Origin of the sequence: Pseudomonas sp. OVF7 (assembly GCF_030644265.1) — a bacterium.
GTDB classification, from domain to species: domain Bacteria; phylum Pseudomonadota; class Gammaproteobacteria; order Pseudomonadales; family Pseudomonadaceae; genus Aquipseudomonas; species Aquipseudomonas gorinensis.
This window is the reverse complement of record NZ_CP128996.1, coordinates 7,041,126-7,097,239: the sequence shown is the minus strand read 5'-3', so window position 1 is coordinate 7,097,239 and position 56,114 is coordinate 7,041,126. Positions and strand designations below refer to the sequence as shown.

The following is a 56,114-nucleotide window of genomic DNA, read 5'->3' as shown; positions in this document are numbered from 1 at the left end:
GGTGTTCGGTGCGGTGATGCCGGCGTTTGTCGGCCTGGCCAACTGGATGATCCCGCTGATGATCGGCGCGCCGGACATGGCCCTGCCGCGCATGAACAACTTCAGCTTCTGGCTGCTGCCGGCGGCGTTCCTGCTGCTGGTTTCGACCCTGTTCACTCCGGGCGGTGGGCCAAACTTCGGCTGGACCTTCTACGCCCCGCTATCCACCACCTACGCGCCAGAAAGCGTGACGTTCTTCATCTTTGCCATCCACTTGATGGGCATCAGTTCGATCATGGGCGCGATCAACGTGGTCGCCACCATCCTCAACCTGCGCGCACCCGGCATGACCCTGATGAAAATGCCGTTGTTCGTCTGGACCTGGCTGATCACCGCCTTCCTGCTGATCGCGGTGATGCCGGTGCTGGCGGGCTGTGTGACCATGATGCTGATGGATATTCACTTCGGCACCAGCTTCTTCAGTGCGGCCGGCGGTGGTGATCCGGTGCTGTTCCAGCATGTGTTCTGGTTCTTCGGCCACCCCGAGGTGTACATCATGATCCTGCCGGCGTTCGGTGCCGTCAGCTCGATCATCCCGACCTTCTCGCGCAAGCCGTTGTTCGGCTACACGTCGATGGTGTACGCCACGGCGAGTATCGCGTTCCTGTCGTTTATCGTGTGGGCGCACCATATGTTCGTGGTGGGTATTCCGTTGGTGGGCGAACTGTTCTTCATGTACGCGACCCTGCTGATTGCCGTGCCCACGGGCGTGAAGGTGTTCAACTGGGTCAGCACCATGTGGCAAGGCTCGCTGACGTTCGAAACACCGATGCTGTTCGCGGTGGCGTTCGTGATCCTGTTCACCATCGGCGGCTTCTCCGGGCTGATGCTGGCGATTGCCCCGGCGGATTTCCAGTACCACGACACCTACTTCGTGGTGGCGCATTTCCATTACGTACTGGTGCCCGGTGCGATCTTCGGCATCTTCGCCTCGGCCTACTACTGGCTGCCGAAATGGACTGGCCACATGTACGACGAAACCCTGGGCAAGCTGCATTTCTGGTTGTCTTTCGTGGGCATGAACATGGCGTTCTTCCCGATGCACTTCGTGGGACTGGCCGGCATGCCGCGCCGGGTGCCGGACTACAACCTGCAATTTGCCGACTTCAACATGGTCTCGTCGATTGGCGCGTTCATGTTTGGCGCCACGCAGATCTTCTTCCTGTTTATCGTGATCAAGTGCATCCGTGGCGGCCCGCCGGCGCCGGCCAAGCCGTGGGATGGCGCCGAAGGCCTGGAGTGGAGCGTGCCCTCGCCCGCGCCGTACCACACCTTCACCACGCCACCGGAGGTCAAATGAACAGGTCCACGATGATCCCCTGTGGGAAGGGGTTTGCCCCCGATGGCGGTGTGTCCGCTGACATCATCCTTGGTTGTAAAACAGCCATTGGGGGCAAGCCCCCACCCACATTGACCTCATTCACGCTGGGTGGGCGACATGGCTGACTCCGTACCGCTCAAGCGCCTGGTCACCCGCCTGCTGATCCTGGTGGTGGCGATGTTTGCCTTCGGCTTTGCCCTGGTGCCGATCTACGACGTGATGTGCAAGGCGTTCGGTATCAACGGCAAGACGGCCGGGCAATACGAGGGCGAACAGATTGTCGACCCTGCGCGGCAGGTGCGGGTGCAGTTCCTGTCCACCAATGCCATCGACATGGTCTGGGAGTTCCACTCCAAGGCAGACGAGGTGGTGGTCAATCCCGGTGCTGTGACGGAGATGCTGTTCGTGGCCTACAACCCCACTGACAAACCGATGACGGCCCAGGCGGTGCCGAGTATTTCCCCGGCCGAAGCGGCGATGTACTTCCACAAGACCGAATGTTTTTGCTTCACCCAGCAAGTGCTGCAGCCAGGCCAGCGTATCGAGATGCCAGTACGCTTCATCGTCGATCGCGATATGCCCAAGGATGTGAAGCATTTGACCCTGGCGTACACGCTGTTCGATATCACTGCGCGCCAACCACCGGTGGCTGTCCATAGCGGCGGCTAGCTACTGTTTGCCCGCTTAATCAGGAGAACGAATACATGTCGACTCATGATACGTACTACGTACCGGCGCAAAGCAAATGGCCGATAATTGCCACCCTTGGCATGCTGGTCACCGTGTATGGCCTGGCCGTGTGGTTCAACGATCTGAAGGCCGCCCGCCCGGAATCCCACGGCCCGTGGATCTTTTTCGTCGGTGGTCTGCTGCTGGCCTACATGCTGTTCGGCTGGTTTGGTGCGGTGATCAAGGAAAGCCGTGCCGGGCTGTACAGCGCGCAGATGGATCGCTCGTTTCGTTGGGGCATGACCTGGTTCATCTTTTCCGAGGTGATGTTTTTTATCGCGTTCTTCGGCGCGTTGTTTTATGTGCGGCACATGTCCGGGCCTTGGTTGGGCGGCGAAGGTCATAAGGGCATCGCGCACATGCTGTGGCCGAACTTCGAGTTCACCTGGCCGTTGCTCAATAACCCTGATCCCAAGCTGTATCCCGCGCCCGAGGGCACCATCAGCCCGTGGGGCCTGCCGCTGGTCAACACCATCCTGCTGGTGAGCTCCAGCGTGACCATCACCATTGCCCACCATGCCTTGCGTAAAGGGCACCGTGGCGCGCTGAAGCTCTGGTTGGCGATCACCGTACTGTTGGGGTTGGGATTTCTCGGGTTCCAGGCCGAGGAATACATCCATGCCTATAAAGAGCTGGGCCTGACCCTGGGCTCGGGCGTGTACGGCGCGACCTTCTTCATGCTCACGGGCTTTCACGGCGCCCACGTGACCATCGGCACCATCATTTTGTTTGTGATGCTGATGCGCATCCTGCGCGGGCACTTCAATGCCGAGCACCAGTTCGGTTTCGAGGCGGCCAGTTGGTATTGGCACTTTGTGGATGTGGTGTGGATCGGGCTGTTTTTCTTCGTCTATGTGCTGTGAGGCGACTTACCAAGGCGCGTGAGACACCAGTTGGCCGCTGAAAAAGCCCCAGGCGATCAATGCCACGGTGATCACGGCCAGTACGACACGCACGGTCAAGGCAGTGACGAGGCGGTTGGAGTTGCCCTCGTCCTTGACCAGAAAGAACAAGCCACTGAACAGGCTCACGACGGTCGCGATCAGCATCAGGGCAATGGCGGCTTTGAGCATGGTCTGGTTCCTGGCTTCGGTGGGCATTGAGGGGATGGGCGGGCAATGAAAACAAGTATAGCCAGCGCCATGAAACGCTTTCGTCCAGGTATCGCGCCGACCTTGGTGGTGATGGTTCTGCTGCCGTTGATGGTGGGCTTGGGTTTCTGGCAACTGTCGCGCGGCCATGAGAAGCAGTTGCTGGTGGACAGCTATGCCGAACGCCGCGCGGCTGAGCCGATCAGCAGTGTGCAGCTCGCTGACATGGCCGACCCGGCCTTTCGCCGCGTGCATCTGCGCGGGCAATTCGATGCCGAGCACAGTGTGTTGCTGGATAACCGCATGCGCGACGGGAAGGCCGGTGTCGAGTTACTGCAACCCTTTCATGACCAGGCCAGCGGCCTGTGGCTGTTGCTCAATCGCGGTTGGTTGCCGTGGCCGGATCGGCGCACCCTTCCCGCCTTCACCACACCCGACCAGCCTTTGAATCTCGACGCCTGGGTGTATGTCGCGCCCGGCGAAACATTCCAGTTGCATGCAGACCCCACGACCGCGCAATGGCCGCGCCTGTTGACCGCGCTGCACCCCGCTGCGCTATGGGCTGAGCTCGGACGCAGCGGTTTTGCCTACGAACTGCGCACCGAAGCCGGCCCCGGTACGTACGAAACCACCTGGCCCATCGTTGCGATGGGCCCGGAGAAACACCTGGCCTACGCGGTGCAGTGGTTCGCCATGGCGCTGGCGCTACTGGCGCTTTACCTCTACCTCGGATGGCACACCACAAAGGAGAAGCCCCATGGGAACGGCCATGAATCCACCCAACATGTCTGAGGTGCCTGATCGGCGCAAAGGCCGCTGGCAACTGATGCTGATCCTGCTGATGGTGATCGGCCCCATGGCGCTGGCCACCTTTATGTACAAACTGCAGTTCTGGGTGCCGGACAGTCGCAGCTATCACGGGGAACTGATCGGTAATGGTCAGACCCGCGCCGATATTGGCGTGCAGGCCGATGAACAGCGCTGGCAGTTGCTGGTGACCGCGCCCGCCGCCTGCGCCGCCGATTGCCAGCAACTGGTGTACCTCGCGCGCCAATTGCAGATCGGCCTGGGGCGCGATGCGTCGCGCGCCAGCCATGCCCTGGCCAGTGCACAGCCGGTCGGTGCCGACTATGACGCCAAGTTGAAGGTCGAATACCCGCAATTGCAGCGCTACTCGCTGGATCTCTCGACGTTCACCAAAAACGCCGCCGCACCGGGCGACGCGCAACTGTGGATCGTCGACCCCCACGGCAACCTGGTGCTGCGCTACGACGCCAAGGTCAAGGGCAAGGACTTGCTCAACGACCTGCGCCACCTGTTGAAACTGTCGAACATCGGATAAGGGCATCGTCATGGCCAAACCTGGATTTCGCCTCGCGTTGTTTGCCACCTTGCTGGCACTGATCGTTGTGCTGCTCGGCGCCTATACCCGCCTCACACACGCCGGCCTGGGTTGTCCGGATTGGCCGGGTTGCTACGGCTTTATCAGCGTGCCGCAAAGCGAGGCCCAGTTGGCCCATGCCGAACTGCATTTCCCTGATACGCCGGTGGAGGCGGAAAAGGGCTGGAGCGAGATGGTCCACCGTTACTTTGCTGGCACCCTGGGCGTGCTGATCGTGTTGCTGGCGGCGCGCGCCTGGAGCCATCGGCGTGATCCGGGCCAGCCGGTGAAGTTGCCGCTGTTTTTATTGGCGGTGGTGTTTGCCCAGGCGGCGTTTGGCATGTGGACGGTCACGTTGAAACTCTGGCCGCAAGTCGTGACCGGACATTTGTTGGGCGGCTTCGCAACCTTGAGTCTGTTGTTCCTGCTGACCCTGCGGCTGTCCGGCGTGCTGCCCGCGCTGATCGTGCCCAGGCGCCTGCAATATTGGGCGACCGCGGGGTTGGTGCTGGTCATCGCGCAGATTGCGCTCGGCGGCTGGGTCAGCTCCAACTACGCAGCGGTGGCTTGTATCGATCTGCCCACCTGCCATGGCCAGTGGTGGCCGGCGGCGGACTTTGCCAATGGTTTTCACCTCACCCAGCATATCGGTCCCAATTATCTCGGCGGGCAGCTCGACAGCGACGCGCGCACCGCCATTCACCTGACCCACCGCGTGGGTGCGGTGCTGGTCACCCTGGTTCTGTTGGGCTTGGCCTGGCAGCTGCGCGTCGTCGGCATGACCCGGCTCGCGGGGCTGTTGCTGATCGCTTTGGCGGCGCAAATCAGCCTGGGCCTGAGCAACGTGTATTTCCACCTGCCGCTGCCGGTTGCAGTCGCTCACAATGCTGGCGGCGCAGCATTGTTGCTGACCCTGGTATTGGTCAATTACCACGCCCGCACCAGCCTGGTTCGGGTGCGTCATCAACTGCCGTTCGGCTGGCGCTTCCTTCCGCGCAAGCCGATATCCGGCCTCACCACCCTTAAAGGAGAGATGCCATGGCGACCTTGATCGGCGCGCGTCACGGCCAGGCAGTCTGGCGCGACTACCTGGAACTGACCAAACCGAAAGTGGTGGTGCTGATGCTCATCACCTCCCTGGTGGGCATGTTCCTCGCCACCCGTGCAGGGGTGCCGTGGACGGTGTTGGTGTTCGGCAACCTGGGCATTGCCCTGTGTGCCGGCGGCGCGGCGGCGGTCAACCATGTGGTGGATCGACGGATTGATGCGGTGATGGCCCGCACCCACAAGCGGCCGATGGCGGAAGGGCGCGTGTCGCCTATTGCGGCATTGGCTTTTGCGTTGTTTCTGGCGGTTGCAGGGCTCGCGCTGTTGCTGGCCTTCACCAACCCGCTGGCGGCCTGGTTGACGCTGGCCTCTCTGCTCGGCTACGCGGTGATCTACACCGGTTTTCTCAAGCGTGCGACCCCGCAGAATATCGTGATTGGCGGCCTGGCCGGCGCCGCTCCGCCGCTGTTGGGATGGGTTGCGGTCACCGGCCATATCAGCGCCGAACCGTTGCTGCTGGTGCTGATCATCTTTGCCTGGACCCCGCCGCATTTCTGGGCCCTGGCCATTCATCGCAAAGAGGAGTACGCCAAGGCCGATATCCCGATGCTGCCGGTTACCCATGGTGAGCACTACACCAAGGTGCATATCCTGCTCTACACCTTCGCGCTGCTGGCGGTGAGCTTGATGCCCTATGTGATCCATATGAGCGGCCTGCTCTACCTGGCGTGCGCGCTGGTTTTGGGCGCACGCTTTCTGCAATGGGCCTGGGTGCTGTACCGTGGCGCTCAGCCGCACGCGGCGATCAACACCTTCAAGTACTCTATCTGGTACTTGTTCCTGCTGTTTATCGCCCTGCTCGTAGATCACTACTTACTGTTGAACCTATGACTCGAACTCAAAAAACTGTCTTCATTCTGGTGGCCATTGTCGCGTTGATCATGGGCCTGACCGTCAACAAGGTGCTCTCGGGCAAGGGCCAGGGTGACCCCACCGCCTTGATCGACGCAGGTATCATCCTGCTGCCGCAAAGCCGCCAGCTGCCGTCGGTGAGCATGACTAACCAGGAAGGCCAGCCGGTGCTGGTCAATGAGTTGAAAGGCAAGTGGAGCCTGCTGTTCTTCGGCTACACCTTCTGCCCGGACATCTGCCCCACCACGCTCGCCCAACTGCGCCAGATCAAGAGCGAGCTGCCCAAGGAGGCTGTGGATAAGTTGCAGGTGATCCTGGTCAGTGTCGACCCGAACCGCGATACACCGACCCAGCTCAAACAGTACTTGGGCTACTTCGACCCGCAGTTCCAGGGCTTGACCGGCGCGAATGTGGACGATGTGCAGAAGGTGTCGAATGCGGTGAGCATTCCGTTCATTCCGGCGGATACCAGCAAGCCCAACTACACCGTCGACCACAGCGGTAACCTCGCGCTGATTGGCCCGGATGGCACCCAGCGTGGCTTTATCCGCGCGCCGCTGAACAACCAGAAGCTGGTGGCGCAGTTGCCGGGGTTGTTGCAGCGCAAGTAACAGGTAATACAAAACACATGTGGGAGGGGGCTTGCCCCGATGGCGGAGTATCAGTCGCTGCATCAGCTGGCTGATCTGCCGCCATCGGGGGCAAGCCCCCTCCCACATTTTTTGATCTTCAGAGTGTTGGAGACCGAGTCGGATCAGAACGCCGGCAGGATTGCGCCTTTGTACTTCTCTTGGATGAACTGCTTCACCTCAGGCGTGTGCAGGGCGGCAACCAGCTTTTTCACGGCGTCCGAATCCTTGTTGTCTTCGCGGGTTACCAGGATGTTCACGTAAGGCGAGTCATTGCCTTCGATCACCAGGGCGTCCTTGGATGGGTCCAGCTTGGCTTCCAGCGCGTAGTTGGTGTTGATCAGCGCCAGGTCGACCTGGGTCAGCACGCGCGGCAGGGTGGCGGCTTCCAGTTCACGGAACTTGAGTTTTTTCGGGTTGCCGGTGATGTCCTTGATGGTCGACAGGATGTTGGTCGGGTCCTTCAGGGTGATCAGGTTGTGCTTGGCCAGCAGCAACAGCGCGCGGCCGCCATTGGTGGCGTCGTTCGGGATCACTACGTTGGCGCCGTCCGGCAGGTCTTCCAGCTTTTTGTACTTGCTCGAGTAAGCACCCAGGGGCTCCAGGTGCACGGCGCCGACGCTCACCAGCTGAGTGCCCTTGGCTTTGTTGAACTCATCAAGGTACGGCTGGTGCTGGAAGAAGTTTGCGTCCAGGCGTTTTTCAGCCACTTGCACGTTGGGCTGCACGTAGTCGGTGAAGACTTTGACTTGCAGATCCACGCCCTCTTTGGCGAGTGCAGGCTTCACGAATTCGAGGATTTCCGCATGGGGTACCGGCGACGCAGCGACAGTAATTGTCTCGGCGTGGGCGGAAAACGCGGCAACGGCGGCGAAAGCAACCAGTAGTTTTTTCATCCAGCAAGCTCCTTGTTCGGGCATGTGCCGGCGGGGGCCGGCAATGGCCGTTATTTTCGAGAAAAGTGCACCACCAGCTTGTCGCCGACGGTTTGCAGAATTTGCACCAGAACCAACAGCATCACCACGGTGACCACCATCACGTCGGTTTGGAAACGCTGGTAACCGAAGCGGATCGCCAAGTCACCCAAGCCACCGGCGCCGACCACACCGGCCATGGCGGTGTAGGACACCAATGTAATCGCCGTCACCGTGATCGCCGCGAAAATGCCGGGGCGGGCTTCGGGCAGCAGGGCGTTGGTAATGATCTGACGCGTGCTGGCGCCCATGGACTGGGTGGCTTCGATGATGCCGCGGTCGACTTCGCGCAAGGCGGTTTCCACCAGCCGTGCAAAAAATGGCGTTGCCCCGACGACGAGTGGCGGGATAGCGCCGGCCACGCCCAGCGATGTGCCGGTGATCAGTACCGTGAACGGGATCATCACGATCAACAGGATGATGAACGGCAGCGAACGCAGGATGTTCACGATCAGCGACAGCAGCGCGTATACACCTTTTTGTTCGAACAACTGGCGCGGGCTGCACAGGAACAACAGCACGCCCAGTGGCAGGCCGAGAAGCACAGTGAAGAACAGCGAGCCAAATAACATGATCATGGTGTCGCCGGTGGCGAGCCAGATTTCGGACCAGTCGATATTGGCGAAGAAACTCAACAGGACTTCCATTAGCGCAGGACCTCCATGTGGACGTCTGCGGCGGTGAAGCGCGCAAAGGCCGCTTCCATGTCGCCGCCGGTGACGGCGAGGGTCAGTTGCCCGTAGGGGATGTCTTTGATGCGGTCGATACGCCCGGCAAGGATGCTGTAGTCCACCCCCGTTTCGCGAGCGACGGTACCCAGCAGCGGCGCGTAGGTCGCTTCGCCCTGGAATGTCAGGCGCACGATACGGCCTGGTACATGGGCGAAGTCATCGCGCTGCTCGCCTTCATCGACCTGCTCGGCTTCCTGCACGAAGCGCTTGGTGGTCGCGTGCTTGGGGTGCAGGAACACATCGGCCACCGAGCCTTGCTCGACGATCACGCCGGCGTCCATCACGGCGACCTGGTCGCACACGCGGCGGATCACATCCATTTCATGGGTGATCAGCACGATGGTCAGTTTCAACTCGCGGTTGATCTGGGCCAGCAATTGCAGGACCGAGGCGGTGGTCTGCGGGTCGAGGGCGCTGGTGGCTTCGTCGCACAGCAGAATCTTGGGTTTGGTCGCCAGGGCGCGGGCGATACCGACGCGCTGCTTCTGGCCGCCGGACAGCTGCGCCGGGTATTTCCTGGCATGGTCCGACAGCCCGACACGAGCGAGCAATTCGGCCACGCGCTGGTCGATTTCCCTGCGGGACAATTCGCCGGCCAGGGTCAGCGGCAGTGCCACGTTGTCGGCAACGGTCTTGGAGGCCAGCAGATTGAAGTGCTGGAAGATCATCCCGACCTGCTGGCGGAAACGACGCAGGCCGTTGGCGTCCAGGGCCGTGACTTCTTCACCGTCGACATTGATCTGGCCGCCGCTGGGTTCTTCCAGGCGGTTGATCAGGCGCAGCAGGGTGCTTTTACCCGCACCCGAATGGCCGATCAGGCCAAACACCTGGCCGTTCTCTACGCGCAGGCTGGTGGGGTGCAGTGCGGGGATATCCTTACCGGCGACGCGGTAGGTTTTATGGACGTTATGAAACTCGATCACGTAGCGAACCTTGTGGGGCGCATGGAAAAGGGATCAGCGGTTAGCCGGGCGCGCATTTTAGCCTGTCCGTATAGCGTTTCTTAGCATTTATTTCGCATTCATCCAGCGATTTGGCAATAACGCGATCAAAGGTCATAAAAAAGGAACGGTACAAAACTGCGTCAGTCACTACTTAAGCAACGCGATTTCCCAGGTGCCGTGCCTGGGGTTTTGCTCAAACGAGCCGGGGACCGCTCTGGCCACTTTGAATAAGGAGTTTTGTCTGATGAGTACCAAGAAGCCAGCTACCCCGCCGAAGAGTGAACTCGCGGGCACCGATACCCTGGACCGTGGCAACACCAACGCCAAGCTGCAGGCCCTGGAGGCGTTCCGTTCCGACGCGACCGGCCAGGCGCTGCGTACCAACCAAGGCGTAAGGATTTCCGATAACCAGAACACGTTGAAAGTCGGCGCCCGCGGCCCGTCGCTGCTGGAAGACTTCATCATGCGTGAGAAAATCACGCACTTCGATCACGAACGTATCCCGGAGCGCATCGTGCATGCCCGTGGTACGGGCGCCCATGGGTATTTCCAGACCTATGCAAACCATTCAGCGCTGAGTAAGGCTGGCTTCCTGCGGAACCCCGAGCATAAAACCCCGGTGTTCGTGCGCTTTTCTACGGTGCAGGGCCCGCGTGGTTCGGGCGATACCGTGCGCGACGTGCGGGGCTTTGCCGTGAAGTTCTTCACCGACGAAGGCAACTTCGACCTGGTGGGCAACAACATGCCGGTATTTTTCATCCAGGATGCGATCAAGTTTCCCGACTTTGTGCACGCGGTAAAACCTGAGCCGCACAACGAGATTCCTACCGGCGGCTCGGCGCACGATACGTTTTGGGATTTTGTCTCGCTGCAGCCGGAGTCGGCACACATGGTGCTGTGGGCAATGTCCGACCGTGCCATTCCAAAAAGCCTGCGCGCCATGCAGGGGTTCGGTATTCATACCTTCCGCTTGATCAATATCGAAGGTAAGTCGAGCTTCGTGAAATTCCACTGGCATCCAAATGTCGGCACCTGCTCGCTGGTGTGGGACGAGGCGCAAAAGCTAGCCGGTAAAGACACCGACTACCACCGCCGCGACCTGTGGGAAGCCATCGAAAGTGGCGATTACCCTGAGTGGGAGCTGGGTGTACAAATCGTCGCCGAAGAAGATGAGCATAAGTTCGACTTCGACCTGCTGGACCCGACCAAGATCATCCCCGAGGAGCTGGTGCCCATCACCCCGCTGGGCAAGATGGTGCTTAACCGCAATCCGGACAACTTCTTTGCTGAAGTCGAGCAAGTTGCGTTCTGCCCTGGCCATATCGTCCCAGGCATCGACTTCACCAACGACCCGTTGCTGCAAGGCCGTCTGTTTTCCTACACGGATACCCAGATCAGCCGACTGGGAGGGCCGAACTTCCATGAGCTGCCGATCAACCGGCCGGTAGTGCCTTTCCATAATGGTCAACGCGACGCCCAGCATCGCACGGTGATCGACAAGGGCCGTGCGGCCTACGAGCCCAACTCGATTGACGGCGGCTGGCCCAAAGAAACCCCGGCAGCTGCTCAGGATGGCGGTTTTGAGACCTACTATGAGCGGGTCGACGCGAACAAGGTCCGCGAACGCAGTGAGTCGTTTGGCGATCACTTTTCCCAAGCCACGCTGTTCTTCAACAGCATGAGCCACCATGAGAAAGAGCACATCATCGCGGCCTACAGCTTCGAGTTGGGTAAGGTGGAGCGTGAGTTTATCCGTGCGCGCCAGGTCAACGAGATTCTGGCCAATATCGATCTGGAACTGGCCAAGCGCGTGGCGCAGAACCTCGGTTTGCCGGCGCCGACCAAGGGCACGGTACCGCCACGCAAGACGTCATTGAAAGAGTCGCCGGCGCTGAGCCAGGTGAACCTGCTGTCGGGCGATATCAAGACGCGCAAAGTGGCGATCCTTGCCGCTGATGGCGTGGATGGCACAGCGATTGATGCGCTGAAGAAGGCGCTGGAAGCTGAGGGTGCCCATGCCAAGCTGTTGGGGCCGACTTCGGCGCCGGTGAAGACGGCTGATGGCAAGCGCCTGAAGGTGGATGCGTCGATGGAAGGCATGCCGTCCATTGCGTTTGATGCGGTGTTCGTGCCTGGCGGGAAAGACTCGGTGAAAGCCTTGAGCGGTGATGGTGTGGCGTTGCACTTCCTGCTGGAAGCCTACAAGCATCTGAAAGCGATCACGGTGGCCAGTGACGCGAAGCCATTGCTGGATTTGCTCAAGCTTGAGGCGGATGCGGGGTTGATCGTTGGTTCGGATGCGAAAGCGTTCAAGGCGTTTTTTGCCGCGATTGCCCAGCATCGGGTTTGGGATCGTGAGCCGAAGGCCAAGGCGATCCCGGCCTGATTTTTTGGTTGTTTGTTAGATCGTCATCGGGGGCAAGCGCCCTCCCACATTTGAAATGTATTCCAAATGTGGGAGGGCGCTTGCCCCCGATGCGTCATTCCGCCTTACGCGGAGTCAGCACAACCTGCGCCGAGATGTTCTTCAGAATCTGCCGTTGAATCTTCAGGTCATACCCCGAATCAATCCGCTTCACCCGTTTGGTCAGTAGCGTGGCCAGCCATGGGTAATCCTGGGTGCGCGGCACCTGGAGGCTGACTTCACACTGGTAATTCACGACATCGGTAGCGATGGCGTCCAGTTGATGGCGCAGTTCTTCGATATCGGTGAGGTTCAGCGCTACGGTAGTGCTTTGGGCGGACGGGTCGATGACCTTGGCGGCGGGTTTGGTTTCGGCGGCTTTCAGGGCGGCCTCGGCTTTGTCCAGCTCGGCTTTGCGGGCGTGGGTGATGGCGCTGTTTACCCCACCCGTCAGCGCCGGGGCCTTGGGCATCAATGCACGGGCGCGGCTCAGGGCGGTGGCGGCGGCGTTGACATCGCCTTTTTGCAATACGATTTGACTGCGTTGCAGATAGGCTTCGGCCAATTGGCGCTGGTACGCCTCCAGCGCTGGGTCGTTGGGCGACTCGGCCTGCAATGCGGCGAGCTGGTCTTCGGCGGTGGCCAGCTCACTGCTGGCGAGGTTTTGCTCCAGCTGTGCGATGGCCGCAGCGCGCGCGTCAGGCGCCTCGGGGGCGGCGGGCGGTGTGCTTTGACAGGCGCCCAGCAGCAGGGAAAATGCGGCAAGGAGCAGATAACGGGAGGTGAACGGCTTCATTCCTGCGACTCTCTATTTGCGCAAAAAGCGAGCAAGTCTACACCCCTCGACGGGGCAGGACAAAACTCAGCAGAAACAGGGCGGCGGCCGTGACCACAATCGACGGTCCTGCCGGGGTGTCCTTGAACCAGGACAGCGCCAGGCCCCCGCATACCGCAAGCATCCCCAACAGGCTGGCGCCGAGCGCCATCTGCTCCGGTGAACGGGCGTGACGCTGGGCGGCGGCTGCGGGGATGATCAGCAGCGATGTGATCAACAATACGCCGACAATCTTCATCGCGACAGCGATCACCACTGCGATCAACAACATCAGCGCCATGCGCAGAGCGGGGACGGGCAAGCCTTCGACGGTGGCCAGCTCCTCATGCACGGTGATCGCCAGCAGTGGCCGCCACAGGCTCACCAGCAGCACCAGCACGGCTGCGCTGCCGCCGAGGATCCAGGCCAGGTCGGTTGGGCTGATTGCCAGCAAGTCACCGAACAGGTAGGCCATCAGGTCGATGCGCACTTCATGCATGAAGCTCAGCACCACCAGGCCCAGGGACAGCGTACTCGGCGCCAGGATGCCCAGCAGCGTGTCGGAGGCCAGCGGTTGGCGCTGTTGCAGGGTCACGAGCAGTACCGCCAGCAGCAGGCAGCCTGCCGTCACGGCGATGGTTGGGCTGACGTCCAGCAGGAAACCCATGGCTACGCCCAGCAGCGCGGCATGCGACAACGTGTCGCCGAAGTAAGCCATGCGCCGCCAGACCACGAACGAACCCAGGGGGCCCGCCACCAGCGCCAGAGCCAAGCCTGCCAGCAGGGCGTAGAGCAGAAAATCAGCCATGCTTGCAGCTATCTCCATGAACGTGGGTGTGAGGTGTCGCGGGATCGTCGACCACGGCGCCATGCAGGTCATGGGCGTGGTCGTGATGGTGGTGGTAGATCGCCAGGCTCTGTGCGTTCTTGCCGAACAGTTCGACAAACGCCGGATCGCCGCTGACCTGTTCCGGGTGGCCGGAGCAGCACACATGACGGTTGAGGCACACCACCTGGTCAGTGGTACTCATCACCAGGTGCAGGTCGTGGGAAACCATCAGCACACCGCAGCCATGGCGGTCGCGCAGGCGGGTGATCAGGCTGTACAGCTCGGCCTGGCCAGCGACGTCGACGCCTTGTACCGGCTCATCGAGCACCAGCAGTTCAGGCTCGCGCAACAGGGCGCGGGCCAGCAAGACGCGCTGCATTTCGCCCCCGGAGATGCTTTGCACCGGGCTGTCGATCACGTGTTCAGCGCCGACTTCCTTGAGCGCCGCCTGCGCGCGGGTGCGGTCCACGCCGGGTACCAGGCGCAGGAAACGCAGCACGGACAATGGCAGCGTTGGGTCCACATGCAGTTTTTGTGGCATATAGCCGACGCGCAGCTTGGGCTTGCGCCACACGCTGCCAGTGTCGGGCTTGAGCAGGCCGAGGACAGCGCGCACCAGGGTAGTCTTGCCGGCGCCATTGGGGCCGATCAGGGTGACGATCTGCCCCGGCTCCACACTCAGTGCGATGTTATCCAGCACGTTTTGCCCGGCGAACGTGACCCCGACCTGCTCCAGGCGGATTAGCGCATTGCTCATCAAGCCCCCTGACAACCGGAGCAGAGACCGACGACTTCGACGGTTTGCCCTTCCACCTTGAAGCCGACATCGGCGGAACTCGTGATAATGGCGTCGCTGATGCTTTTTTGTTCAAGCTCGATGGCGGCGTGGCACTTGCGGCAGATCAGGAACTGGCCCTGGTGGGCGTGTTCCGGGTGATTGCAGCCGACAAAGGCGTTGAGCGAGGCAATGCGGTGTACCAGGCCGTTGTCCAGCAGGAAGTCCAGTGCGCGATACACCGTGGGCGGCGCGGCGCGGCGCCCGTCCTGCTCGCTGAGCACGCCGAGAATGTCGTAGGCGCCCAGTGGCTTGTGGCTTTGCCACACCAGCTCCAGCACCCGCCGGCGCAAAGCAGTCAGGCGCAAGCCCTTCTGTGCGCACAGGGTATCGGCTTCCGACAGCGCGGTATGCACGCAGTGAGAGTGGTCGTGGGGACGGCTGGCAAGCGGTGTTATAGGCATGAGCGGCGACAGACATTTGATAGAGACGTTATTATGTTACCCGTTCCTACGCCATTGAGTGGTCATCGTGTCCCGACTTTTTCCCGTTTTTGTCGTATTTGCCGCCAGTTTGTTCATTGCCGGTGCCGCTCAGGCCGAGGTCAAGGTGCTGACCAGCATCAAGCCGCTGCAACTGATCGCCGCGGCTGTGCAGGAGGGTGTGGCCATTCCAGAGGTGCTGCTGCCGCCAGGCGCGTCGCCCCATAACTACGCCTTGCGCCCATCCGACGTACGGCGTGTGCAATCGGTGGACTTGCTCTATTGGATCGGCCCGGACATGGAAAGCTTCCTGCCCCGCGTGCTCAAGGGCCGTACGGCGGCAACCGTGGCGGTGCAGGACCTGCCGGGCATGAAATTGCGTCGTTTCGCCGAAGATAGCCATTCTCACGCCGATGATGCTGACGAACATGACCACGATCACCGCCCGGGCAGCCTGGATGCACATTTGTGGCTGTCGACCGTCAACGCGCGGGTCATCGCCGCGCGCATGGCTGCGGACCTCAGCGCCGTTGACCCGGAGAATGCCGAGCGTTATCAGAGCAACGTGAAAGCGTTTGATGGCCGCCTGGATGCTTTGGACGCGCGCCTGAAAGCGCGTATGGCAGGCGTCAGTGCCAAACCTTACTTCGTGTTCCACGAGGCCTTCGACTACTTTGAAGACGCTTATGGGCTCAAGCACGCCGGTGTGTTCAGCGTCGCGGCCGAAGTGCAACCCGGCGCCCAGCACGTGGCGGCGATGCGTACGCGTTTGCAGGAAGTCGGTAAGACCTGCGTGTTCAGTGAACCACCCTTGCGCCCGCGCCTTGCCGAGACCTTGGTGGCCGGTTTGCCGGTGAAACTGGCGGAACTGGATGCACTGGGCGGCTACACCCCGGCGTCGGCCCAGGGTTACGAGCAGGTGTTGGATAAGTTGGGGAATGACCTGGCAGGTTGCCTGGAGTCGTTGTAAGCCTCAACCAAGATCAAATGTGGGAGGGGGCAGGCCCCTTCCACATTTTTGACCGGGTGGGTCCTTAGAGCGCGAATGGCAGGTGGACGGTGACCTGCTGGCGTTGCGCCAACCGATGCTCGAACTCGGCGGGATCGTGGATCAACACATCTTGCCCGGCAAAGGATTCCGCGGCGATCAGTCGCGACAGCCAGAACCGCACGCAGGCCACGCGCAACATGGTCGGCCACAACTCGGCCTCCTTGGCGGTGAACGGCCGTAGCCCTGCGTAGGCACCCAGCAGCGCACGGGCACGTTGCCCATCTATCACGCCGTCGGCATCCGAACACCAGTCATTCAGGGCGATCGCCACGTCGTACAACATTGGCCCCGAACAGGCGTTATAGAAGTCGATCAAGCCCGTCAGGTGCGTGCCTTCGAACATCGCGTTGTCACGGAACAGGTCGGCGTGAACGTTGGCGCGCGGCAGGGCGAGGATCTCGACCTTGTGGGCCTCGATTTCAGTCAATGCAGCTTGCAGCAGGCTTTGCTGTGCATCGTTCAAGTGCGAAATCAGCTGTGCGCCTTCGCTGAGCATCCAGTTCAGCCCGCGATCAGTCTTGCGTTCCAGCACTTTCTCGCCTTGCGTCGCCAAGTGCAGATGGCCGAGCAGGTCGCCGACCTGGGCGCAGTGCTGGGCGTTGGCGTCCTTGATGTGCTTGCCGGCCAGGCGCGGTTGCAGCAACGCCGGTTTACCGGCCAGTTCGCGCAAGGCGACGCCGTCGGTGGTGCGCAGGGCGTAGGGCACGGGCAGGTCGGCGTCGTGGAGCACGTCGAGCAGTTCGATGAAGAACGGCATTTCTGCGACCGGGCCGCGTTCAACCAGGGTCAGGACGAACTCGCCTTGCTCCAGGCTGATAAAAAAATTGGTGTTTTCGCTACCAGCGGCAATCCCCTGGAAGTCAAGCAGGCGGCCGAGCCCATAGGGGGCAAGAAAGGTTTCCAGCTCGGGCCGAGCCAGGGGGGTGAACACAGACATGGTTAAAACTGCCATTACGGGCGCTGCGGGGAGCAGCGCCGATTAAAGTTAAGAAATCATTTCCATTCGAAGATCTTCCATGAAGGGATCAGCATATCCGGCTGGTCAGAGCGGATGAAGTTCGCATCGGTTCCGTCCGCGCGCACCAGGAAATACGGTGGAAAGCCTTTCTTGGTCACCTTGATTGCGTACAGGAAACCGTTTTGGCGGTACTCCTGGATAGTCCGGTCGCCTTCCGTGCGAATGGTGACTTCCGGGTCGCCCGAAGGGGCGGTGTCTGCCGCCATGGCGGCCAGCGGAGCGAATGCAAACAAGCCGGTCAACAGCAGGCGATTGAATGTACGCATGATAACCTTGTCCCTTTGTTTTCATTGGTCCGGCTATTCTAGCGCCTGACCCGCCGAAAAGGTTGATCCTGCTCATGAGCCAAGCACCCCTCGTCCTGGTGGACGGTTCTTCTTATCTGTACCGCGCCTTCCATGCGCTGCCACCCCTGACCACCTCCAAAGGCCTGCCGACCGGTGCGGTCAAGGGCGTGTTGAACATGCTCAAGAGCCTGCGCAAGCAGTACCCGGACAGCCCGTTCGCGGTGGTGTTCGACGCCAAGGGTGGGACCTTTCGCGACGATATGTACGCGCAGTACAAGGCCAACCGTCCGAGCATGCCAGATGACATGCGCTTGCAGATCGAGCCGCTGCACCAGAGCGTGATCGCCCTGGGCTTCCCTTTACTGTGCGTCGAAGGCGTCGAGGCCGATGATGTCATCGGCACCCTGGCCCGCAGCAGCGCGGCCGCTGACCGCCCGGTGGTGATTTCGACCGGTGACAAGGACATGGCGCAACTGGTGGACGGGCACATTACCTTGGTCAACACCATGACCGGTAGCGCCATGGATGTGGAGGGCGTAAAGGAGAAATTTGGCGTCGCTCCGGAGCAGATCATCGACTATCTGGCGCTGATGGGCGACTCGTCCGACAACATTCCAGGGGTTCCAGGCATTGGTCCCAAAACCGCCTCTGGCTTGTTGGTGGGCGTTAATGGCGGCCTGAAAGAGTTGTACGAGCAACTGGATATCGTGCCAACCCTGCCCATCCGCGGTGCCAAGACGCTGCCGGCCAAGCTGCTGGAGCATAAGGAGATGGCGTTCCTGTCCTACCAGCTGGCAACCATCAAGATCGATGTACCGCTGGATGTGGGCTTGGATGACCTGCACCTGATCGAGCCGGATCGCGAGAAGCTCCTGGAGTTGTACACCCTCCTGGAGTTCAAGAGCTGGTTCGACGAAGTGCAACGCGACGCCAAGCGCTCTGGGCTGGAGGTGGCGGCTCCGGTTGTGGAGAATGCGCCGCTCGTCGATACCGCACTAAAGTACGAAACCATCCTCGACCAGGCGCGTTTTGACGTGTGGTTGAAGAAGCTCGGCGACGCCAAGTTGTTTGCCTTCGACACCGAGACCACTGGCATTGATGCCCAGCAGGCGCAATTGGTGGGGTTGTCGTTTGCAGTCCAGCCCTATGAGGCCGCCTATATCCCGCTGACCCATTCCTACATGGGCGTACCGGAGCAACTGGACCGTGACACGGTGCTGCGCGCACTCAAGCCGATTCTCGAAGACCCGAGCAAGCTCAAGGTCGGCCAGCACGCCAAGTTCGACATGAACATCCTGGCCAACTGCGCTATCGGCGGTGATCAGGCATGCGGCATCTCGGTGCAGGGCATTGCCTACGACACTATGCTCGAGTCCTACGTCCTGGATTCCACCGCCACCCGCCATGATATGGACAGCCTGGCTCAGAAATACCTGGGCCACACCACCGTCAGCTTCCAGGATATCGCCGGCAAAGGCGCCAAACAGCTGACTTTTGACCAGATCTCCCTCGAACAAGCCGGCCCATATGCCGCAGAAGATGCTGACGTGACCTTGCGCCTGCATCAGACCCTGCATGAAAAACTCCTGGCTATCCCAAGCCTGGCCTCGGTGCTGACGGATATCGAAATGCCGTTGGTGCCGGTGTTGGCGCGTATCGAACGCCAGGGTGCGCTTGTGGATGCCAAGCTCCTCGGTGTGCAGAGCGTTGAGCTGGGGAACAAGATGGTCGAGTTGGAGCGCGAGGCATTTGCCATCGCGGGTGAGGAATTCAACCTTGGCTCACCCAAGCAATTGGGCGCGATCCTCTACGAAAAACTCGGCCACCCGGTGCTCAGCAAGACCGCCAAGGGCCAGGCGTCGACCGCCGAAGCGGTGCTCGCCGAGTTGGCCGACCAGGATTTCCCGTTGCCCAAGGTACTGATGCAATACCGCTCGATGAGCAAGCTCAAAAGCACCTACACCGACCGCCTGCCAGAGCAGATCAACCCGCGCACCGGGCGTATTCACACGTCTTATCACCAAGCGGTGGCGGCAACCGGGCGTTTGTCGTCCAGTGACCCGAACTTGCAGAACATTCCGATCCGCACCGCCGAAGGCCGGCGGATTCGCCAGGCGTTCATCGCGCCCAAAGGCTACAAGTTGCTGGCGGCGGACTACTCGCAGATCGAACTGCGGATCATGGCGCACCTGGCCAAGGATGAAGGCCTGCTGCATGCTTTCCGTAATGACCTGGATGTGCACAAGGCTACCGCTGCCGAAGTATTCGGGGTGGCGTTGGATGCAGTGACCACCGACCAGCGGCGCAGCGCCAAGGCGATCAACTTCGGCCTGATCTACGGCATGAGCGCGTTTGGCCTGGCCAAGCAGATCGGCGTCGACCGCAAGCAATCCCAGGCGTATATCGACCGCTACTTCGCCCGCTACCCTGGCGTGCTGGCTTATATGGAACGCACCCGCGCCCAGGCGGCCGAGCAGGGATACGTCGAGACCATTTTTGGTCGTCGCCTGTACCTGCCGGACATCAACGCGAAGAACCCGGCGCTGCGCAAGGGTGCCGAACGGACGGCGATCAACGCACCGATGCAGGGCACGGCGGCGGACATCATCAAGAAAGCCATGGTGGCGGTGGATCACTGGCTGGCCGAGTCGGGCCTGGACGCCAAAGTCATCCTGCAGGTGCACGATGAATTGGTGCTGGAGGTTCGCGAAGACCTGGTCGATACAGTGCGTGAGGAGATTCGTCAGCACATGAGCCAGGCCGTGACACTGGATGTGCCCTTGCTGGTGGAAGTGGGTGTGGGCGACAACTGGGACGAAGCCCACTGATTTCGCGGCTTTGCCGCCACCCAGCGTGGCGGCTGAGCGCGTTAGATCCGAAAGTGATGTCAGTTATTGCCAATAGTTTTTTGGGCGGGCAGGAACTTAACTCATGAAATGCGACTCAGAGTTACTGAATGGGTGGTGAAGCCCTTCAATGCTCCTATGTTGTGTTAAGTGTTGGCAGATATCTGGACCCCGCCCTAGCGGTCCGGAACTTGAACCCCGAACTTCCCCTCCCCATACGAAGTCCGGGGTTTTTTTTGCCCGTCGAAAAGTTACTCGGCGATTTCCGCGCCCTTGTCTGCCAATTCCATCCAACTGGCCAGCACGGTGTAGGCGTCTTCCAGGCCCATGCGCTTTGGCGCTGAGAACAACTGGATGGTGATCGCGTCACCCCACCCTTTACGGATTTCGGCCTGCACTTTGAGCAGCGTGTTCTTGGCGGCGCCGTAGGTCAGCTTGTCGGCCTTGGTCAGCAGGATATGCATTGGCATGCCGCTGGCGACTGCCCAATCGAGCATCAGCAGGTCGAAGTCGGTCATTGGATGACGGATGTCCATCATCAGGATCAAGCCCTTCAAACTCTCCCGGCCGCCCAGGTAAGCCTCCAGGTGACGCTGCCAGTGCAGCTTCAACGGGATAGGGACTTTTGCGTAACCGTAGCCGGGAAGGTCGACCAGACGCCGATCATCGTCTAGCTTGAAGAAGTTGAGCAACTGCGTGCGGCCCGGGGTTTTCGAGGTACGCGCCAGGCTGGCGTGGGTCAGGGTGTTCAGCGCGCTGGATTTACCGGCGTTGGAGCGACCGGCAAAGGCGACTTCAAAGCCTTCGTCATCGGGGCATTGGTCAACTTTGGCGGCGCTGAGCATGAACGTGGACTGTTGGCACAGGCCGAGGATGGGATTCTTGAGTTGCATGAGATTTCCGATGTGGGCGGTGCCGAAAAAGGGTGCGGCAAGCGGTGTCGTTTCCGTTTCAGTAGCGCCAGTATATAATGCCGCAGATTTTGTGTGTGCTTTGTCCCAGCGAAGGATGAAGTTCACGGGAGCGATAGACCTTTATTGCGCATTAGAACGCAAAACGCTCTCAAACCCTGAAAAGGTCGATGTATGACCAGATGGTTGCTTGCTATCGGTGTCCTGGTTCCGCTTTACGGCGCTCAGGCTACACAGGATCCGGAAGCGGTGTACAACCGAGTTTGCGTGGCTTGCCATGCCGGCCAACTGCCGAACGCCCCGAAGCGGGGTGACCAGGCAGCATGGGCGCCCAGGCGGGCGCAGGGCATGGACACGCTGGTGCGACACGTGACCCAGGGTTTCAAGGCAATGCCGCCGCGTGGTTTGTGCATGGACTGCAGTCCCGAGGATTACCAGGCCATTATTGAAATGATGGTGAGTAAACCCGGTTAGATAACTCTTAAACCCTTAGCCGTAGTTGGATTAGCTGATGAACAAACTGATCGTGAGTCTGCTGTTGACCTTGGGCATCACCGGTGTTGCCCATGCTGCAGGCGACGCTGCTGCGGGTCAGGCGAAAGCCGCCGTGTGTGGTGCTTGCCATGGACCGGATGGTAATAGCCCGGCACCGAACTTCCCCAAACTGGCCGGCCAGGGGGAGCGTTACCTGACCAAGCAGATGCACGACATCAAGGACGGCAAGCGCACGGTCCTGGAAATGACCGGCTTGCTGACCAACCTCAGTGACCAGGACCTGGCCGATATCGCCGCCTATTTTTCCAGCCAGAAAGGCAGTGTGGGAGCTGCCGATCCCAAGCAGGTGGCCCGCGGCCAAGACCTGTTCCGCGGTGGCAACCTTGAAAAAGGCATGCCTTCGTGCATCGGTTGCCACTCGCCTAATGGCGCAGGCCTTGCAGCGGCAGGCTTCCCTCACTTGAGCGGCCAGCATGCGCAGTATGTCGCCAAGCAGCTGACTGACTTCCGTGAAGGCAATCGTACCAACGACGGTGATACCAAGATCATGCAGAGCATTGCTGCCAAGCTCAGCAACAAGGATATCGAAGCGGTTTCCCAGTACATCCAGGGCCTGCACTGATCCGGGCAGTACGTTAACGCTCGATTAATCCCGCGATGCAAGCATAAAAAGGGTGGCTTAGGCCGCCCTTTTTTGTGGCCGGTGCCGTTACACTAACGAACTCATGCCCGCGTAGACCTGTCACAACAAAGGTCGCGTGAGGCGACTTTATTTGTCCAGGAGTAAAGCATGCGTAATCTGATCCTCAGCGCCGCTCTCGTCACTGCCAGCCTCTTCGGCATGACCGCACAAGCTGCCGACGTGCCGCTTGAAGCCGGTAAGACCTACGTTGAATTGGCTAACCCTGTACCTGTATCGGTACCCGGCAAAATCGAAGTGGTGGAGCTGTTCTGGTATGGGTGCCCGCATTGCTACGCCTTTGAACCGACCATCAACCCATGGGTTGAGAAATTGCCTTCCGATGTGAACTTCAAACGTATTCCGGCCATGTTCGGCGGCCCTTGGGATGCACACGGCCAACTGTTCCTGACCCTGGAAGCCATGGGTGTGGAGCACAAGGTTCACAACGCCGTCTTCGACGCGATCCAGAAACAAGGCAAGCGCCTGACCAAGCCTGATGAAATGGCTGACTTCGTCGCAACCCAGGGTGTAGACAAGGACAAGTTCCTGGCCACTTTCAATTCCTTCGCCATCCAGGGCCAGATCAAGCAGGCCAAGGAACTCGCGCAGAAGTATGGCGTGCAGGGCGTTCCAACCATGATCGTCAACGGCAAATACCGTTTCGACCTGGGCACTACCGGTGGTCCTGAAGCGACCCTCAATGTTGCCGACCAACTGATCGCCAAAGAGCGCGCAGCCAAGTAAGGGGCCTGTCATGCGCCGCTGGGGTACCGAACGCGTTGTTGGCCTGCATGACGCGCGGGTCAATGAGGATCACCTGGAATCCACGGGCTTGCCGGCAGATAGCCGGTTGCGCCTGCTCAGCTTCAATATCCAGGTCGGTATCAGCACCGAAAAATACCGGCACTACCTGACCCGTGGCTGGCAGCATCTGCTGCCTCACAATGGGCGGGCCGGTAACCTGCAAAAGATCGGCAACCTGCTCAACGACTTTGACCTGGTCGCCTTGCAGGAGGCCGACGGCGGCAGCATACGCTCGGGCTACATCAACCAGGTCGAGCACCTGGCTCAGCTCGGTGCCTTCCCCTACTGGTATCAGCAACTCAATCGCAACCTCGGGCGTCTGGCGCAGCACAGTAATGGTGTGCTGAGCCGCCTTAAACCGACTGCCATCGAAGATCACCCACTGCCGGGCCCCAAGGGCCGGGGAGCGATTCTCGTGCGTTTCGGTGAAGGGCCGGAGGCCTTGGTGGTGGTGATGATGCACCTGGCGCTCGGGGGGCGTACGCGCAACCTGCAACTGGCCTACGTGCGCGAGTTGATTGGCAACTACAAGCATCAAGTGCTGATGGGTGACATGAACACCCATGCCAATGACCTGCTGCAGAACTCCCCGTTGCGGGACCTCGGGCTACTGGCGCCGCAAGTCGAAGCCACGTTTCCCAGCTGGCGTCCGCAGCGTTGTCTTGACCATATCCTGCTCAGCCCGACCCTCACACTCGAAAGTGTGCAGGTGCTGGCGCAGCCTATCTCCGATCACCTGCCGGTCGCGGTAGAGATTCGTCTGCCGGGTTCGCTCACGGTTGATGCATTGCCCGCGTTGAGCCCCGGCCCTCGCGGACCCCTTGCATGAGCGACGACGCCCAGCGCTGGAAAGAAAAATACCTGTTAAGCATCGAGCAACAAGAAAAGCTCGAACGTCGCTGGGCCTCTCGCCTCGACCTGCTGCGCCGAGGGTTGGTACGCAGCACGCTGGCTGCTGAGGGCACCGACCGCGCGGTCGATCAATGCATGAAGGAAATGCGCGATGTCGTGCGCACAGATGATATGGACGCCGCCCTTGCTGCCTTGTTGCCACGACTGGAAAAAGCCGTGCTGGATTCAGAGCAGCGCCGCGAAACGCGTGTCGACCAGATGGGTGCTGCGCTGACGGCCCTGGTGACGCAGTTGCAAAAACTGCCGCTGCCCCGTGAAGTCGCGCGCCCGCTGAAAACCTTCGCTAAGCAGTTGGATGGCCGTGTCGGCCAGGCGCGCGAGATTCCGCTGTTGCTCAGTGAGTTGAGCGCCCTGCAAGGGCAAGCGTTGAATAATCTGGAGCCGGAGGGTGAAGCCACGCGCTCCGGGCCGGGCCTGCTGCAGCGCCTGTTTGGCACTCGGGAGGCCAGCACTGAGGCGCCAGTGGGCGAACCAGCGCCGCCGCCGTCCGCGCCGCCGCCTGTTGCTACCCAGGTCGCAGCCGAACCAGCACCCCAAGCGCCTGCACAATCCGAAGAGTTGGCCCAAGCCTTGCGGGCCTTTGCGCCGCTGCCGGCAGCCCCTGAGTCTCAACCTCAGCTTGCGCCTGCTGCGCCTGCTGTGTCAGTCGCGCCCGTCAAGGCTGTACCGGTCGCAGAGGTTGCCGGTGCCGCGAAAGTCGCCAGCGAAACCTTCGTATTCGAGGCTCCGGCCCAGGCCACTCCTGTCGCGCAGCCGATTGAGGCAGCTGAGACCGATGTCTCTGAACCGGCGATACAGGAGCCAGCACCCGAAAGCGCACTCGCTGCCTTTATCGAAGCGCCCGACGTGCTGGTCGATGCGCCAGACGAGACCACTATCGGCAGCCTGTCCCTGCCGCCCGTCCTGGAGAGTGCCGATCCTGACGAGCTGCAATCGGATGGCGTCTACGCTCTGCCCGATTCGCCTGAGCCGTCCTACAGCTCCGTGGCCAAGCACATCGAAGACACATTGCTCGGCCTGCTGGAAGACCTGTCCCTCCCCGAACGCCATCGGCCCCAGGCCGAAGCCATGCGCGAACGCCTGGCCCATGGGCTGAACTGGTACGAATTGCTGCCGATTCTCGATGACCTGGCCGTGCTGATGCTGGCGGTCACCGACAGCGGCCAGCATGAGTTCGAGGCTTACCTCAAGCAACTGAACGAGCGGCTCGAAGCGTTCCAGGGGCATTTGCAGGTGGCCAGCGACGGCCATGCCGACAGCCGCTCAGCAGCCCGTGAGCTGGACACGCAGATTCGCGAGCAGGTCGACGGCCTGCAAAGCAGCGTGCAGGAAGCGACTGACCTGGACAGTCTCAAGAAGGTGCTCGAAAGCCACCTTGAAGGCTTGCTCGGCACCATGGATGAACACCAGCAGCAGCGCGACCAGCGTGAGCAGGAATTGTCCGCGCGGCTCAAGGGGCTGGCGGAGCGCGTCGCCAATATGGAACAGGAGGCCCAGGGCTATCGCGAGCACCTGGAGGTGCAACGCCAGAAGGCCCTGATCGACCCGCTCACCGGCCTGCCCAATCGTGCGGCCTGGAGCGAGCGCCTGGACCATGAGGTGAACATCTGGCATCAGCGTGGCAACAGCCTGTCGCTGGCGATGCTGGATCTCGACCACTTCAAGCGCATCAACGACGGCTATGGTCACCTGGCGGGTGACAAAGTGTTGAAGATCATCGCCAACGTATTGCGCAAGCGCCTGCGTCCGGGCGACTTCATCGCGCGTTTTGGCGGTGAGGAGTTTGTCTTGCTGATGCCGGACTCATCCCTGGCGGATGCCTTGGCGGTGGGTGGCATGCTGCGCGCTGCCATCGAGGCCTGTCCGTTTCACTTCAAGGGCGAGCCGGTGACAATCACGGTGTCGATGGGGGTGGCGCAGTTCCAGCCTGGCGAACGCAGTGAGCTGGCACTCAAGCGCGCCGACGAGGCGTTATACCGCGCTAAGGCGGCAGGGCGTAACCAGGTGCAGGCGGCCTGAAAGATGTTCCATTTTGTAATTTGACCGCCAGGCAAGAAGCCGTACGTTACACTGTTGCATTATTGTCTTCAGCGTACTGTCTTCCGCCATGAAATCCCTGTGCTTCGCCTTTGTGTTTCTCCTGCTCGCCGGCTGCGCCAGTGGCCCGCGTCTGGACACCAGCCACCCTTCCGTGAACCACGACAACCGTGTGCAATTCGTTGTCGTGCATTACACCTCCACCAACCTTGAGCGCTCCCTGGCCTTGCTCACGCATGGCCAGGTCAGCAGCCATTATCTGATCGGCGACGACGCCTCTGCCACCATCTATAAGCTGGTGGACGAAAGCCAGCGCGCCTGGCATGCAGGGGAAAGCGAGTGGATGGGCCGAACCTGGCTGAACTCCAGCTCCATCGGCATCGAAATCGTCAACCCGGGGTATCGCGACACGCCGACGGGGCGCGTGTGGTACCCGTATTCCGAAGCCCAGGTGAAATCCCTGGTGGTGTTGCTCAAGGACATCAGCAAACGCAATGGCATCGACCCCAGGAATATCATTGGGCATAGCGACATCGCGCCGCTGCGCAAGCTGGATCCGGGTCCGTTGTTCCCGTGGAAGCGCCTGGCTGACGAGGGCTTGGGGATCTGGCCCGATGCGCAGGCCGTCGCCCGCTTCCAGTTGCAGTACACCACCGATCTGCCGAGCATCACCTGGTTCCAGGAAGAGTTGGCTCGCCTGGGCTACCAGACGCCGCAGACCGGCGAGCTGGATGTCGCCACGCGCCACGTGATCGCGGCATTCCAGATGCACTTCCGGCCGTCGTTGTTCGATGGCACACCGGATGCGGAAAGCGCCGCGATCCTGCGCGCCCTGAATCGCCGTTGAATCTGCGAACAAGCGTGCTTGTGGCGCCCCCGCAAGCCCGTGACGGCTACACACAGCGGGACGGCGCGACCCTTCGACAGCACTCGCGCCACTGCGAGCCAGGCGCCTACAAGGGCAGTGCCATGTAGAACTGCGTGCCCTGCCCCGGCCGCGAGTACACGCCCATGCGACCGCCGTGCAGCTGCACAATTTCCTTGCACAGCGCCAAGCCGAGGCCGGCGCCGCCTTTCTTGCGGCCCACCTGGACGAAGGGTTCGAAGATACGGCCTTGCTGGCCATAGGCGATACCTTCGCCATTGTCCTCGACGCTGATAATCACCCGTTCGCCATGTCGCCGGGCCTGCAAGCGAATCTGCCCGCCTTCGGCGGTATGGCGAAGGGCGTTGCCCAACAGGTTATCGAGCACGCGCTCCAGCTGAGCCTGGTCGGCATACAACCTCGGCAAGTCGGCTTGGGCTTCAACCAGCAATTCGATATGTTGCGCATTCGCCGGTTCAGCGAAGCGGGCACGCGCATGCTCCAGCAAGTCAGTGACATCGCACGGGCCCAGGGTGAGTTTTTGCAGACCGTTCTGATAGCGCGAGAAGTTGAGCAGGTCATTGATCAACTGCATCAGGCGCTGCATTTCTTCATTGACCGTATCCAGCAGGTCCGCTTCCCGCGAGTCTTCAGGAAACTTCGCGCGCTCGCGAAACAGACCAAATGCCATGTGCATACCGGTCACTGGCGTACGCAGTTCATGAGAGGCGCGTAGCACGAATTCGCTGCGTACCCGTTCAAAGGCGCGCTGCTCGGTCACGTCATGCAGCACCATCACGGCGCCGAGGATGTGGCCTTGGGTATGGCTGACCGGCGTCAGGCTGTAGGTCAGCAGGCGCAATTCACCTTCGACCTCCACTTCCAGGTCCTCGGGCGCCCGCTCCAGGTTGCCGCCGCGCAGCACCAACTGAAGCTGTTCATCCATTTCAGGGCGCCCCAGCGCTTCGCTCAAGCCTTGGCCAAGACGCTCCTCGTCCCAACCCAACTGGCGCTGTGCGACGGGGTTGAGGTGTTCCAGACGGCCCTGGCGGTCAATCATCAATAGCCCGTCATCGATGCTGTCGAGCACTGCTTGCAAGCGCTGCTGGCCGGCCAATAGCTCGTCGACATTGGTTGCCTGATGTTGGCGCAATGCCTCGGCCATGATGCCGAAGCGGCGGGTCAGTTGGTTCATCTCCGCGGCCGACGAGATGGGCAGCGTTACTTCGAAATCGCCCTGCCCGATCTTGTCCGCCGCCTTGGCCAACGCTTCGATCGGCCCGCCAAAGCGCCGTGCGATGCCATGGGCGGTGACGAAACCGATGATCAACACCGCCAGGCCGACCAGCCCCAGCAGGCCTGCGATCAACAACGCACGGCCACGGGATTTGTGCTCGCTGGTGTTGATATTCTCCAAGGCGCGCTTGTGCTCGGCGAGCAGGCCATTGCGCAACGCATTGAAGGTTTCGGTGAGCTTTTCGTTTTTATTGTTGGCAAGCGAGATTTGTTGGGAATCCTCGAAAGCCTTCAGGAAGTTCTGGTAGTCAATTCGCGCCTGGCTGAACCCGCTGGCGAGGCCATCTTGTTCCTCATGGGCGATGCCTTGGTCCAGCAGCTCGAAATAGTGCTGCTTGGAGGTTTGCAGGGCCGCCAGGTCCGGATGCTCACTGAGCATCAGGATCAACTGGTCCCCCAGGGTCTGGCGCAACTTCAGGCCCAGGTCCAGGGTGATGAAGTTGCTGCGGATCAGCGACTCCTGGCTCTTGGCCATTTGCATCACACTGACCAGGCCCAGGATCAACCCCAGCAAGGCGACGGTAATCAGCGCGGAGATACTCAAGAACAATCGAGTGCGCAGTGTCATCGCTAGCTTCATAAGGTACCGCTCACAGGTTGTACTGTTTGCGTTTGCGGTACAGGGTCGATGCGTCGATGCCTAGGGTTCGGGCCGCCTGGTCCAGGGTATCGCTGGTGGCCAGTACCGCGCCGATGTGAGCTTTTTCCAGTTCATCCAAGCTCAACGCCGCGCCAATCCGCGGCGCATTGTTGGTCGGTTGCTCGGCCATGCCGAGATGGCTGATTTCGACTTTTTCCTGAGGGCAAATAATGCTGGCGCGTTCCACCACGTTGCGCAGTTCGCGGATATTGCCCGGCCAGCGATAGTTCAGCAGGGCCTCGCGGGCCTCGTCGCTGAAGCCGCGTGCCGGACGGGCATACTCCTTGACGAAGCGCGCCAGGAAGCGGTCGGCCAGGGTCAGGATGTCTTCACTGCGTTCGCGCAACGGCGGCAGGTGCAGGGTGATGACATTGAGGCGGTACAGCAAGTCTTCGCGGAAGCGACCGTCGCGCACCATGTCTTCCAGGTTCAGGTTGGTAGCCGCGAGGATGCGCACATCGGCGCGCCGGGTCACCGGGTCACCCACGCGCTCGTATTCCTTGTCCTGGATGAATCGCAGTAATTTGGGCTGTAAAGTGAGGGGAAAGTCGCCGATTTCGTCAAGAAACAACGTGCCGCCGTCCGCCTGGTTGACACGCCCCAGGGTACTCTCGCTGGCGCCGGTGAAGGCTCCGCGGCTGTGCCCGAACAATTCGCTTTCCATCAGTTCCGCCGTCAGAGATGGGCAGTTGATGGTGACGCAGGACTTCTTCGAACGTTTGCTCCAGCCGTGAATAGCACGAGCGAGCTCGCCTTTACCCGTGCCGGACTCGCCGAGGATCAGGATATTGGCATCAGTCCCGGCCACCTGGCGTGCGGTTTCCAGCACCACCATCATCGCCGGGCTATGGGAGTCGAGGCCGTCCTTCGATTGGCGGACTGCGCCCTCAAGGGCTTCCAGGCGCGCGGAGAGCTGGCGCACTTCCAACTGCTTGGCGGTGGCCAGGCGCAACTGGTCCGGGCTGCAGGGCTTGACCAGGTAGTCGGCAGCACCGGCCTGGATGGCATCCACGGCCGTATCGACCGCCGAATGCGCGGTCACAATCACCACGCGCATCCAGGGGGCTTGAATTCGCATTTGGGCCAATACATCCAGGCCGTTGTCTTCGCCCAGGCGCAGGTCCAGGAAGCACAGGTCGAACACCTGGCGCTGCATCAGGGTATCGGCTTGGGCGGCGCTGTTGGCGGTGGCCACGGTGTAGCCTTCATCTTCCAGGCAATAACGGAAGGTGCGGAGGATCGCGGATTCGTCATCCACTAAAAGAATACGGCCTTGAAGTTCCTTGGCTGATTCCATCTGTCCCGCGCTCCTTAAACTATGAATGATGGTGTTTAGTCCCGTAATAATCGGGCAAGTTGCATGGTTTATTCTGATCGATAAAAGGCAAGGTCGTGCAGGTATCTGCATGTCTTCCTACAAGGCCTACCTGATGGCGTTTTCATGCCGTCTTGCCACTTCGGCAACGCAGTTTCTGTTTTCGATCCATCGATCCGACCGTTGGCTATCGTGCATTTCGCACGGCCCACACGGAGGCATCGTGCAGGATGCTGGGCCTTATCCCTAGATAAAATATTTAACTCATTGTTTTTATTGAGTTTTATTTTGTAAAAAAGCTGGCATGCGCTCTGCAATACCTCTCCCAAGAGCGTCATGAACGAATAATCAGAATGCGGGAGAAATGCAGCATGACTCGCCAAAGCCTCAGCCACTTGCATGTATCGCCACTGCGCTTGCAACAAGGTCTGTTTGCCAGCCTGGCCCTGATGGTCACGTTGATTGGCGGCCAGCAACTGCAGCATTGGCAGCACGGTCAGCAGCAAACCCCGCATTTTGAACGTCCAGTGATGACGCAGACCCATTTCCGTTCCGTTGGCAGCGTTTCTGCCGATGCAACAGCCCCGCAGCTGCGGATGGTTGACCAGGATTCATCCCTGAGTGAACTGCCATCCCAGGAGCGCTGGGTGTTCTAGGCAACAAAAGGCCGCTCGAGTCGAGCGGCTGTACGGCACTACCGCTGTTACCCCTATAGAAGCGTAAGGAGAATCACCATGTTGAGTTGGGCAATCACATTTCTGATCATCGCCATTGTGGCTGCAGTCCTGGGCTTCGGTGGTATCGCGGGCACCGCAACGGGTATCGCCAAGATCCTGTTTGTCGTTTTCCTGGTGATGTTCATCGCTTCGTTCTTCTTTGGTCGTCGCGGCCGAGGCTGAATATGACCACTTTGTCTCTCAAAGCCATAGCTGCCGTCCTGCTCCTGGGCGGCAGCGGCCTGGCAATGGCCGCCAACGACGGTCAGACCCGGGCCAGCGAATTGCTCAGCGCGGACCCGCAATACCGTGAAACCTGGCAAAGCGTGGTGAAGAAAGAAGAACGCCTGCCGGAATGGGTGATGAACCTGTCCGGTGCGGCGGAGCAAATGAATGCTGTCGAGGAGGATGGCGACAAGTACTTGGTCGGGCCGCTCTGTGAAACCGCGGACACGTGCCGGAATAAGCGCTTGATCGTTGCCTTCAGCTTCGACAAGGAAGATGCCTACGCCATGTTGGTGGAAGTGCCCGCCGGTTTGCCGGCAGATAAATCCCCGACCCGGCACGCGGATTACCGTTTTATCGGTAAGCCGGATGAGGGCATGAAAAAGCTGCTGATGGAACAGCTGAAGAAAGATCCGAATTGGTACTAGGTTCCGTCTGACGCGTCTGGCGTCTACGGGGCTGGCGTCCATAGAAAGAAGCCCCTCGCTTCTTTCTGTTTGCATCGCCCGCCAGGGGTGATGCATGACCAGGGGGCCGGGTTGTTCTGATCAATCGAGATCGGCGTGACCTACGGGTACAGGGAGTACCTGCGCAAGGGCCGGGTCAGGTGAAAAGCTGCGGCGCAAGTTCACAAGTCCTCAAGCTTGCTGAACTTGCGACGGGCTTATTAAGCCCCCCTCGCCTCCCATACCGTCCATAGCCGAGAAACTTCTTTTTGCGCTCCCTCAACCATTACTTGGTGTGTCGGTGGAGACCATCCATCGAGAAAGTTTTGTCTGCGCTATAGGCCATTTCTGACATGACCCCTCTGAATTCCCAGGCATTTTTGCCGTAGACCACAACTCGCCCTGAATCTCTGTGCGAGCCTGAATCGGCCAGTTCACGGCATATTCACCTGGCAATCTGTCGCATTTGAACTGACCGTTCGGACAGTTATTATTCAAAAAAGTCATGCCGATTCGGCATGGGGTAGGCGTTTACGGCATTAGACGTCGCCCCCTTGCATGGGAATAGTTGCGCCTTTTTTCGCCTGCCAGTAAGCCATTTCGGCCACGCTGCGGTGACCTTCCATGGAGGCAGATGCACTCACTTTTTCGCTTCCGAGCGTTCCAGATGGCGCATGTGCCTTAAGTCCACTTGAAGTAAGGGTAATGACATGAAGAAGGCAAAGCTAAGCCTCGCCTGGCAGATCCTCATCGGTTTGGTACTGGGGATCGCAATCGGTGCAGTGCTCAACCATTTCAGTGCTGAAAAGGCCTGGTGGATCAGCAATGTGTTGCAGCCGGCAGGCGATATCTTTATCCGCCTGATCAAGATGATCGTGATCCCGATTGTGATTTCCTCGCTGATCGTCGGCATTGCCGGGGTGGGTGACGCGAAAAAACTCGGTCGCATCGGCGTCAAAACCATTCTTTACTTCGAGATCGTCACCACCATCGCCATTGTGGTCGGCTTGCTCCTGGCCAACCTGTTCCACCCCGGTGCCGGCATCGACATGAGTACCCTGGGTACCGTCGATATCTCCAAGTACACCGCCACTGCCGCCGAAGTGCAGCATGAGCATGCGTTCATCCAGACCATCCTCAACCTGATCCCTTCGAACATCTTCGCCGCCGTGGCCCGTGGCGAAATGCTGCCGATCATCTTCTTCTCCGTGCTGTTCGGCCTGGGCCTGTCGAGCCTCAAGCCGGAACTGCGCGAGCCGCTGGTGACAATGTTCCAGGGCGTGTCCGAGAGCATGTTCAAAGTCACCCACATGATCATGAAGTACGCCCCTATCGGCGTCTTTGCGCTGATCGCGGTGACCGTCGCCAACTTCGGCTTCGCATCGTTGCTGCCGCTGGCCAAGTTGGTGATCCTGGTTTACGTCGCCATCCTGTTCTTCGCCTTTGTGATCCTGGGCCTGATCGCTCGCCTGTTTGGCTTCTCGGTGATCAAGCTGATGCGCATCTTCAAGGATGAACTGGTGCTGGCCTATTCCACCGCCAGCTCCGAAACCGTGCTGCCACGGGTGATCGAGAAGATGGAGGCCTACGGCGCGCCAAAGGCTATCTGCAGCTTCGTGGTACCGACCGGTTACTCGTTCAACCTTGACGGATCGACCCTGTACCAGAGCATCGCGGCGATCTTTATTGCCCAGCTGTACGGCATCGACCTGTCGATCGGCCAGCAGTTGATGCTGGTACTGACCCTGATGGTCACCTCCAAAGGCATCGCCGGTGTACCGGGCGTGTCCTTCGTGGTGCTGCTGGCCACCCTGGGCAGTGTGGGCATTCCGCTGGAAGGCCTGGCGTTCATTGCCGGTGTCGACCGCATCATGGACATGGCGCGTACCGCACTCAACGTCATAGGCAACGCGTTGGCGGTATTGGTGATCTCCCGTTGGGAAGGCATGTACGACGACGCCAAGGGCGAGCGCTACTGGAACTCCCTGCCGCACTGGCGCAGCAAGCAAGCGCTTCCGGTCGGTGAGGCCAGCCGCGGCTGAAACCCGCGTGAACGAAACAAACCCCGGGAAATCCGGGGTTTGTCGTTTCTGCCAGCCCCGCTATCATTCGCCCCATCTTTCGGGGGATTCAACTGATGCTCAATGGCCTGTGGCTTGGCTTCTTTGTCGTGGCAATGGTGTCGGCACTGGCGCAATGGCTGATCGGCGGTAACGCCGGTATTTTTGCGGCGATGGTGGAAAGTATTTTCGCCATGGCCAAGTTGTCGGTGGAAGTGATGGTGCTGCTGTTCGGCACCCTGACGTTGTGGCTGGGCTTCCTGCGGATTGCCGAAAAAGCCGGGATTGTCGACTGGCTGGCCAAGGCCCTTGGCCCGCTGTTTCGCCGCCTGATGCCGGAAGTGCCCGCCGGCCACCCTGCCATCGGTTTGATCACGCTCAACTTCGCCGCCAACGGCCTGGGCCTGGACAACGCCGCGACGCCCATTGGCCTGAAAGCCATGAAGGCGTTGCAGGAACTCAACCCTATCCCCAACACCGCGAGTAACGCGCAGATCCTGTTTCTGGTGCTGAACGCATCATCGTTGACGTTGTTACCGGTGACCATCTTCATGTACCGCGCCCAGCAAGGCGCTGCCGACCCCACGCTGGTATTCCTGCCGATTCTGCTGGCCACCAGTGCGTCGACGCTGGTGGGCTTGTTGTCGGTCGCGATCATGCAGCGCCTGCGGCTGTGGGACCCGGTGGTGTTGGCGTACCTGATTCCTGGTGCGCTGGTGCTGGGTGGTTTCATGGCGTTGCTGGCGACCTTGTCAGCCACCGCATTGGCCGGCCTGTCCTCTATCCTCGGCAACCTGACGCTGTTCGGCCTGATCATGCTGTTCGTGGTGATCGGTGCGTTGCGCAAGGTGAAGGTGTACGAGGCGTTTGTCGAAGGGGCCAAGGAGGGCTTCGATGTTGCCAAGAACCTGCTGCCGTATCTGGTGGCCATGCTTTGCGCGGTGGGCGTGTTGCGCGCCTCCGGTGCACTGGACTTCGGCCTTGAAGGCATTCGCCACGTGGTGGCCTGGACCGGTATGGACACGCGCTTTGTCGATGCCCTGCCGACCGCGATGGTCAAGCCATTCTCCGGCAGCGCGGCCCGGGCGATGTTGATTGAGACCATGCAGACGCAGGGGGTGGACAGTTTCCCGGCGTTGGTGGCGGCGACGATTCAGGGCAGTACGGAAACCACCTTTTATGTGTTGGCGGTGTACTTCGGTTCGGTGGGCATCCAGCGGGCGCGGCATGCCGTAGGGTGTGCGTTGCTGGCTGAGTTTGCTGGCGTAGTGGCGGCGATTGCGGTGTGCTACTGGTTCTTCGGTTAAGGCTGGATGCTATCGGGAGCAAGCCCCTCCCACATGTTGATCTGTGAACACATTCAAAATGTGGGAGGGGGCTTGCCCCCGATGAGGCCCTCAGCGTTTCACAGTACCGTTACCCTGCTGAACAACCCATTCCACCACCTGCCTGTTCAACTGATCCCCGGCTTGGCCAAAAGCCGCCACCACCGCCGGCACTTGGGTGTCTGTCACTGCCTGGCGCACTTCAAACCGCCGGCTGGCAATAATCCGCTGATCACTCCCACGCACCAGGCGTGCGTCGAGGCGGATCAACACGTCCACCGCACTGCCCCGGTATTCACTCTGGAACGCCTGCAACTGTCCGCCCAACTCATAGTCGGCCTGCAGATTGGTGTCGTCGGTGCTCAACAGGGTCACTCGCCCATCGCGCTGGAACCCGTCCAACAGGCGATTACGCAACAGCACGGGCGCCGGATCGCTCCAGCGTGAGTTCGCATAGCTGCTGATCAAATCGCCATTGGGCACCACGGCGATGCGCGGGCTGTCGAGGAACTCACTGGTCTGCGGCTTGGTCAGGCGCAGCGACCAACTGACCGGCGCTCCCTGGTGGGCGGCCTGGGCCGAGGGCAGTCGGTAGGTGTCCGACGGATCCGCCTTGGGCAGGATCGAGCACGCGCCGAGCAGCGCCAGGGCCACAGGGGCCATTATTTGGTAAGCACGCTTCATGGCGTGAACTCCTTGTTCTTGTCGCTGCCCAGCAGGTAGCCACTGGGGTTGGCTTCCAGGCGACGGGAGATGGCGCGCAGCGAGCCGAGGGTTTCGCGCAGTTCGCGCACGGCCGGCGCCAGTTCGTTAAGACCTTGCATGCCGCTGTTCACCGACTCCTTGTTGTCAGTCAGCAAGGTATTGATGGTCGCGGTGCTCTGCTCAAGGGATTTCATGGCTTGCTCGGCGCTGCCGAATACCTGCTTGCCTTGATCGTTGAGCAGGCCGTTGGCATTGCGCATCAGCGCGGTGGTCTGCTCCAGGGCGGCACCGGCTTGTTTGCTGACCTGCATCAGTTGCTGCATGACCACCTTGATATCGCCACGCTGGTCGGCAATCGCACCGGTAGTTTGTTCCAGATGATCCAGGGTATTGCTGATGCGCTCGACGTTCTGCGCCGAGAACATGTCGTTGGCGTTGTGCAGCAGCAGGTTGATGCTGGTCATCAAGTCGTTGCTGTTATTCAACAGCCGCGCGATGGGCGACGGCGACGCGATGATTTCTGGCAGGTTGCCGTCCTTGCCCTTGAGTTTCGGGCTTTGTGGCGTGCCACCGCTGAGCTGGATGATTGAAGTACCGGTGATGCCGGTCAGGGCCAACTTGGCCTGGGTGTCTTCCTTGATCGGCGTCTGGCCAGAGAGGCGGATGCGCGCGAGCACGCGGCGCGGGTCGTTCGGGTCCAGGCGCAGGCTGATTACATCACCCACCTTGATCCCGCTGTACTGCACCGAGCTGCCCTGGGACAGGCCGCTGACCGCCTCGTTGAAGATCACTTCGTAATCCTCGAAAGCGGTGTCGACGCTGGACTTGGCCAGCCACAGGCCAAACAGCATCGCGCCGACCACCACGATCACGCTGAACAGACCGATCATCACATGATGGGCTCGGGTTTCCATGTCATACCTCGTTGAGCGGTTGAGCGGCATCCAATGCCGCGCGGCCCCGGGGGCCGTGGAAATATTCGTGAATCCAGGCGTCGTTCGTTTCCGAGACGACATCGATGGCGTCGGCCACCAGCACTTTCTTCTGCGCCAGCACAGCCACGCGGTCGGTGATGGTGTACAGCGTGTCGAGGTCATGGGTGACCAGGAACACGCTCAGGCCCAGGGCGTCGCGCAGGGTCAGGATCAGTTGGTCGAATTGCGCCGCGCCAATCGGGTCGAGGCCGGCGGTGGGTTCGTCGAGAAACAGGATGTCCGGGTCCAACGCCAGGGCCCTGGCCAGGGCGGCGCGCTTGATCATGCCGCCGGACAGCGACGCCGGGTATTTGTCGGCTGCCGACAGTGGCAAGCCGGCCAGGGCCAGTTTGACCGCCGCCAGGTGTTCGGCATCGGCGCGGCTCAGGCCGGCGTGTTCGATCAGCGGCAGCGCGACGTTCTCGGTGACCGTCAGCGAGGAAAACAGCGCGCCCTTCTGGAACAGTACGCCAAAGCGCCGTTCCACCAGGGAGCGTTCATGCTCCGGCAGGCTCGGCAGGTTTTTGCCGAATACCCGCACCTCGCCTTCGCTGGGCCGACGCAGGCCGACGATGCTGCGTAACAACACGGACTTGCCGCTGCCGGAGCCGCCGACCACTGCGAGAATTTCGCCCTTGTACAAATCCAGGTCGAGGTTCTCGTGCACGCTCTGGCGGCCAAAGCGATTGCACAGTCCACGGACCTCGATCACCGCCTCGCTGGGGGCTCGGGGTAGGCGACTCACCAGTTCATCTCCATGAAGAACAGCGCGGCGACCGCATCCAGCAGAATCACCACAAAGATCGATTGCACCACGCTGGACGTGGTGTGGGCGCCGACTGACTCCGCGCTGCCGCTGACCTTGAAGCCTTCCAGGCAACCGATGGCGGCAATCAGGAAGGCGAAGATCGGCGCTTTCACCATGCCCACCAGGAAATGCTGTACGCCAATGTCCGATTGCAGCAGCGAGAGGAACATCGCCGGCGAAATATCCAGGGTCACGGCACACACCACCCCACCGCCGACAATCCCCGAGAGCATCGCCAGGAACGTCAGCATCGGCAGCGCTACCAGCAGCGCCAGCACGCGTGGCAATACCAGCAGTTCCATTGGGTCCAGGCCCAGGGTGCGGATGGCGTCGATTTCTTCGTTGGCTTTCATCGAGCCGATCTGCGCGGTAAACGAACTGGCGGTGCGACCGGCGATCAGGATTGCGGTGAGCAGCACGCCGAATTCCCGCAGGAAGGAAAACGCCACCAGGTCCACGGTAAAAACGGTCGCGCCGAAGCTTTTGAGCACTGTGGCACCGAGGAAGGCAACCACGGCGCCCACCAGAAACGTCAGCAAGGCAACGATGGGCGCGGCGTCCAGGCCGGTCTGTTCGATGTGGGCGACCATGGGGGTCACGCGCCAGCGCTTGGGGCGCAAGATGCTACGGGCGAAAGTCTCAAGGATCAGGCCGATAAAGCCCAACAGTTGCTTGCTGTCCTGCCAGACCGCATCCACCGCGCGGCCGATACGCGCCAGCACCTGGATGCCGGTGGCCTCCTCCGGGGCTTTCTCCGGCACGCAGAAATCATTGAGTGAGCGGTAGACGGTCTTGAGCAGCGCGCGGTCGGCGGTGGACAGGCTGCAATCGGTCTGTTCGGTCGATTGCTCAATGCGGGCCGGCCCCAGCAGCTCCACCAGCAGCGAAGCACCGGCCGTGTCCAGGGCGCCCAGGCCATTGAGGTCGATGCGCGCGCCAGCGTCGTATTGGCCGTCGAGTTTGTCTGACAGCTTCTTCAGGTTGGCATAGTGGGCAAGCGTCCAGTCCCCCGTAATCCTGAGCAACGGAGGTGCGGTGGACGTATCGAGGTGGGCTGTGCCGGCCGTGGTGCTACTGGTCATAAGCTCCGAGCTTGTCTGCTATCCACAATGCCTACGTAATAGCACGATATAGCCTACTTTGGGTTGTCCGTTTGTGCTGTGTCAGTCACTTTGAAACGCAACACACCGATCACCTGCCCGTCTTCGGTCAACACACGCACTTGCCAGCGGCCCACCGCGTCGGGCGGGAAGTTCTGCTTGTGCGTCCAGGCGCGGTAACCTTCCTTGCGCCCACCATGGATATCCAGGGCAATACGGTCGACTTCTTTGCCGTTGAATTTCCATACGTGGTAGATCCGCTCATCCAGCCCGCGTGGTGCGTTGATCGCGGTATAGGCATACAGGCCGCCGCTGCGCAGTTGGGCGGCGCTGACTTCGGTGAGGTCATCGCCCGGCGTGCGGTCTTGCAATTGGGTGCTGATGGCCACTTCGGTCATCCACAGGGTTGCCGGTGGTACCCAGCTGCGCAGGAACCAGCCGGCGCAGCCAATGGCCGCCGTGACACCCAGCAGCATCGCCCAGCCTTTGAGGCTGCGCAGTGGCAAGCTCACTGCCAGGCTTGGTATCGACAGCACCATGGCCACGCCGAGGGCGAGCTTGTAGCTCTCGGCCGTCGTCAGGTGCAGGATGATCGGCAGCGCGGTCAGCAGTGCGGCGAACAGGGTCAGGGTATGCAGCGCAAGGAACAGCGAGCGCTTGGGCGCCAGCCACTTGTAGTACAGCGGGTCGGTGATCGACACCAGCGCCGCCGCGCCAAGCAGCCCGGTGAACATCGACTGGCCGCTGTTCCAGGTGGTGGTGACGAAAAAGAACGGCAGTACAAAAAACAGACTTTCCTGGTGGATCATCTGGGTGGCATAGCGCAGCAGCGGTTCGGGGATTTCGCGCTTGAAGACTTTGGTGAACAGTTGGGTAAAGCTGTTTTCCAGCATCAGCCACAGCCAACTCACCAGCATGATCACTGCGATCCAGCTGGCCATGCCCTGCTGGCGGTCCACCAGGATGAAGCTGCTGACCCCCGATATGAAACCGCCGAGTGCGATCACCCCTGGGTAGCGCTTCATCAGTTCGAGGATGCGCTGGATGTAGTGAGTCAGGTTCGGCATTCGGCAGTCACAGTCTTCGTAGGAAAAAATCCCAGACAGAATAACGTCTTAGCCCTGGGTTGGGTGCCTCATTACAGGATCCGTTTGCGATAGCGGCGTATGCCGATCAACACAGTGGCGATCAGCCCCAGCACCCCGGCGCCGATCCAACTCAGCCCGTCGTAGCTCAGCAGCGGTTTCTCGATACGCCAGTAGCCTGGCTGCTTGAACGCTTCGCGCATGGCCTGGTTGGTCTGCTCCAGGCTGACGGCCTTGATGCGTTTGACCGGGTCGCTGAAGCGCCCGTTGTTGTAGTCGCCCGAAGCGCTCCAGTAATAGTCGGCCAGGGCGCTGTTGCCCTGCACGGCCCAGGCCTGGCGAGCGATGGCGGCTTGTTTGAGGCGGGTGAATACCGTGGGGTCGAGCCCGTCCTTGAGCAATTGCGCCTTGAGGTCTTGCAGCACCTGTTCGGCTGCAGGGAGGCTATCGCGCTCGAGGTCGGCGTTCAGGCTCAGGAAACCGACACCACCGAGCACTTCGCGTTCGCTCCAGGGGCCGTAGGACAGCCCATGCTTGAGGCGCAGTTGGCGGTACAGCGCCCAATCCAGGTAATCCTTGAGCAGGTCGTAGGTTTCATCATGCTGGTCGTCCAGTACCGGCTCGGGGAACAGCCAGTGCAGTTTGGCGCTGTCACCGACCCAGCCGTGGATCAGGTCGCGGTGGCTGGCGGCGGCGTGTTGGATTTCCGGCAGGGCCAGGTGCTCGGTCGGCTCGACCGGGTCAAGCGCGCCATAGGTGCGTTCCAGGTAGGCCGGCAGCAGCTTGTCGAGGTCGCCGACGATGATCAGGGTCATGTTGTTGGGGGCGTACCAATTTTTGCGCAGTTGCTCCAGCTGGTTGCGAGTCAGTTGGCCAACCTCGGCGCGTTCGGCACATTTGAGCCCCAGTTCGACGGCCAATTGGTTGCTGGCGGTGTGGCCCAGGTCCTGGCGGTCCAGCAGGCGTTGCAGGTGCGAGTAGTGGCCGCCGTCCTCGCGCTCGACCACTTGCTTGGCGGCTTTGATATTGGCGTCGGTCAGCGTGGTGCGGGTGATGATGGCGAGCAGCAGGTCCAGCACCTTGCGCTGGTTTTGAGCGGGGGCTTCGATCACGAAGGTGGTGTCGGCGTTGCTGGTGTAGGCGTTCCACTCGCCGCCCAGGGCTTGCATGCGGTCCTCCAGATCGCCTTCGCCGCCCCCGTCGATGCCACTGAACAACAGGTGTTCGAGCAGGTGCGGCAGTTCCTTGTCCTCGCAGCTGAAGTCATCCAGGCCCACGCCCACCACCAGGCGAATGGCCACGTGCCCACGTTCGGTGCCCGGTTTGAGCAGCAACTGCAGGCCGTTGGGCAAGGTGTAGCCCTCGACCTGCAGGCGATCAAAGGCAAAGGCGTGTGCAGAGCCCATGAGCAGGCAAGCGAATAACAGGCGACGCATAACAAGCTTCCTGGCGAGTGAGGTCAGTTTTAACTGACTTCACGGGCCACCGTACGTTCAGGGCGAATGTGTGATGTCGGCAATATCTTCGGTGGAAAGTGCGCCGGTGTCGGAGGTTTCCAAGACGACATAGGCACTGCTGCAAAACAATGAGTTCAAGCGCTTCATGTCGGCAATCAGTTCCAGATGCAGGGAACTGGTCTCCAGGCTCTGTACGATCTTGCGCTGCAAGCGGCTGACGTGGGCGTGTGCCAGGCGGCGTTCCTGAGCGCGGAAGCGGCGCTTTTCGCGCAGCAGTTGACGGGCGCTTTCCGGGTCGGCACTGAGGAACACCGACAGGCCCAGGCGCAGGTTGGCGATCAGTTGGCTGTGCAGGCCGGTGAGTTCTTCCAGGCCCACTTCAGAGAATTGGCGGCGCTGGGAGGTTTTTTGCTGTTGGACTTTGCGCAGCATGCGTTCGATCAGGTCGCCAGCCAGTTTCAGGTTGATCGACAGTTCGATGATTTCTGCCCAGCGGCGGCTGTCCTGTTCGCTGAGGTCTTCGCGGGGCATTTGCGCCAGGTAGAGCTTGATCGCGCTGTAGAGCGACTCGACGTCGTCGCTGAGGCTGCGCATTTCCTGGGTGATGGCCGTCTGTTTTCCGCGCAATACTTCACGCATGGCGGTCAGCATGTTGTCGATCAGGTCGCCCAGGCGCAAGGTTTCCCGCGCGGCGTTGGCCAGTGCCAGGCTCGGCGTGCTCAGCGCCGCGAGGTCGAGGTGGCGTGGCTTGGCCTTGCCGTTGGCCTCTTCACGTTCGGGCAGCAGCCAGGCACATAGCCGGGCCATCGGGCCGATGGTCGGCAACAGGATCAGGCAGCGGCTGACGTTGTAGAGCAGGTGGAAGGTGATGACCATGCCTTGGGCGCTGTAGTCCAGGCCGTCCATCCAGCGTACTAGCGGGTCGAGCACCGGGATGATCAGCAGCAGGCCAATCAGTTTGTAGAGCAGGCTGCCCAGGGCCACTTGGCGGCCGGCGGCGTTCTGCATGCTGGTGCTGAGGAAGGCCAGCACGCCACTGCCAATGTTGGCGCCAATCACCAGGCCGATCGCCACGTGCAAGCCGATGACCCCGGCGCCGGCCAGGGTAGCGGTCAGCAGTACAGCGGCGAGGCTGGAATAGGAGATCATCGCGAACAAGGCGCCGACCAAGGCGTCGAGCAGGATGTCGCCGGTCAGCGAGGCGAACAGCACCTTCACGCCTTGCGCATGGGTAATGGGCCCGGCGGCTTCGACGATCAGTTGCAGTGCGAGGATGATCAGCCCGAGGCCGATTCCGACCCGGCCCAACTGCCCTGCCCGCGTCTGTTTGCGCGACAGGAAGAAAATCACCCCAAGAAAAATCAGCAGCGGCGACAGCCAGGACAGGTCAAACGTCAGCACCCGCGCCATCAGTGCGGTACCGACGTCGGCACCGAGCATGGTCGCCAGGGCGGGCATCAGCCCCATCAGCCCTTGGCCGACGAACGAAGTCACCAGCATCGCCGTGGCGTTGCTGCTTTGCACCATGGCCGTCACCAGAATACCGGCGACAAATGCCAGCCAGCGCTTGGACATGTTCTGTCCGATGACTTGGCGCAAGTTGGAACCGTAGACCCGCAGGATGCCGGTACGGACAATGTGCGTGCCCCAGATCAAGAGGGTCACGGCGGAAAGCAGATTGAGCAAGGTCAGCATGCTCGGCCCCCCGTGTGGGTGTGCTCCAACAGGAGCTAAGGAGAATTGCCGCGTGCCGTTCTACGTCTTGTACTTAAGCTGTAGTTGGCGAATGGGCTCTGCGCCAGCATCGCATAGCTAAAGTGGGGATTGAAACAAAACTGTCATGAATTCAGCTTTTTGCAGATGAAAAAATGGGGCGCGAACGCCCCATTTCGGCAACGGATCAATGTTATTGACCCGGAATGTCCTTGCGCAGTTTCACAGGGTCCTGCTGTTTCTTCTTTTTCGCGATGGCTGTGCGCATCTTGATATTCACCGCTTCCACCGCCAGCGAGAACGCCATGGCGAAGTAGACGTAGCCTTTTGGCACATGCACGTCGAAGGCTTCGGCGATCAGCACGGTACCGACCACCAGCAGGAACGACAGCGCCAGCATCTTCAGCGATGGGTGCTTGTCGATGAAATCGCTGATGGTGCCGGCTGCCAGCATCATCACCAGTACCGCAACGATGATCGCTGCGACCATGACCGGCACATGGGAGACCATGCCGACCGCGGTGATCACCGAGTCCAGCGAGAACACGATGTCGATGATCGCGATCTGGATGATGGTGTAGATGAACTTGCCCCCGGCGCCCTTTGGCTCGTCGTGGGTTTCGTCTTCACCTTCCAGGGCGTGGTACATCTCCTGGGAGCTTTTCCACAGCAGGAACAGGCCACCGAAGAACAGGATCAGGTCGCGACCGGAGATGCCTTGGCCGAAGACCACGAACAGATCGTCGGTCAGGCGCATGACCCAGGTGATCGACAGCAGCAGCAAGATGCGGGTGACCATGGCCAGGGCCAGGCCGAAAATCCGGGTGCGCGCCTGCATATGCTTGGGCATGCGGCTGACCAGGATCGAAATCATGATGATGTTATCGATGCCCAGGACGATCTCGAGGGCCGTCAGGGTGAAGAAGGCAATCCAGATTTCCGGATTGGTCAGCCATTCCATGTGTATTCCTTTGAGCAAATGTTAAACCGCGCAAGCTGCAGCGCCGCGCGGTGAGTGGGTCGGTACGATTATAGAGTGCTGAACAGCGGAAAAATCCCCATCAGCAATGCGGCGAACATTATGCACAGGCATACCAGCACTGCCCACTTGAGGGTGAAGCGTTGGTGATCGCCGAATTCAATGCCGGCCAGGGCCACCAACAGATAGGTCGAGGGTACCAGCGGGCTGAGCAAGTGCACGGGTTGGCCAACGATGGAGGCGCGGGCCATTTCCACCGCGGTAATGCCGTAGTGGCTGGCCGCTTCGGCCAGGACCGGCAGTACGCCGTAGTAGAACGCATCGTTGGACATGAAGAAGGTGAACGGCATGCTCACCAACGCGGTGATTACCGCCAGGTACGGGCCCAGGGCTTCAGGGATGACCGCCAGCAGGCTCTTGGACATGGCGTCGACCATGCCGGTGCCCGACAGGATGCCGGTGAAGATACCCGCGGCGAAGATCAACCCCACCACGGCCAATACGCTGCCGGCGTGGGCGGCGACACGGTCTTTCTGCTGTTGCAGGCACGGGTAGTTGACGATCATCGCGATACTGAACGCCACCATGAACAGCACCGGAAGCGGCAACAGGCCGGCAATCAGGGTGCCCATCAGGGCCAGGGTCAGGGCGCCGTTGAACCAGATCAGCTTGGGACGGCGGGCGTCCGGGAATTGCGACACGCTGATCTCACTGTGGTCGATTTCGTCGCCTTGCAGGTGCAGTTCACCCAACCGCGCACGTTCACGCTTGCCGTACATGTAGGCAATCACCAGGATCGCTGCCACGCCAGCGGCCATGGCTGGGATCATCGGTACGAAGATGTCCGACGGGTCCACATGCAGCGCACTGGCTGCACGGGCGGTCGGGCCACCCCAGGGGGTCATGTTCATCACGCCGCCGGCGAGGATGATCAGCCCAGCCATGATCCGCGGGCTCATGCCGATGCGCTGGTACAGCGGCAGCATGGCGGCCACGCAGATCATGTAGGTGGTAGCGCCGTCACCGTCGAGGGACACCACCAGGGCCAGCACGGCGGTGCCGACCGAGACTTTCAGCGGGTCGCCCTTGACCATCTTGAGGATCTTGCGCACGGCCGGGTCGAACAGGCCGGAGTCGATCATCAGGGCAAAGTAGAGAATGGCGAACATCAGCATGACGCCGGTCGGCGCGAGCTTGGTGATGCCTTCGAGCATCATCGGCCCGATCTTCGGTGCGAAACCCCCGAACAGCGCGAACAGGATGGGCACGATGATCAAGGCGATCAGCGCGGACAGGCGCTTGGTCATGATCAGGAACATGAACGTGATGACCATGGCAAAGCCAAGGAAAGTCAGCATAGGAATACTCCAGGCGTAGCGCGGCTAGGGAATGGCGAACCGGGTGGTTCAGCGCAGAACGAAAGGCACGAGGCGTACGGGTGGAGGGGGGACGAACAGGTGGGTACGGGCGGACATCGGGAATCACCATTGTTGTTGTTAACAGCCGGTCTGTTGCCGGCAGTGGGGGGCGATCCTAGACGCGTAAGCTTTCAACCAGCTTTCGCTGGGCAAACGGAGGGTGGTGGGAAGACGCACGGTCTTCAGGGATACACAGGTCAAATGTGGGAGAGGGTTGGCTCCCACATTTGGAATACGTTTATCTCGGGCATCTCAGGGCAGTTCGAGCCCGCCGGCCGCCTTGTGCAGTGCCCGCAAATGCTCGCCCACTTGCTTGAGGTTGGCTTCACACGCGGCAATCTCAGCGGCACGGGAGGGCTCCAGCAGCGCCCTCACCTCTTTATCCAGCTCGCCGGTGAGGGATTGCAATTGCTTCTGGCGCTCGGCGCTTTCTGATTCGAGGCGTTTGGATTCCGACGGTTGCGGCAAGCCGTAGCCACCGCTGCCCAGCAGTTCCGCCGGACGGCTGAGGAAGCCGCTGTTGGCGAGGATCTGTTGCAGCGTGGCGTTGGCTTTCTCCATGCCGCCATTTTTCAGCTCACGAGCGCCGAGGTAGCGCTGCTTGACCTCATCCTGGGCCAGCATCAGTTGCTTGCGAAAGCTCGCCTGCTCCAGCAACAGCAGCGCGGCGCTGGTGCGCAGGTCGGCCTGGCCGAACCATTGCCGGCGCTCGGCCGCGCTCAGGGATAACCAGTCTTCAACCTGGGTCTGCTTGATCGGCAGGTGTTTGCGCAGTACATCGAACATCGCCTGGTAGCGTTCGCGGAACGAGTCGAAGTGGTAGCCCAGGCGTAACGCCTCGCGTTTGTCCTTCAGTACGCTGGTGTCCGCCAGGCCGCGTGCCTGCAGGACTTCGAGCAGGCCGTTGGGGGTGATGTTGTCGAGCCCGGTCAGTTGCGGATTGGCGCTGCCGCTGCGCAACAGTTTCAGGCTTTCCACCGCACAGTTGTTAGAGATGAAAAAGTAATTGCCGTCGTAGCTCCAATGCATCTCGGCGGCATGCTCAACGGTGTCGTTGATTTCCTGGCGCGTGAGTTTCAACGGCACCGAGGCCAGGCCGCGCAGCTCGGTCTTGGTGTATTCGTCGATCACCTGGGACAGTGGCAGGACGAACAACCGTGACGGGTACTTGCCCACCAGGCCATCCCAGCTCGACAGCTGCACATCGCCGACGAAGGCGCGGTAGGACAGCACCAGGTGCTGGTCCAGGTCCAGCCTGCAATCCGGGCCACGGGGGCGCCCGGGCGCGCAGATCACCAGGCGCAACATGCTGTGGCCCCAGCGGCTCACCAGGTTCTGGTTGGCTTCGGCCAGCAGGTAGTCGATCTCATACACTCGCTCCGGATCGACCTGGCCCAGGGGCGTCTTGGCGAAATCGTTACCGGCGTTGAGGAAGGCGTAAGTGCTTGCGCAGGTGTCCTGTGCCGGTGGTGCCCAGCCGAAGTGTTGCTGGTAATAGCGGAACAATGACGGGCGACGGCAGGCGTAGCTTGGGTCGAGGAGAAAGTACTCCATGTTGACCGCAACGAACTCCAGCGGGCTGGTGGTTTCGTAGATATCCGGGCTGCGCGCGACCTGGTGGTTGTGCTGTTCACGCTCGCCGCGGCGGCCGACGTATTGCGGCCAGCCGGCGAGGTCCAGCAGGCGCGGGTCGTCACTGAGGGTGAAACGGCGATCGTTCTGGCCACGGCATTGGTCAGGCAGGCCGATCAAGCCGGTGATGTTGTTCTGGCGGCTGCAACGCTGGATCAGTGTGCGTTCGTCTTTGGACCAGAGGCGCGCACGGTCATAGATGTGGGTCAGTTCATGCAGCACGGTGGCGAGCATTTCCCGGCGCACGGTGCCGTGGGGGCGGTTGGTCTTCTGGGTGGCGGCGCTGCCGTCGGTCAGGCTGGCGAGAAGGTTGCGGTTGAGGTCCAGCTCGGACACCAGGGAAGCCTGGCCATAGGCGTTCCCGGGCATTTGGTCGGTCCAGCCGACATCGATGCGCCGGTCCAGCTGTTCGATGAAGCGCGGCGGCAAGGAGCGCATCGCCTCATCAAGCAATGCCTGGCTGGCCTGCTGTTCAGCCGGGCTCAAGCCATCGGTCTTGAGCCGCAGTTGCAGGCTGGCCTGGGCGGTGCTGGCACACAGCAGCACAACCCCGGCCAGGAGCCAGGCGTTAATGCGCCTCACAGAGCGAGAATGGCTTCGGCGAGGGTCTGGTCACTGGCGTCGCGGGCTTCCGGTACGCGGGTCCGCAGGGTGTCAAAGGCGGCTTCCAACTGTGCACCGCGAATTTCGCCATTGGTGGCGACGAAGCTGGCGGCATCATCGTGGGCTTCGCGCACGATTTTGGAGTCGCGGATGGAGGTGGTGGTGTCCGAGGTGAAATCAATGGTGCGGCCAGAGGCGCGAACAATGATGTTACTGGTGGCCACCAAGGTATGCGCCTGGGCAACGTCTGCCAACAACAGCAGGCCAAGGGTGGCGGCGATCAGCGGGCTACGCATGGAATGACTCCGAAATACAAAGATGATTATTGGACGAGAATTGCTTGCGCCAGTTCAAGGTCGCTGGCGTTAAGTTTTGGCTGGGTACGGCGCAGATAATCCAGCGCTGACTCCAGTCGGGCCCCCCGCCATTGGCCGTCAGTGGCAATGAATGCGGCAGCGTCATCCTGGGCGGCCATTATCAGCTTCCTGTCAAACGGCGCGGAGGTCACCTTGCTGGTGGCGTACGCGCTCACGACGGTACTCTGGGTGGTCAGGTCAAAGGCCGAAGCCGTCGACGACCAGCAGGCCGAAAACAACACAGGAACAATCAACAGGCGGAATGAAAAAGCCATGGGACTCGACAACTGAAAGCGAGCGCCAAGGCTAGCGCAATGCCCGGGCGAGAGCCAGTCCGATGGCATTCAGGGAGCGGCGCTCGCTCCCTGTGTGCTGCGACTTAGATGGCCAGGATAGCCTGGGCCAGTTGTGCGTCAGTCGCGGCGTTCAGTTGTGGCGCTTGTTGGCGGATCTGGGCCAGGGCGCTTTCCAGCTTCACCCCACGAATGGCGCCTTCGCTGGCGACAAAGCTGGCGGCGTCGTCACGGGAGGCGCGCACGACTTTGTTGTCACGCAGCGATGAAGTGGCATCGGAGCTGGCGTCGGAGGTGGCTTTCAGTGCGCCAACGATGGAGTCGGTGGTCACAATGAAACTGCTCGCATTGGCATTGGCAGCCAATACCAACAGGGCGGCAGCACTCAGCAGGCGAAGACGGGACATGGGGGACTCCTGTAGATAAATGGAAAAAGCGGCGCAGAGTGGCCACATGTGAAACGGGCACTGTCGTTGCTATTGAGCATCAGACGCCCGTTCTACAAGGTTCGCCACGTGGTGAGTGGATATTAAGCCGCCGCTTGTCCGTTCGGAAAGCCTCTTGACCGTCTAGTCACGCCAGAACGGTTTGGCCAGCTCTGCCATTCGGTCGGCGTGGCTGATGCCGGCATCCGACAGTTCCCGGGGATCGAGTTGTGCCAGCTGGCGCCGCTCATAGTGACGTCGTGCCCACCTGGCGAATGCTGAAGCAGTAAGGATAAGCAGCCGTTTGCTGGACGAAGGACGGAGGTTCATGACGGGGCTTCCATGATTGCTGAAGCACCATGGTGTGCGAGTCCCCGCTGCCGAAACAGGTACACCGGAGTTAAATTGTACTGCTTAATTGTTGTTTTATTTAAACTGTACCGGTTGAGATGAAAGGCTTCTGTTCGGCGATAAAAAAAGCCAGGCCCCAGATACAACAAAGCCCGCCTCCGGTTACCCGGGGCGGGCTTTGTTTTGACAAATCAGGTTGCTGGCAGTGGACCCGTCAGGTCAGGGCCAGCGAGCGCCAATCAGCGCCAGAACGGCTTGCTCAGCTCTTCGTAGCGTTGAGCTTCGCTGATACCGGCGTCAGCCAGCAGACGCGAATCCAGGCGAGCCAATTGATGGCGGCTGGAGATGCGGCGCTGCCACAGCATCAGGTTGGCGAGAACGCGCAGAGGCAGGGAAGCCTGGGTGTTTACAGCTTTTTCTTCGAAGAACAGATCGGAACTGAGTGTACGTTCCATGATGACATCCTTCCGCTTGTGGCGGGATTAGGTAGTGGTTTAACTGATGCCAATGATCCTCCTCCGACACAAGACTCTCTAGATACAGTTCACCTGTATTGTGAGGGGCCAGTTAACTGTTTATAGCGGCTGTACTGTACGGAAATGGAGCAACTGTACCTGTCCGCACTGAAATAGTGCGAAATAGGTGTTTTCGATGATGGGTGTGGGATATTTCGGTAGGAAATGACCGGTACAGCAGTACAGTTTTTTGCAAAAAGCTCAGTCAGACAGCCGAGCTGATGAAACTGTGTTTGCATCAGCTCGGATCTGTACCAATCACGCCTTGAGCATATGCCCGGTTTCTTCCAGATTGATGTGCCAGCTCAGTGCTTCGCGCAGGATGTGCGGGGTGTGCCCGCCGATGGCGCAGGCCGATTCGAAGTAGCTGTTCAGCGCATCGCGGTAAGCCGGATGTACGCAGTTGTCGATGATGACCCGTGCACGCTCCCGGGGCGCCAGGCCACGCAGGTCAGCCAGGCCTATCTCGGTCACCAGGATGTCGACGTCATGTTCGGTGTGGTCCACATGGCTGACCATCGGCACCACGCTGGAAATCGCACCGGCCTTGGCAATCGACTTGGTGACGAAGATCGCCAGGTGCGCGTTGCGCGCGAAGTCACCCGAGCCGCCAATCCCGTTCATCATTCGCGTACCGCACACGTGGGTAGAGTTGACGTTGCCGTAGATGTCGAACTCCAGCGCGGTGTTGATGGCGATGATACCCAGCCGGCGAACTACTTCCGGGTGGTTGGAGATTTCCTGCGGGCGTAGTACCAGCTTGTCCTTGTAGTGTTCCAGGTTGCCGAACACGTTGGCGTTGCGCCGTTCCGACAAGGTGATCGAGCTGCCGGAGGCGAAGCTCAGCTTGCCCGCGTCAATCAGGTCGAACGTCGAGTCCTGCAGGACTTCCGAGTACATGGTCAGGTCTTCGAACGGCGATTCGATCAAGCCGCACATCACCGCGTTGGCGATGTTGCCGATGCCAGCCTGCAACGGGCCGAGCTTGTTGGTCATGCGTCCGGCGTCCACTTCCTGCTTGAGGAAGTTGATCAGGTGATTGGCGATCCCTTGGGTGTCGTTGTCCGGTGGTGTCACGGTCGAGGCGGAATCGGCCTTGTTGGTGATCACGATGGCGACGATCTTCTCCGGTGGGATCGGGATCGCGGTGCTGCCAATGCGATCGTCGACGTTCACCAGCGGGATCGGTGTGCGGGTTGGCCGATAGGTCGGGATATAGATGTCGTGCAGCCCTTCCAGGTTCGGGTTGTGCGCCAGGTTGATCTCGACGATGACCTGCTTGGCGAAAATTGCGAAGCTGGCCGAGTTACCCACGGAGGTGGTGGGCACGATATGGCCTTGTTCCGTGATCGCAACGGCTTCGATCACGGCAATGTCGGGCAGCTTGAGTTGGTTGTTGCGCAGTTGCTCGACGGTCTCTGACAGGTGTTGGTCAATGAACATCACCTCGCCGGCGTTGATGGCCTTGCGCAAGGTGCTGTCGACCTGGAACGGCATGCGCCGGGACAGCACGCCGGCTTCGGTCAGTTGCTTGTCCAGGTCGTTGCCCAGGCTGGCACCGGTCATCAACGTGATTTTCAGAGGCGAAGTCTTGGCGCGTTCGGCCAGGGCGTGGGGAACGGCCTTGGCTTCACCGGCACGGGTGAAGCCGCTCATGCCGACGGTCATGCCGTCCTCGATCAGTGCGGCGGCGTCTGCCGCGCTCATGACCTTGTTCAACAGCGAAGGCAAGCGGATACGATCACGGTACATGGATTGTTATCTCGGGCTACGGGAGGCAAGGTGCGCAGTTTAGTGATTTCAAACAATTTCGGCCCGCTACCATGGTCGAATGCCGGGTGCCGATTTAGAGCCTTTTGTCGGGTTTCATGCAGCAATAAAAAACCCTAGCCTACTGGAGGCCAGGGTTTCAGGTATTGCGCTGGCGCAGTGTTATTCGACAGCTTTGACCATGTCTTCGATGACTTTCTTGGCATCACCAAAGACCATCATGGTCTTGTCCAGGTAGAACAGCTCGTTGTCCAGGCCCGCATAGCCGCTGGCCATGGAGCGCTTGTTGACGATGATGGTCTTGGCCTTGAACGCTTCCAGAATCGGCATGCCGGCGATCGGCGAGTTCGGATCGTTCTTGGCGGCCGGGTTGACCACATCGTTGGCGCCCAGCACCAGCACCACGTCGGCCTGGCCAAACTCGGAGTTGATGTCTTCCATCTCGAACACTTGGTCGTAAGGCACTTCGGCCTCGGCCAGCAACACGTTCATATGCCCAGGCATACGCCCTGCCACCGGGTGGATCGCGTACTTCACGGTCACGCCGCGGTGGGTGAGTTTTTCTGTCAGCTCTTTAAGCGCGTGTTGTGCCCGTGCCACTGCCAAGCCATAGCCCGGCACGATGATCACCGTGTCGGCGTTGGTCAGCAGGAAGGTGGCATCGTCTGCCGAGCCGGACTTCACCGGGCGTGCTTCTTTAGAGCCTGCCGCCGCGCCAGCATCCGGCGTGTTGCCGAAACCGCCGAGCAGTACATTAAAGAAGGAGCGATTCATCGCCTTGCACATGATGTACGAGAGGATCGCACCGCTCGAACCCACCAGCGAGCCGGCGATGATCAGCATCGAATTGTTCAGCGAGAAGCCGATCCCCGCCGCTGCCCAGCCGGAGTAGCTGTTGAGCATCGAAACGACGACCGGCATGTCGGCGCCGCCAATCGGGATGATGATCAGCACGCCGAGCACGAACGCCAGGGCCAGCATCAGCGCAAAGGCGGTGAGGTTGCCGGTGAGCATGAAGGCCAGGCCCAGGCCCAGTGTGGCAAGGCCCAGCACCAGGTTAAGTTTGTGCTGGCCGCCGAACTGTACCGGTGCGCCTTGGAAGAGACGGAACTTGTACTTGCCCGAGAGCTTGCCGAATGCGATCACCGAACCGGAGAAGGTGATTGCACCAATCGCCGCGCCGAGAAACAGCTCCAGGCGATTACCGGCAGGGATCGAGTCGCCCAGGTGTTTGACGATACCCAGGGATTGCGGCTCGACCACGGCGGCAATGGCGATAAACACCGCTGCCAGGCCGATCATGCTGTGCATGAACGCCACGAGTTCCGGCATCTTGGTCATTTCCACGCGTTTGGCCATGATCGAGCCGGCGGTGCCGCCGATCAGCAGGCCGACAATCACATAGCCGATGCCCGCGGTGGCGAGTTCTGCGCCGAGCTTATAGATGAGGCCCACGGTAGTGAGTACCGCCAGCGCCATGCCGAGCATGCCGAACAGGTTGCCGCGTCGCGATGTGGTGGGGTGCGACAGGCCCTTGAGGGCCTGGATAAAGCAGATAGACGCGATCAAGTAGAGCGTCGTAACCAGATTCATGCTCATTACTTAGGCGCCTCTTCTTTTGCTTTCGGGGCTTTCTTCTTGAACATCTCGAGCATCCTGCGAGTCACCAGGAAACCGCCGAACACGTTCACTGCTGCCAGGGCCACGGCCAGGGTGCCCATGGTCTTGCCCAGCGGGGTCACGGTGAGCGCAGCGGCGAGCATGGCGCCGACAATCACGATCGCCGAGATGGCGTTGGTCACGGCCATCAATGGCGTGTGCAGTGCGGGGGTAACGTTCCAGACCACGTGATAACCGACATAAATCGCCAGCACAAAGATGATCAGGTTGTAGATACCGGGGGAGATAAGCTCTTCCATCGTCTGAATCCCTGCTTAGGCGTTTTTGCGGATGACTTGGCCGTCGCGGCACATCAGGCACGCGGCGACGATGTCGTCTTCGAGGTTGATTTCAAACTGCCCTTCCTTGTTGAAGACCAGCTTCAGGAAGTCCAGCAGGTTGCGCGCGTACAAGGCCGATGCGTCGGCGGCAACGGCGCCGGCCAGGTTGGTCGGGCCGCAGATGATCACGCCGTTTTCGACCACTACCTGGTCAGCGACGGTCAGTGGGCAGTTGCCACCCTGGGCGGCGGCGAGGTCAATGACCACCGAGCCGGGCTTCATCTGCGCGACGGTGTCGGCACTGAGCAAGGTCGGTGCCTTGCGTCCAGGGATCAGCGCGGTGGTGATAACGATGTCGGCTTGCTTGGCGCGTTCGTGCACGGCCACGGCCTGGCGTTGCATCCAGCTGGTTGGCATTGGGCGCGCATAGCCGCCGACACCCACGGCGCATTCACGCTCTTCGTCAGTTTCGTAGGGCACGTCGACGAACTTGGCGCCGAGGGATTCGATCTGCTCTTTGACGGCGGGACGCACGTCGGACGCTTCGATCACGGCACCCAGGCGTTTTGCCGTGGCGATGGCCTGAAGGCCGGCAACGCCAGCACCGAGGATCAGCACGCGTGCGGCTTTCACAGTACCTGCAGCGGTCATCAGCATCGGCATAAAGCGTGGGTAGTGATGGGCGGCGAGCAACACAGCCTTGTAACCGGCGATGTTGGCCTGCGACGACAGCACGTCGAGGCTTTGGGCGCGCGAGGTGCGCGGCGCGGCTTCGAGCGCGAATGCGGTAATGCCGTGTTCGGCCAGCTTGGTGATGATTTCGTTGCTGAACGGATTGAGCATGCCCACCAACACGGTGCCGCTTTTGATCAGCGTCAGTTCGCTGTCGCTGGGGGCGACCACCTTGAGAATCAGCTCGGCGCCAAACGCGTCGCCGGCACTGCCAATGGTCGCGCCTGCCGTTTCATAGGCACTGTCGACGATGCTGGCCTTGACACCTGCGCCGCTTTGTACAGTGACCTTATGGCCCTGGCCGATCAGCTTCTTGATGGTTTCCGGGGTGGCAGCCACCCGTGTTTCACCGGTCTGGGTTTCGAGAGGAACACCAATGTGCACGTCAAATCTCCTGCATGATCTTTTTGCTTTTGATCTTTTTGTAAAAAGGCCAGTGCACCGTGGGTGGCGCATCTGGGGCGGCCGATCAGCACGATCCCGCTGAAATGACAGCGGGGCGCGGCATTTTGCAGGCGAACTTTACGGCCATCAAGGGATTATGACGGGTGACGAAAAATTAACTACAAGTCACCCTGTGACTGATTGTCGCAACACTTTGAAATAACCTCTTTAAATACAGGTATTTAAAGGTGTTAAGGCAATTTTTGAGGTTTTTGTCATCGTCCCGGTGAATAGTCGAGCATTGGCCGAAGATAGTTGCTCAAAGCCAGCAAAGTCATGGCTTTGAGTCATGTTTCTGGAGGACAAGTACAGTCTGTTAAAAAGCGACATATACGTATATCTGTAGGATATAAAAATAGCTGACTACAAGGTCAGCAAATTAACTATGGCCTTCAAATGCTGGGGATGTAGCGCTGTGATTGGTCCACGAGCCAGTCTCTGAACGCATGCAGTGAGGCGGACTCAACTTTTCTCTCTGGAATCATCAGGTAGTACGCCTTGGAGCTGCTCAGTGCGTTGGGGCTTGCGATGACCAATTGGTGTTCGTCGAGCTCTCGTTGGATCAGGAAAGGTGGGATCAGCGCGATGCCCATGTCATGCATGGCCGCCTGGGACAACATCGAGAATAGCTCGTATCTCGGGCCTGTCATGTCGCGGGGGATGTTCAACTGTTGGGCGTTGAACCACTGGCGCCAGGCGTAGGGGCGAGTCGTCTGCTGCAGCAGTGGCAGCTCGGCAATTTCCTGGGGGCTGAAGTGCGTACGGGTTCTTAATAGCCTGGGGCTGCATACGGGGACAGGATTCTCGCCCATCAGCCTGTGGGATTCGGTACCGGACCAGTCGGCATCGCCGAAGTAGATCGCAGCATCGAATTCTGTGTCGGCAAACAGAAAGGGGCGCGTGCGGTTGGTGAGGTTCACCGTCACTTCGGGATGTTGGCGTTGAAAGTCCTTGAGGCGAGGGATCAACCATTGAGTCCCAAAGGTCGGGACCACTGCCAGTTCGATGACGTTTGCCCCCTGCTGCCCCATCACGGACAGCGTATCGCGTTCCACTGCGTCCAATTGCGTCGCGACTCGACGACTGTAGGAGAGCCCCGCTTCCGTCAGTTTGACGCCTCGCCGAGAGCGTCGAAACAGCTCGACACTTAAAAATTCCTCAAGACTGGCGATCTGTCGGCAGATAGCGCCCTGGGTGATGGAAAGTTCTTGCGCCGCCTTGGTAAAGCTCTCGTGGCGGGCTGCCGCTTCAAAACTGACAAGGGCAGTGGTGCTGGGGATTTTTCTACGCATGTACCTTGTACTCACTTATAAAGCGCGTATGCGCCCTTCTCGGTCTTTTCGAAGTGAGAAATTAGCACAACCCTATGCGGAAACCTCGTTTGCCCTCTGCGGCCGTCCGGCCTAGGCTCCTTGCACGACTACTGACTTTCTCTGCGAGGACTTATTCATGGCTGGCAAGGCAAGCTTCAACTGGATCGATCCACTGCTGCTGGATCAACAGCTCACCGAGGAAGAACGCATGGTGCGCGACAGTGCGCAGCAATTTGCCCAGGACAAATTGGCGCCGCGCGTACTCGAGGCCTTCCGCCATGAAAAAACCGACCCCGCGATCTTCCGTGAGATGGGCGAAACCGGCTTGCTCGGCGCAATGATTCCAGAGCAGTACGGTGGCAGTGGCTTGAACTACGTCAGCTACGGGTTGATCGCTCGCGAAGTGGAGCGTGTCGACTCCGGCTATCGCTCGATGATGAGTGTGCAATCGTCACTGGTCATGGTGCC

Annotated in this window: 56 protein-coding genes (2 of these 56 cut by a window edge); 23 read left to right on the top strand and 33 right to left on the bottom strand. The window is 60.5% G+C overall.

The window, feature by feature from the left end; all coding sequences use genetic code 11:
* The 3 genes from ctaD to QU606_RS32410 all read left to right on the top strand — a co-directional run.
* Positions 1-1,339, top strand: the 3' portion of a protein-coding gene (ctaD, locus tag QU606_RS32420) for a cytochrome c oxidase subunit I (RefSeq protein WP_024072609.1). 251 nt of this gene lie to the left of the window's left edge; only the last 1,339 of its 1,590 coding nucleotides appear in the window; the start codon falls outside the window, past its left edge; its stop codon occupies positions 1,337-1,339.
* A 138-nt stretch (positions 1,340-1,477) separates the two neighbouring features.
* Positions 1,478-2,029, top strand: coding sequence for a cytochrome c oxidase assembly protein (locus QU606_RS32415; RefSeq protein WP_024072610.1), 552 nt, complete (start codon positions 1,478-1,480; stop codon positions 2,027-2,029).
* Between the two features lie 35 nt (positions 2,030-2,064).
* The gene (locus QU606_RS32410; protein ID WP_024072611.1) at positions 2,065-2,952 is read left to right on the top strand and encodes a cytochrome c oxidase subunit 3; all 888 of its coding nucleotides are present in this window, start codon (positions 2,065-2,067) and stop codon (positions 2,950-2,952) included.
* A gap of 6 nt (positions 2,953-2,958) precedes the next feature.
* Here the strand turns inward: QU606_RS32410 and QU606_RS32405 are convergent, their stop codons facing one another.
* Positions 2,959-3,162 carry a twin transmembrane helix small protein gene (locus QU606_RS32405; RefSeq protein ID WP_016978774.1) on the bottom strand — a complete coding sequence of 68 codons (204 nt, stop codon included), beginning with the start codon at positions 3,160-3,162 and terminating at the stop codon, positions 2,959-2,961.
* 45 nt (positions 3,163-3,207) lie between these two features.
* On the opposite strand from QU606_RS32405, the gene QU606_RS32400 reads away from it, so the two are divergent.
* From QU606_RS32400 to QU606_RS32380, 5 genes are read left to right on the top strand one after another with little or no spacing between them, the layout of a single operon-like run.
* Positions 3,208-3,972, top strand: coding sequence for an SURF1 family protein (locus tag QU606_RS32400; RefSeq protein ID WP_069074951.1), 765 nt, complete (start codon positions 3,208-3,210; stop codon positions 3,970-3,972).
* Entirely contained in the window at positions 3,938-4,522 is a 585-nt protein-coding gene (locus QU606_RS32395; RefSeq protein ID WP_024072613.1) for a hypothetical protein, read from the top strand. The genes QU606_RS32400 and QU606_RS32395 overlap by 35 nt, the downstream gene beginning before the upstream one ends.
* Before the next feature lie 10 nt (positions 4,523-4,532).
* A complete protein-coding gene (locus QU606_RS32390; protein WP_193690013.1) occupies positions 4,533-5,612 on the top strand; it encodes a heme A synthase in 1,080 nt (359 codons plus the stop codon).
* Positions 5,600-6,499 carry a heme o synthase gene (cyoE, locus tag QU606_RS32385; protein WP_024072615.1) on the top strand — a complete coding sequence of 300 codons (900 nt, stop codon included), beginning with the start codon at positions 5,600-5,602 and terminating at the stop codon, positions 6,497-6,499. The genes QU606_RS32390 and cyoE overlap by 13 nt, the downstream gene beginning before the upstream one ends.
* A complete protein-coding gene (locus tag QU606_RS32380) occupies positions 6,496-7,131 on the top strand; it encodes an SCO family protein (RefSeq protein ID WP_024072616.1) in 636 nt (211 codons plus the stop codon). Before cyoE ends, QU606_RS32380 begins: the two co-directional genes overlap by 4 nt.
* 143 nt (positions 7,132-7,274) lie before the next feature.
* On the opposite strand, the gene QU606_RS32375 is transcribed toward QU606_RS32380, so the two are convergent.
* The 3 genes from QU606_RS32375 to QU606_RS32365 are packed head-to-tail and all read right to left on the bottom strand — an operon-like array spanning position 7,275 to position 9,777.
* Positions 7,275-8,045, bottom strand: a complete 771-nt coding sequence (locus QU606_RS32375; RefSeq protein WP_024072617.1) for a MetQ/NlpA family ABC transporter substrate-binding protein — start codon at positions 8,043-8,045, stop codon at positions 7,275-7,277.
* 50 nt (positions 8,046-8,095) lie between these two features.
* Positions 8,096-8,770, bottom strand: coding sequence for a methionine ABC transporter permease (locus QU606_RS32370; RefSeq protein WP_024072618.1), 675 nt, complete (start codon positions 8,768-8,770; stop codon positions 8,096-8,098).
* Complete coding sequence (locus tag QU606_RS32365; protein WP_304998001.1) at positions 8,770-9,777, bottom strand: methionine ABC transporter ATP-binding protein; 1,008 nt, start codon at positions 9,775-9,777, stop codon at positions 8,770-8,772. Before QU606_RS32365 ends, QU606_RS32370 begins: the two co-directional genes overlap by 1 nt.
* Before the next feature lie 244 nt (positions 9,778-10,021).
* On the opposite strand from QU606_RS32365, the gene katE reads away from it, so the two are divergent.
* Positions 10,022-12,184 (top strand): catalase HPII, encoded by a 2,163-nt coding sequence (gene katE, locus QU606_RS32360; protein WP_304998000.1) that lies wholly within the window; start codon positions 10,022-10,024, stop codon positions 12,182-12,184.
* A gap of 94 nt (positions 12,185-12,278) precedes the next feature.
* Here the strand turns inward: katE and QU606_RS32355 are convergent, their stop codons facing one another.
* From QU606_RS32355 to QU606_RS32340, 4 genes are read right to left on the bottom strand one after another with little or no spacing between them, the layout of a single operon-like run.
* A complete protein-coding gene (locus tag QU606_RS32355; RefSeq protein WP_024072621.1) occupies positions 12,279-12,998 on the bottom strand; it encodes a PA5502 family lipoprotein in 720 nt (239 codons plus the stop codon).
* A 37-nt stretch (positions 12,999-13,035) separates the two neighbouring features.
* Positions 13,036-13,824 carry a zinc ABC transporter permease subunit ZnuB gene (gene znuB / locus QU606_RS32350; RefSeq protein WP_024072622.1) on the bottom strand — a complete coding sequence of 263 codons (789 nt, stop codon included), beginning with the start codon at positions 13,822-13,824 and terminating at the stop codon, positions 13,036-13,038.
* Positions 13,817-14,602: a zinc ABC transporter ATP-binding protein ZnuC gene (gene znuC, locus QU606_RS32345; RefSeq protein ID WP_102624630.1), complete on the bottom strand. Its 786-nt coding sequence runs from the start codon at positions 14,600-14,602 to the stop codon at positions 13,817-13,819. Before znuC ends, znuB begins: the two co-directional genes overlap by 8 nt.
* Positions 14,602-15,084 carry a Fur family transcriptional regulator gene (locus tag QU606_RS32340; RefSeq protein WP_069074946.1) on the bottom strand — a complete coding sequence of 161 codons (483 nt, stop codon included), beginning with the start codon at positions 15,082-15,084 and terminating at the stop codon, positions 14,602-14,604. Before QU606_RS32340 ends, znuC begins: the two co-directional genes overlap by 1 nt.
* A 58-nt stretch (positions 15,085-15,142) precedes the next feature.
* On the opposite strand from QU606_RS32340, the gene QU606_RS32335 reads away from it, so the two are divergent.
* Positions 15,143-16,072, top strand: coding sequence for a zinc ABC transporter substrate-binding protein (locus QU606_RS32335; RefSeq protein ID WP_024072625.1), 930 nt, complete (start codon positions 15,143-15,145; stop codon positions 16,070-16,072).
* 64 nt (positions 16,073-16,136) lie between these two features.
* Here QU606_RS32335 and QU606_RS32330 read toward each other — a convergent pair whose 3' ends face one another.
* Positions 16,137-17,090 carry a homoserine kinase gene (locus QU606_RS32330; protein WP_024072626.1) on the bottom strand — a complete coding sequence of 318 codons (954 nt, stop codon included), beginning with the start codon at positions 17,088-17,090 and terminating at the stop codon, positions 16,137-16,139.
* A 56-nt stretch (positions 17,091-17,146) separates the two neighbouring features.
* Positions 17,147-17,437, bottom strand: coding sequence for a DUF2782 domain-containing protein (locus QU606_RS32325; RefSeq protein ID WP_024072627.1), 291 nt, complete (start codon positions 17,435-17,437; stop codon positions 17,147-17,149).
* Between the two features lie 74 nt (positions 17,438-17,511).
* Here QU606_RS32325 and polA point away from each other — a divergent pair, with 74 nt between their 5' ends.
* Positions 17,512-20,286 (top strand): DNA polymerase I, encoded by a 2,775-nt coding sequence (gene polA / locus QU606_RS32320; RefSeq protein WP_024072628.1) that lies wholly within the window; start codon positions 17,512-17,514, stop codon positions 20,284-20,286.
* A gap of 269 nt (positions 20,287-20,555) precedes the next feature.
* Here the strand turns inward: polA and yihA are convergent, their stop codons facing one another.
* On the bottom strand, positions 20,556-21,197 hold the full coding sequence (yihA, locus tag QU606_RS32315; protein ID WP_024072629.1) for a ribosome biogenesis GTP-binding protein YihA/YsxC: 642 nt from the start codon (positions 21,195-21,197) through the stop codon (positions 20,556-20,558).
* A 192-nt stretch (positions 21,198-21,389) separates the two neighbouring features.
* On the opposite strand from yihA, the gene QU606_RS32310 reads away from it, so the two are divergent.
* From QU606_RS32310 to QU606_RS32285, 6 genes are all read left to right on the top strand, one after another.
* Complete coding sequence (locus tag QU606_RS32310; RefSeq protein WP_024072630.1) at positions 21,390-21,689, top strand: cytochrome c5 family protein; 300 nt, start codon at positions 21,390-21,392, stop codon at positions 21,687-21,689.
* Positions 21,690-21,726: 37 nt separating this feature from the next.
* Positions 21,727-22,332 carry a cytochrome c gene (locus tag QU606_RS32305; protein ID WP_024072631.1) on the top strand — a complete coding sequence of 202 codons (606 nt, stop codon included), beginning with the start codon at positions 21,727-21,729 and terminating at the stop codon, positions 22,330-22,332.
* 168 nt (positions 22,333-22,500) lie between these two features.
* Entirely contained in the window at positions 22,501-23,136 is a 636-nt protein-coding gene (dsbA, locus tag QU606_RS32300; protein WP_024072632.1) for a thiol:disulfide interchange protein DsbA, read from the top strand.
* Between the two features lie 10 nt (positions 23,137-23,146).
* Positions 23,147-24,025, top strand: coding sequence for an endonuclease/exonuclease/phosphatase family protein (locus QU606_RS32295; RefSeq protein WP_024072633.1), 879 nt, complete (start codon positions 23,147-23,149; stop codon positions 24,023-24,025).
* A complete protein-coding gene (locus QU606_RS32290; RefSeq protein WP_304997999.1) occupies positions 24,022-26,127 on the top strand; it encodes a diguanylate cyclase in 2,106 nt (701 codons plus the stop codon). Before QU606_RS32295 ends, QU606_RS32290 begins: the two co-directional genes overlap by 4 nt.
* 88 nt (positions 26,128-26,215) lie before the next feature.
* Entirely contained in the window at positions 26,216-26,992 is a 777-nt protein-coding gene (locus tag QU606_RS32285; protein WP_024072635.1) for an N-acetylmuramoyl-L-alanine amidase, read from the top strand.
* 106 nt (positions 26,993-27,098) lie between these two features.
* Here the strand turns inward: QU606_RS32285 and QU606_RS32280 are convergent, their stop codons facing one another.
* Positions 27,099-28,886: an ATP-binding protein gene (locus QU606_RS32280; RefSeq protein ID WP_024072636.1), complete on the bottom strand. Its 1,788-nt coding sequence runs from the start codon at positions 28,884-28,886 to the stop codon at positions 27,099-27,101.
* Between the two features lie 10 nt (positions 28,887-28,896).
* Complete coding sequence (gene algB / locus QU606_RS32275) at positions 28,897-30,243, bottom strand: sigma-54-dependent response regulator transcription factor AlgB (RefSeq protein ID WP_024072637.1); 1,347 nt, start codon at positions 30,241-30,243, stop codon at positions 28,897-28,899.
* A 389-nt stretch (positions 30,244-30,632) separates the two neighbouring features.
* Between algB and QU606_RS32270 the strand changes: the two genes are divergently transcribed.
* From QU606_RS32270 to QU606_RS32250, 5 genes are all read left to right on the top strand, one after another.
* Entirely contained in the window at positions 30,633-30,917 is a 285-nt protein-coding gene (locus QU606_RS32270) for a hypothetical protein (protein WP_024072638.1), read from the top strand.
* Positions 30,918-30,995: 78 nt separating this feature from the next.
* Positions 30,996-31,160, top strand: a complete 165-nt coding sequence (locus tag QU606_RS32265) for a DUF1328 domain-containing protein (protein WP_003170804.1) — start codon at positions 30,996-30,998, stop codon at positions 31,158-31,160.
* Positions 31,161-31,162: 2 nt separating this feature from the next.
* Complete coding sequence (locus tag QU606_RS32260; protein WP_024072639.1) at positions 31,163-31,630, top strand: inhibitor of vertebrate lysozyme family protein; 468 nt, start codon at positions 31,163-31,165, stop codon at positions 31,628-31,630.
* 728 nt (positions 31,631-32,358) lie between these two features.
* On the top strand, positions 32,359-33,690 hold the full coding sequence (gene gltP, locus QU606_RS32255) for a glutamate/aspartate:proton symporter GltP (protein WP_024072640.1): 1,332 nt from the start codon (positions 32,359-32,361) through the stop codon (positions 33,688-33,690).
* A 95-nt stretch (positions 33,691-33,785) separates the two neighbouring features.
* The gene (locus tag QU606_RS32250; protein ID WP_024072641.1) at positions 33,786-35,015 is read left to right on the top strand and encodes a nucleoside recognition domain-containing protein; all 1,230 of its coding nucleotides are present in this window, start codon (positions 33,786-33,788) and stop codon (positions 35,013-35,015) included.
* A gap of 90 nt (positions 35,016-35,105) precedes the next feature.
* On the opposite strand, the gene QU606_RS32245 is transcribed toward QU606_RS32250, so the two are convergent.
* The 20 genes from QU606_RS32245 to QU606_RS32150 all read right to left on the bottom strand — a co-directional run bounded on the left by QU606_RS32245 (position 35,106) and on the right by QU606_RS32150 (position 55,625).
* Positions 35,106-35,717 (bottom strand): ABC-type transport auxiliary lipoprotein family protein, encoded by a 612-nt coding sequence (locus QU606_RS32245; protein ID WP_024072642.1) that lies wholly within the window; start codon positions 35,715-35,717, stop codon positions 35,106-35,108.
* On the bottom strand, positions 35,714-36,652 hold the full coding sequence (locus tag QU606_RS32240) for an MlaD family protein (RefSeq protein WP_024072643.1): 939 nt from the start codon (positions 36,650-36,652) through the stop codon (positions 35,714-35,716). The genes QU606_RS32245 and QU606_RS32240 overlap by 4 nt, the downstream gene beginning before the upstream one ends.
* Position 36,653: 1 nt before the next feature.
* A complete protein-coding gene (locus QU606_RS32235) occupies positions 36,654-37,457 on the bottom strand; it encodes an ABC transporter ATP-binding protein (protein ID WP_024072644.1) in 804 nt (267 codons plus the stop codon).
* Positions 37,454-38,602, bottom strand: coding sequence for an ABC transporter permease (locus QU606_RS32230; protein ID WP_024072645.1), 1,149 nt, complete (start codon positions 38,600-38,602; stop codon positions 37,454-37,456). Before QU606_RS32230 ends, QU606_RS32235 begins: the two co-directional genes overlap by 4 nt.
* Before the next feature lie 53 nt (positions 38,603-38,655).
* Positions 38,656-39,687, bottom strand: coding sequence for a DUF5924 family protein (locus QU606_RS32225; protein ID WP_024072646.1), 1,032 nt, complete (start codon positions 39,685-39,687; stop codon positions 38,656-38,658).
* A gap of 71 nt (positions 39,688-39,758) precedes the next feature.
* Positions 39,759-41,141 (bottom strand): pitrilysin family protein, encoded by a 1,383-nt coding sequence (locus tag QU606_RS32220; RefSeq protein ID WP_024072647.1) that lies wholly within the window; start codon positions 41,139-41,141, stop codon positions 39,759-39,761.
* A 57-nt stretch (positions 41,142-41,198) separates the two neighbouring features.
* Positions 41,199-42,857, bottom strand: coding sequence for a Na/Pi cotransporter family protein (locus QU606_RS32215; RefSeq protein ID WP_024072648.1), 1,659 nt, complete (start codon positions 42,855-42,857; stop codon positions 41,199-41,201).
* A 211-nt stretch (positions 42,858-43,068) separates the two neighbouring features.
* Positions 43,069-43,836: a TerC family protein gene (locus tag QU606_RS32210; protein ID WP_003214768.1), complete on the bottom strand. Its 768-nt coding sequence runs from the start codon at positions 43,834-43,836 to the stop codon at positions 43,069-43,071.
* A gap of 68 nt (positions 43,837-43,904) precedes the next feature.
* On the bottom strand, positions 43,905-45,212 hold the full coding sequence (locus QU606_RS32205) for a CitMHS family transporter (protein ID WP_168233029.1): 1,308 nt from the start codon (positions 45,210-45,212) through the stop codon (positions 43,905-43,907).
* Positions 45,213-45,524: 312 nt separating this feature from the next.
* The gene (locus tag QU606_RS32200; RefSeq protein WP_024072650.1) at positions 45,525-47,486 is read right to left on the bottom strand and encodes a DUF4105 domain-containing protein; all 1,962 of its coding nucleotides are present in this window, start codon (positions 47,484-47,486) and stop codon (positions 45,525-45,527) included.
* Complete coding sequence (locus QU606_RS32195) at positions 47,483-47,803, bottom strand: DUF2388 domain-containing protein (protein WP_024072651.1); 321 nt, start codon at positions 47,801-47,803, stop codon at positions 47,483-47,485. Before QU606_RS32195 ends, QU606_RS32200 begins: the two co-directional genes overlap by 4 nt.
* 26 nt (positions 47,804-47,829) lie before the next feature.
* Entirely contained in the window at positions 47,830-48,138 is a 309-nt protein-coding gene (locus QU606_RS32190) for a DUF2388 domain-containing protein (RefSeq protein WP_024072652.1), read from the bottom strand.
* 104 nt (positions 48,139-48,242) lie between these two features.
* Complete coding sequence (locus tag QU606_RS32185; RefSeq protein WP_024072653.1) at positions 48,243-48,563, bottom strand: DUF2388 domain-containing protein; 321 nt, start codon at positions 48,561-48,563, stop codon at positions 48,243-48,245.
* 162 nt (positions 48,564-48,725) lie between these two features.
* A complete protein-coding gene (locus QU606_RS32180; RefSeq protein ID WP_102624638.1) occupies positions 48,726-48,911 on the bottom strand; it encodes a DUF1127 domain-containing protein in 186 nt (61 codons plus the stop codon).
* A gap of 260 nt (positions 48,912-49,171) precedes the next feature.
* Positions 49,172-49,387 carry a DUF1127 domain-containing protein gene (locus QU606_RS32175; RefSeq protein WP_003214752.1) on the bottom strand — a complete coding sequence of 72 codons (216 nt, stop codon included), beginning with the start codon at positions 49,385-49,387 and terminating at the stop codon, positions 49,172-49,174.
* Between the two features lie 318 nt (positions 49,388-49,705).
* Complete coding sequence (locus tag QU606_RS32170) at positions 49,706-51,199, bottom strand: acetyl-CoA hydrolase/transferase family protein (RefSeq protein ID WP_024072655.1); 1,494 nt, start codon at positions 51,197-51,199, stop codon at positions 49,706-49,708.
* 180 nt (positions 51,200-51,379) lie between these two features.
* Positions 51,380-52,816, bottom strand: coding sequence for an NAD(P)(+) transhydrogenase (Re/Si-specific) subunit beta (locus QU606_RS32165; protein WP_024072656.1), 1,437 nt, complete (start codon positions 52,814-52,816; stop codon positions 51,380-51,382).
* Complete coding sequence (locus QU606_RS32160) at positions 52,816-53,136, bottom strand: NAD(P) transhydrogenase subunit alpha (protein ID WP_003220416.1); 321 nt, start codon at positions 53,134-53,136, stop codon at positions 52,816-52,818. Before QU606_RS32160 ends, QU606_RS32165 begins: the two co-directional genes overlap by 1 nt.
* Before the next feature lie 15 nt (positions 53,137-53,151).
* The gene (locus QU606_RS32155) at positions 53,152-54,273 is read right to left on the bottom strand and encodes a Re/Si-specific NAD(P)(+) transhydrogenase subunit alpha (RefSeq protein ID WP_024072657.1); all 1,122 of its coding nucleotides are present in this window, start codon (positions 54,271-54,273) and stop codon (positions 53,152-53,154) included.
* Between the two features lie 452 nt (positions 54,274-54,725).
* The gene (locus QU606_RS32150) at positions 54,726-55,625 is read right to left on the bottom strand and encodes a LysR family transcriptional regulator (RefSeq protein ID WP_024072658.1); all 900 of its coding nucleotides are present in this window, start codon (positions 55,623-55,625) and stop codon (positions 54,726-54,728) included.
* A 157-nt stretch (positions 55,626-55,782) separates the two neighbouring features.
* Between QU606_RS32150 and QU606_RS32145 the strand changes: the two genes are divergently transcribed.
* A protein-coding gene (locus QU606_RS32145; protein ID WP_024072659.1) for an acyl-CoA dehydrogenase crosses the window boundary here: on the top strand, positions 55,783-56,114 show its 5' portion. It continues 850 nt past the right edge of the window; only the first 332 of its 1,182 coding nucleotides appear in the window; the start codon lies at positions 55,783-55,785; its stop codon lies beyond the right edge, outside the window.

What these genes read in the sequence shown, in the direction of transcription:
- QU606_RS32415 (WP_024072610.1), top strand. Translation starts at nt 1,478, where the DNA reads ATGGCTGACTCCGTACCGCTCAAGCGCCTGGTCACCCGCCTGCTGATC.
- QU606_RS32410 (WP_024072611.1), top strand. Translation starts at nt 2,065, where the DNA reads ATGTCGACTCATGATACGTACTACGTACCGGCGCAAAGCAAATGGCCG.
- QU606_RS32405 (WP_016978774.1), bottom strand. Translation starts at nt 3,162, where the DNA reads ATGCTCAAAGCCGCCATTGCCCTGATGCTGATCGCGACCGTCGTGAGC.
- QU606_RS32400 (WP_069074951.1), top strand. Translation starts at nt 3,208, where the DNA reads ATGAAAACAAGTATAGCCAGCGCCATGAAACGCTTTCGTCCAGGTATC.
- QU606_RS32395 (WP_024072613.1), top strand. Translation starts at nt 3,938, where the DNA reads ATGGGAACGGCCATGAATCCACCCAACATGTCTGAGGTGCCTGATCGG.
- QU606_RS32390 (WP_193690013.1), top strand. Translation starts at nt 4,533, where the DNA reads ATGGCCAAACCTGGATTTCGCCTCGCGTTGTTTGCCACCTTGCTGGCA.
- cyoE (WP_024072615.1), top strand. Translation starts at nt 5,600, where the DNA reads ATGGCGACCTTGATCGGCGCGCGTCACGGCCAGGCAGTCTGGCGCGAC.
- QU606_RS32380 (WP_024072616.1), top strand. Translation starts at nt 6,496, where the DNA reads ATGACTCGAACTCAAAAAACTGTCTTCATTCTGGTGGCCATTGTCGCG.
- QU606_RS32375 (WP_024072617.1), bottom strand. Translation starts at nt 8,045, where the DNA reads ATGAAAAAACTACTGGTTGCTTTCGCCGCCGTTGCCGCGTTTTCCGCC.
- QU606_RS32370 (WP_024072618.1), bottom strand. Translation starts at nt 8,770, where the DNA reads ATGGAAGTCCTGTTGAGTTTCTTCGCCAATATCGACTGGTCCGAAATC.
- QU606_RS32355 (WP_024072621.1), bottom strand. Translation starts at nt 12,998, where the DNA reads ATGAAGCCGTTCACCTCCCGTTATCTGCTCCTTGCCGCATTTTCCCTG.
- znuB (WP_024072622.1), bottom strand. Translation starts at nt 13,824, where the DNA reads ATGGCTGATTTTCTGCTCTACGCCCTGCTGGCAGGCTTGGCTCTGGCG.
- znuC (WP_102624630.1), bottom strand. Translation starts at nt 14,602, where the DNA reads ATGAGCAATGCGCTAATCCGCCTGGAGCAGGTCGGGGTCACGTTCGCC.
- QU606_RS32340 (WP_069074946.1), bottom strand. Translation starts at nt 15,084, where the DNA reads ATGCCTATAACACCGCTTGCCAGCCGTCCCCACGACCACTCTCACTGC.
- QU606_RS32330 (WP_024072626.1), bottom strand. Translation starts at nt 17,090, where the DNA reads ATGTCTGTGTTCACCCCCCTGGCTCGGCCCGAGCTGGAAACCTTTCTT.
- QU606_RS32325 (WP_024072627.1), bottom strand. Translation starts at nt 17,437, where the DNA reads ATGCGTACATTCAATCGCCTGCTGTTGACCGGCTTGTTTGCATTCGCT.
- polA (WP_024072628.1), top strand. Translation starts at nt 17,512, where the DNA reads ATGAGCCAAGCACCCCTCGTCCTGGTGGACGGTTCTTCTTATCTGTAC.
- yihA (WP_024072629.1), bottom strand. Translation starts at nt 21,197, where the DNA reads ATGCAACTCAAGAATCCCATCCTCGGCCTGTGCCAACAGTCCACGTTC.
- QU606_RS32310 (WP_024072630.1), top strand. Translation starts at nt 21,390, where the DNA reads ATGACCAGATGGTTGCTTGCTATCGGTGTCCTGGTTCCGCTTTACGGC.
- QU606_RS32305 (WP_024072631.1), top strand. Translation starts at nt 21,727, where the DNA reads ATGAACAAACTGATCGTGAGTCTGCTGTTGACCTTGGGCATCACCGGT.
- dsbA (WP_024072632.1), top strand. Translation starts at nt 22,501, where the DNA reads ATGCGTAATCTGATCCTCAGCGCCGCTCTCGTCACTGCCAGCCTCTTC.
- QU606_RS32295 (WP_024072633.1), top strand. Translation starts at nt 23,147, where the DNA reads ATGCGCCGCTGGGGTACCGAACGCGTTGTTGGCCTGCATGACGCGCGG.
- QU606_RS32290 (WP_304997999.1), top strand. Translation starts at nt 24,022, where the DNA reads ATGAGCGACGACGCCCAGCGCTGGAAAGAAAAATACCTGTTAAGCATC.
- QU606_RS32285 (WP_024072635.1), top strand. Translation starts at nt 26,216, where the DNA reads ATGAAATCCCTGTGCTTCGCCTTTGTGTTTCTCCTGCTCGCCGGCTGC.
- QU606_RS32280 (WP_024072636.1), bottom strand. Translation starts at nt 28,886, where the DNA reads ATGAAGCTAGCGATGACACTGCGCACTCGATTGTTCTTGAGTATCTCC.
- algB (WP_024072637.1), bottom strand. Translation starts at nt 30,243, where the DNA reads ATGGAATCAGCCAAGGAACTTCAAGGCCGTATTCTTTTAGTGGATGAC.
- QU606_RS32270 (WP_024072638.1), top strand. Translation starts at nt 30,633, where the DNA reads ATGACTCGCCAAAGCCTCAGCCACTTGCATGTATCGCCACTGCGCTTG.
- QU606_RS32265 (WP_003170804.1), top strand. Translation starts at nt 30,996, where the DNA reads ATGTTGAGTTGGGCAATCACATTTCTGATCATCGCCATTGTGGCTGCA.
- QU606_RS32260 (WP_024072639.1), top strand. Translation starts at nt 31,163, where the DNA reads ATGACCACTTTGTCTCTCAAAGCCATAGCTGCCGTCCTGCTCCTGGGC.
- gltP (WP_024072640.1), top strand. Translation starts at nt 32,359, where the DNA reads ATGAAGAAGGCAAAGCTAAGCCTCGCCTGGCAGATCCTCATCGGTTTG.
- QU606_RS32250 (WP_024072641.1), top strand. Translation starts at nt 33,786, where the DNA reads ATGCTCAATGGCCTGTGGCTTGGCTTCTTTGTCGTGGCAATGGTGTCG.
- QU606_RS32245 (WP_024072642.1), bottom strand. Translation starts at nt 35,717, where the DNA reads ATGAAGCGTGCTTACCAAATAATGGCCCCTGTGGCCCTGGCGCTGCTC.
- QU606_RS32240 (WP_024072643.1), bottom strand. Translation starts at nt 36,652, where the DNA reads ATGGAAACCCGAGCCCATCATGTGATGATCGGTCTGTTCAGCGTGATC.
- QU606_RS32230 (WP_024072645.1), bottom strand. Translation starts at nt 38,602, where the DNA reads ATGACCAGTAGCACCACGGCCGGCACAGCCCACCTCGATACGTCCACC.
- QU606_RS32225 (WP_024072646.1), bottom strand. Translation starts at nt 39,687, where the DNA reads ATGCCGAACCTGACTCACTACATCCAGCGCATCCTCGAACTGATGAAG.
- QU606_RS32220 (WP_024072647.1), bottom strand. Translation starts at nt 41,141, where the DNA reads ATGCGTCGCCTGTTATTCGCTTGCCTGCTCATGGGCTCTGCACACGCC.
- QU606_RS32215 (WP_024072648.1), bottom strand. Translation starts at nt 42,857, where the DNA reads ATGCTGACCTTGCTCAATCTGCTTTCCGCCGTGACCCTCTTGATCTGG.
- QU606_RS32210 (WP_003214768.1), bottom strand. Translation starts at nt 43,836, where the DNA reads ATGGAATGGCTGACCAATCCGGAAATCTGGATTGCCTTCTTCACCCTG.
- QU606_RS32205 (WP_168233029.1), bottom strand. Translation starts at nt 45,212, where the DNA reads ATGCTGACTTTCCTTGGCTTTGCCATGGTCATCACGTTCATGTTCCTG.
- QU606_RS32195 (WP_024072651.1), bottom strand. Translation starts at nt 47,803, where the DNA reads ATGCGTAGCCCGCTGATCGCCGCCACCCTTGGCCTGCTGTTGTTGGCA.
- QU606_RS32190 (WP_024072652.1), bottom strand. Translation starts at nt 48,138, where the DNA reads ATGGCTTTTTCATTCCGCCTGTTGATTGTTCCTGTGTTGTTTTCGGCC.
- QU606_RS32185 (WP_024072653.1), bottom strand. Translation starts at nt 48,563, where the DNA reads ATGTCCCGTCTTCGCCTGCTGAGTGCTGCCGCCCTGTTGGTATTGGCT.
- QU606_RS32180 (WP_102624638.1), bottom strand. Translation starts at nt 48,911, where the DNA reads ATGAACCTCCGTCCTTCGTCCAGCAAACGGCTGCTTATCCTTACTGCT.
- QU606_RS32175 (WP_003214752.1), bottom strand. Translation starts at nt 49,387, where the DNA reads ATGGAACGTACACTCAGTTCCGATCTGTTCTTCGAAGAAAAAGCTGTA.
- QU606_RS32170 (WP_024072655.1), bottom strand. Translation starts at nt 51,199, where the DNA reads ATGTACCGTGATCGTATCCGCTTGCCTTCGCTGTTGAACAAGGTCATG.
- QU606_RS32165 (WP_024072656.1), bottom strand. Translation starts at nt 52,816, where the DNA reads ATGAGCATGAATCTGGTTACGACGCTCTACTTGATCGCGTCTATCTGC.
- QU606_RS32160 (WP_003220416.1), bottom strand. Translation starts at nt 53,136, where the DNA reads ATGGAAGAGCTTATCTCCCCCGGTATCTACAACCTGATCATCTTTGTG.
- QU606_RS32150 (WP_024072658.1), bottom strand. Translation starts at nt 55,625, where the DNA reads ATGCGTAGAAAAATCCCCAGCACCACTGCCCTTGTCAGTTTTGAAGCG.